48 protein-coding genes, 1 pseudogene and 1 riboswitch (2 of these 50 only partly in view) are annotated in these 57671 nt (G+C 71.1%); of the genes and pseudogenes, 27 read left to right on the top strand and 22 right to left on the bottom strand.

The features are described from left to right. Positions 1 to 107, top strand: partial view of a TIGR03621 family F420-dependent LLM class oxidoreductase gene (locus C2L58_RS08050; protein WP_103336894.1) — the final stretch only. It extends 760 nt beyond the left edge of the window; the window shows 107 of its 867 coding nt (coding positions 761-867); its start codon lies beyond the left edge, outside the window; the stop codon is at positions 105 to 107. On the opposite strand, the gene C2L58_RS08045 is transcribed toward C2L58_RS08050, so the two are convergent. Then, complete coding sequence (locus tag C2L58_RS08045) at positions 101 to 742, bottom strand: NAD(P)-dependent oxidoreductase (protein WP_103336893.1); 642 nt, start codon at positions 740 to 742, stop codon at positions 101 to 103. The two genes, C2L58_RS08050 and C2L58_RS08045, sit on opposite strands and share 7 nt — an antisense overlap. Positions 743 to 841: 99 nt before the next feature. Beyond that, on the bottom strand, positions 842 to 1936 hold the full coding sequence (locus C2L58_RS08040; RefSeq protein ID WP_103336892.1) for a hypothetical protein: 1095 nt from the start codon (positions 1934 to 1936) through the stop codon (positions 842 to 844). Positions 1937 to 2286: 350 nt separating this feature from the next. On the opposite strand from C2L58_RS08040, the gene C2L58_RS08035 reads away from it, so the two are divergent. The 4 genes from C2L58_RS08035 (at position 2287) to C2L58_RS08020 (ending at position 4439) form a co-directional block, all read left to right on the top strand. Continuing rightward, a complete protein-coding gene (locus tag C2L58_RS08035; RefSeq protein WP_103336891.1) occupies positions 2287 to 2889 on the top strand; it encodes a 50S ribosomal protein L25/general stress protein Ctc in 603 nt (200 codons plus the stop codon). A gap of 9 nt (positions 2890 to 2898) precedes the next feature. Further along, complete coding sequence (pth, locus tag C2L58_RS08030; protein WP_103336890.1) at positions 2899 to 3492, top strand: aminoacyl-tRNA hydrolase; 594 nt, start codon at positions 2899 to 2901, stop codon at positions 3490 to 3492. 21 nt (positions 3493 to 3513) lie between these two features. Next, positions 3514 to 3831 (top strand): DivIVA domain-containing protein, encoded by a 318-nt coding sequence (locus tag C2L58_RS51255; protein WP_103336889.1) that lies wholly within the window; start codon positions 3514 to 3516, stop codon positions 3829 to 3831. A gap of 251 nt (positions 3832 to 4082) precedes the next feature. After that, on the top strand, positions 4083 to 4439 hold the full coding sequence (locus C2L58_RS08020) for a DivIVA domain-containing protein (RefSeq protein WP_103336888.1): 357 nt from the start codon (positions 4083 to 4085) through the stop codon (positions 4437 to 4439). A 121-nt stretch (positions 4440 to 4560) separates the two neighbouring features. Here the strand turns inward: C2L58_RS08020 and C2L58_RS08015 are convergent, their stop codons facing one another. The 8 genes from C2L58_RS08015 to metG all read right to left on the bottom strand — a co-directional run bounded on the left by C2L58_RS08015 (position 4561) and on the right by metG (position 15956). Beyond that, entirely contained in the window at positions 4561 to 6249 is a 1689-nt protein-coding gene (locus tag C2L58_RS08015) for a fatty acyl-AMP ligase (RefSeq protein ID WP_103336887.1), read from the bottom strand. Between the two features lie 55 nt (positions 6250 to 6304). Next, positions 6305 to 8071 (bottom strand): ABC-F family ATP-binding cassette domain-containing protein, encoded by a 1767-nt coding sequence (locus C2L58_RS08010; protein WP_103336886.1) that lies wholly within the window; start codon positions 8069 to 8071, stop codon positions 6305 to 6307. Positions 8072 to 8176: 105 nt separating this feature from the next. Further along, on the bottom strand, positions 8177 to 9139 hold the full coding sequence (locus tag C2L58_RS08005) for a 4-(cytidine 5'-diphospho)-2-C-methyl-D-erythritol kinase (protein ID WP_103336885.1): 963 nt from the start codon (positions 9137 to 9139) through the stop codon (positions 8177 to 8179). Positions 9140 to 9209: 70 nt separating this feature from the next. Beyond that, positions 9210 to 10223: a methionine ABC transporter ATP-binding protein gene (locus tag C2L58_RS08000; protein ID WP_103336884.1), complete on the bottom strand. Its 1014-nt coding sequence runs from the start codon at positions 10221 to 10223 to the stop codon at positions 9210 to 9212. A gap of 207 nt (positions 10224 to 10430) precedes the next feature. Next, a riboswitch (SAM riboswitch) is annotated at positions 10431 to 10521 on the bottom strand. 124 nt (positions 10522 to 10645) lie between these two features. After that, positions 10646 to 11482 (bottom strand): 16S rRNA (adenine(1518)-N(6)/adenine(1519)-N(6))-dimethyltransferase RsmA, encoded by an 837-nt coding sequence (rsmA, locus tag C2L58_RS07995; protein WP_103336883.1) that lies wholly within the window; start codon positions 11480 to 11482, stop codon positions 10646 to 10648. A 185-nt stretch (positions 11483 to 11667) separates the two neighbouring features. Next, entirely contained in the window at positions 11668 to 13095 is a 1428-nt protein-coding gene (locus C2L58_RS07990) for a resuscitation-promoting factor (protein WP_103336882.1), read from the bottom strand. Positions 13096 to 13304: 209 nt separating this feature from the next. Then, positions 13305 to 14141, bottom strand: coding sequence for a TatD family hydrolase (locus C2L58_RS07985; protein ID WP_103336881.1), 837 nt, complete (start codon positions 14139 to 14141; stop codon positions 13305 to 13307). A 9-nt stretch (positions 14142 to 14150) separates the two neighbouring features. After that, on the bottom strand, positions 14151 to 15956 hold the full coding sequence (gene metG, locus C2L58_RS07980) for a methionine--tRNA ligase (RefSeq protein ID WP_199191155.1): 1806 nt from the start codon (positions 15954 to 15956) through the stop codon (positions 14151 to 14153). Between the two features lie 52 nt (positions 15957 to 16008). On the opposite strand from metG, the gene C2L58_RS07975 reads away from it, so the two are divergent. The 5 genes from C2L58_RS07975 to C2L58_RS07955 all read left to right on the top strand — a co-directional run bounded on the left by C2L58_RS07975 (position 16009) and on the right by C2L58_RS07955 (position 20425). Beyond that, a complete protein-coding gene (locus C2L58_RS07975; protein WP_103336879.1) occupies positions 16009 to 16608 on the top strand; it encodes a PadR family transcriptional regulator in 600 nt (199 codons plus the stop codon). Between the two features lie 82 nt (positions 16609 to 16690). Next, the gene (locus tag C2L58_RS07970; RefSeq protein WP_103336878.1) at positions 16691 to 17668 is read left to right on the top strand and encodes an ATP-binding cassette domain-containing protein; all 978 of its coding nucleotides are present in this window, start codon (positions 16691 to 16693) and stop codon (positions 17666 to 17668) included. After that, a complete protein-coding gene (locus tag C2L58_RS07965; RefSeq protein WP_103336877.1) occupies positions 17658 to 18422 on the top strand; it encodes an ABC transporter permease in 765 nt (254 codons plus the stop codon). Before C2L58_RS07970 ends, C2L58_RS07965 begins: the two co-directional genes overlap by 11 nt. Before the next feature lie 118 nt (positions 18423 to 18540). Further along, a complete protein-coding gene (locus C2L58_RS07960; protein ID WP_103336876.1) occupies positions 18541 to 19155 on the top strand; it encodes a glycoside hydrolase family 25 protein in 615 nt (204 codons plus the stop codon). Positions 19156 to 19174: 19 nt separating this feature from the next. After that, positions 19175 to 20425 carry an aminodeoxychorismate synthase component I gene (locus C2L58_RS07955; RefSeq protein ID WP_103336875.1) on the top strand — a complete coding sequence of 417 codons (1251 nt, stop codon included), beginning with the start codon at positions 19175 to 19177 and terminating at the stop codon, positions 20423 to 20425. Here the strand turns inward: C2L58_RS07955 and C2L58_RS07950 are convergent. Further along, positions 20402 to 21358: a quinone oxidoreductase family protein gene (locus C2L58_RS07950; RefSeq protein WP_103336874.1), complete on the bottom strand. Its 957-nt coding sequence runs from the start codon at positions 21356 to 21358 to the stop codon at positions 20402 to 20404. The genes C2L58_RS07955 and C2L58_RS07950 overlap by 24 nt on opposite strands. 41 nt (positions 21359 to 21399) lie before the next feature. On the opposite strand from C2L58_RS07950, the gene C2L58_RS07945 reads away from it, so the two are divergent. Then, positions 21400 to 21933: a QsdR family transcriptional regulator gene (locus tag C2L58_RS07945; protein WP_103336873.1), complete on the top strand. Its 534-nt coding sequence runs from the start codon at positions 21400 to 21402 to the stop codon at positions 21931 to 21933. 47 nt (positions 21934 to 21980) lie between these two features. Here C2L58_RS07945 and C2L58_RS07940 read toward each other — a convergent pair whose 3' ends face one another. From C2L58_RS07940 to rsmI, 4 genes are all read right to left on the bottom strand, one after another. After that, positions 21981 to 22421 carry a hypothetical protein gene (locus tag C2L58_RS07940; RefSeq protein ID WP_146073546.1) on the bottom strand — a complete coding sequence of 147 codons (441 nt, stop codon included), beginning with the start codon at positions 22419 to 22421 and terminating at the stop codon, positions 21981 to 21983. Then, complete coding sequence (locus tag C2L58_RS07935) at positions 22421 to 29149, bottom strand: RHS repeat-associated core domain-containing protein (protein WP_146073545.1); 6729 nt, start codon at positions 29147 to 29149, stop codon at positions 22421 to 22423. The genes C2L58_RS07940 and C2L58_RS07935 overlap by 1 nt, the downstream gene beginning before the upstream one ends. Positions 29150 to 29194: 45 nt before the next feature. Beyond that, entirely contained in the window at positions 29195 to 33328 is a 4134-nt protein-coding gene (locus tag C2L58_RS07930) for a LamG domain-containing protein (RefSeq protein ID WP_158264092.1), read from the bottom strand. Positions 33329 to 33565: 237 nt separating this feature from the next. Then, on the bottom strand, positions 33566 to 34405 hold the full coding sequence (gene rsmI / locus C2L58_RS07925) for a 16S rRNA (cytidine(1402)-2'-O)-methyltransferase (RefSeq protein ID WP_103336869.1): 840 nt from the start codon (positions 34403 to 34405) through the stop codon (positions 33566 to 33568). Positions 34406 to 34473: 68 nt separating this feature from the next. Between rsmI and C2L58_RS07920 the strand changes: the two genes are divergently transcribed. Then, on the top strand, positions 34474 to 36042 hold the full coding sequence (locus tag C2L58_RS07920) for a dolichyl-phosphate-mannose--protein mannosyltransferase (RefSeq protein ID WP_103336868.1): 1569 nt from the start codon (positions 34474 to 34476) through the stop codon (positions 36040 to 36042). Here the strand turns inward: C2L58_RS07920 and C2L58_RS07915 are convergent, their stop codons facing one another. Then, positions 36043 to 36756, bottom strand: coding sequence for an AraC family transcriptional regulator (locus C2L58_RS07915; RefSeq protein WP_103336867.1), 714 nt, complete (start codon positions 36754 to 36756; stop codon positions 36043 to 36045). It lies immediately after the preceding gene. 76 nt (positions 36757 to 36832) lie between these two features. Between C2L58_RS07915 and C2L58_RS07910 the strand changes: the two genes are divergently transcribed. Then, on the top strand, positions 36833 to 37147 hold the full coding sequence (locus C2L58_RS07910) for an rRNA adenine N-6-methyltransferase family protein (protein WP_233225612.1): 315 nt from the start codon (positions 36833 to 36835) through the stop codon (positions 37145 to 37147). A 35-nt stretch (positions 37148 to 37182) separates the two neighbouring features. Here the strand turns inward: C2L58_RS07910 and C2L58_RS07905 are convergent, their stop codons facing one another. Then, a complete protein-coding gene (locus C2L58_RS07905) occupies positions 37183 to 38946 on the bottom strand; it encodes a serine/threonine-protein kinase (protein ID WP_103337114.1) in 1764 nt (587 codons plus the stop codon). Positions 38947 to 39131: 185 nt separating this feature from the next. Between C2L58_RS07905 and C2L58_RS07900 the strand changes: the two genes are divergently transcribed. Further along, the gene (locus C2L58_RS07900) at positions 39132 to 41003 is read left to right on the top strand and encodes a propionyl-CoA synthetase (protein ID WP_103337113.1); all 1872 of its coding nucleotides are present in this window, start codon (positions 39132 to 39134) and stop codon (positions 41001 to 41003) included. 69 nt (positions 41004 to 41072) lie between these two features. Further along, positions 41073 to 42638 (top strand): beta-N-acetylhexosaminidase, encoded by a 1566-nt coding sequence (locus C2L58_RS07895; RefSeq protein ID WP_103336866.1) that lies wholly within the window; start codon positions 41073 to 41075, stop codon positions 42636 to 42638. A gap of 29 nt (positions 42639 to 42667) precedes the next feature. On the opposite strand, the gene C2L58_RS07890 is transcribed toward C2L58_RS07895, so the two are convergent. From C2L58_RS07890 to C2L58_RS07880, 3 genes are read right to left on the bottom strand one after another with little or no spacing between them, the layout of a single operon-like run. After that, positions 42668 to 43279: a TetR/AcrR family transcriptional regulator gene (locus C2L58_RS07890; RefSeq protein WP_103336865.1), complete on the bottom strand. Its 612-nt coding sequence runs from the start codon at positions 43277 to 43279 to the stop codon at positions 42668 to 42670. Continuing rightward, positions 43269 to 43952 (bottom strand): MOSC domain-containing protein, encoded by a 684-nt coding sequence (locus tag C2L58_RS07885; RefSeq protein ID WP_103336864.1) that lies wholly within the window; start codon positions 43950 to 43952, stop codon positions 43269 to 43271. Before C2L58_RS07885 ends, C2L58_RS07890 begins: the two co-directional genes overlap by 11 nt. Before the next feature lie 42 nt (positions 43953 to 43994). Further along, positions 43995 to 44972: an NAD(P)H-dependent oxidoreductase gene (locus tag C2L58_RS07880; RefSeq protein WP_103336863.1), complete on the bottom strand. Its 978-nt coding sequence runs from the start codon at positions 44970 to 44972 to the stop codon at positions 43995 to 43997. A 180-nt stretch (positions 44973 to 45152) separates the two neighbouring features. Between C2L58_RS07880 and C2L58_RS07875 the strand changes: the two genes are divergently transcribed. The 8 genes and pseudogenes from C2L58_RS07875 (at position 45153) to C2L58_RS07840 (ending at position 51740) form a co-directional block, all read left to right on the top strand. Next, positions 45153 to 45950 (top strand): SGNH/GDSL hydrolase family protein, encoded by a 798-nt coding sequence (locus C2L58_RS07875; protein ID WP_103336862.1) that lies wholly within the window; start codon positions 45153 to 45155, stop codon positions 45948 to 45950. Continuing rightward, positions 45929 to 46516: a TetR/AcrR family transcriptional regulator gene (locus tag C2L58_RS07870; RefSeq protein ID WP_103336861.1), complete on the top strand. Its 588-nt coding sequence runs from the start codon at positions 45929 to 45931 to the stop codon at positions 46514 to 46516. The genes C2L58_RS07875 and C2L58_RS07870 overlap by 22 nt, the downstream gene beginning before the upstream one ends. A 17-nt stretch (positions 46517 to 46533) precedes the next feature. Further along, a complete protein-coding gene (locus tag C2L58_RS07865; RefSeq protein WP_103336860.1) occupies positions 46534 to 47253 on the top strand; it encodes a DUF2786 domain-containing protein in 720 nt (239 codons plus the stop codon). Between the two features lie 295 nt (positions 47254 to 47548). Next, positions 47549 to 47912: pseudogene (locus C2L58_RS51465) on the top strand (Long-chain-fatty-acid--CoA ligase); the annotation flags it as partial. Between the two features lie 55 nt (positions 47913 to 47967). Further along, positions 47968 to 48309 (top strand): ArsR/SmtB family transcription factor, encoded by a 342-nt coding sequence (locus C2L58_RS07855; RefSeq protein ID WP_103336859.1) that lies wholly within the window; start codon positions 47968 to 47970, stop codon positions 48307 to 48309. Then, positions 48306 to 48554 (top strand): hypothetical protein, encoded by a 249-nt coding sequence (locus C2L58_RS07850; RefSeq protein WP_086861548.1) that lies wholly within the window; start codon positions 48306 to 48308, stop codon positions 48552 to 48554. The genes C2L58_RS07855 and C2L58_RS07850 overlap by 4 nt, the downstream gene beginning before the upstream one ends. Before the next feature lie 117 nt (positions 48555 to 48671). Beyond that, on the top strand, positions 48672 to 50792 hold the full coding sequence (locus tag C2L58_RS07845; protein ID WP_199191154.1) for an MMPL family transporter: 2121 nt from the start codon (positions 48672 to 48674) through the stop codon (positions 50790 to 50792). A 27-nt stretch (positions 50793 to 50819) separates the two neighbouring features. Continuing rightward, positions 50820 to 51740: a DMT family transporter gene (locus C2L58_RS07840; protein WP_103336858.1), complete on the top strand. Its 921-nt coding sequence runs from the start codon at positions 50820 to 50822 to the stop codon at positions 51738 to 51740. Here the strand turns inward: C2L58_RS07840 and C2L58_RS07835 are convergent. Beyond that, complete coding sequence (locus C2L58_RS07835; protein WP_233225610.1) at positions 51683 to 53818, bottom strand: putative bifunctional diguanylate cyclase/phosphodiesterase; 2136 nt, start codon at positions 53816 to 53818, stop codon at positions 51683 to 51685. The two genes, C2L58_RS07840 and C2L58_RS07835, sit on opposite strands and share 58 nt — an antisense overlap. Before the next feature lie 20 nt (positions 53819 to 53838). Next, positions 53839 to 54024, bottom strand: coding sequence for a hypothetical protein (locus C2L58_RS49750; protein ID WP_199191153.1), 186 nt, complete (start codon positions 54022 to 54024; stop codon positions 53839 to 53841). A gap of 180 nt (positions 54025 to 54204) precedes the next feature. On the opposite strand from C2L58_RS49750, the gene C2L58_RS07825 reads away from it, so the two are divergent. The 4 genes from C2L58_RS07825 to C2L58_RS07810 form a co-directional block, all read left to right on the top strand. After that, a complete protein-coding gene (locus C2L58_RS07825) occupies positions 54205 to 55503 on the top strand; it encodes a cytochrome P450 (protein ID WP_103336856.1) in 1299 nt (432 codons plus the stop codon). Positions 55504 to 55626: 123 nt separating this feature from the next. After that, positions 55627 to 56565, top strand: a complete 939-nt coding sequence (locus C2L58_RS07820; protein ID WP_103336855.1) for a ParA family protein — start codon at positions 55627 to 55629, stop codon at positions 56563 to 56565. Further along, a complete protein-coding gene (locus C2L58_RS07815; protein ID WP_103336854.1) occupies positions 56562 to 57125 on the top strand; it encodes an SAP domain-containing protein in 564 nt (187 codons plus the stop codon). The genes C2L58_RS07820 and C2L58_RS07815 overlap by 4 nt, the downstream gene beginning before the upstream one ends. Beyond that, positions 57122 to 57671: the start of a CBS domain-containing protein gene (locus C2L58_RS07810; protein WP_103336853.1), read on the top strand. It continues 803 nt past the right edge of the window; only the first 550 of its 1353 coding nucleotides appear in the window; it begins with the start codon at positions 57122 to 57124; its stop codon lies beyond the right edge, outside the window. Before C2L58_RS07815 ends, C2L58_RS07810 begins: the two co-directional genes overlap by 4 nt.

Genomic DNA, 57671 nt, shown 5'->3' with positions numbered 1-57671 from the left:
TCGCCGGGCAACTGGTGGACCGCCGCGAACGCTACGGCTTCTCGTACATCACGGTCTTCGAACCGGACCTCGAGACCTTCGCGCCCGTACTGAAAGAGCTTCAGTAAGCAACCGTGAAGCGCGCGCGGCGGTGCTTCGGCTGCTCGATCTCGTCGACGTACGCGATCGCGAAGTCGTCCCCGCCGATGTGCGACTTGCCGTTCTCGTCGGTCAGCAGGACGTCGCCGCCGATCCGGAACTCGCCCTTGCGCTCGCCGGGGGTCCAGGCGCCGAACTCGGCGGCCGGGCTGACGTAGAACCAGTCGAGGCGCTCGGGCTGCTCGCGCAGCAGGCCGAGGACCTCGGCGTGGCTGCCGGCCTCGTCCTTGTACTCGGCGGGGAACTCCGGGGTGTCGAACAGCCGCGGGCCGCCCTCGGCCACGTGCAGGCTCGCCGCGCCGCCGACGAACGACAGCCGGACGCCGTTCTCGCCCGCGATCCGGGCCAGGGCCGGGACGGCGTCGATCAGTTTCTTGCCGTCGATCTCGCGGGCCGGGGTGGCCACCACGATGACGTCCGCGTCCTTCGCGACCTGCGCGACGAGCTCCTCGTCGTGCAGCGAGCCCTGCCAGGCGTCGACGCCTTCGGGGACCGCACCCGCGTTGCGCGCGACCCCGACGACCTCGTGTCCGCGGCGCAGCGCCTCGGCGCCGATCTTGCCCCCGGCGTACCCCGTCGCTCCGAAAACCACCAGCTTGGCCATGGGATCTCCTCGTTCGTTGTCGGCCGTTCACGGCCGATGCTAGGAACGGGAGATCACCTACTTCAACGGAAGCAACACACCCGGGGGTAGGTGTCCAGGTCAGCCGCCGAGACCGGCGAACTCCGCGGCCACCCGCTGCTTGACCGCGTCGACGTCCAGGCCCGCGCGCACCTCCGCCGACGCGCTCGGCTTCGACAGCACCTGGTAGCTGGCCGTGCGGTTGGGCAGCTTGAACTTCACCGCGCAGGACAGCTGGATCGTCTTGTACGGCTCCGCGTCCCCGGCCGTCGTGCACGTCTGCGCGCCGAGCGACTCGGCACTGACCTCCACCGAGAGGGTGATGTGGACGACGCTCTTCTCCCCCGACGCCGGCGTGCCGACGACGCTGTTGGAGACGTCGACCGTGGTCGTGCAGGAGCCGACGAAGTCCTTGCAGTCGAGGTGGTCGTCGGTGACGACGGCGCTGGCCTGCACCAGCCCCTCGAACGGCTGCCCCAGCCCGCCGACGGCGGCGTCGAGGTCGGTGTGGAACGCCTTCACCGCGTCCCCGGTGAGCGCGGCGACCTGGAACTCGGCGCCGTACTTCGGGCCGTTCTGCGGGTCGAGCAGCGTCGGGGCGAAGCTGACGAGGCGGTTCGGCTTGGCCGTCGTGACGCGCAGGACGCTGGGCGCGGCGCCGAGCTGGTAGACCTCGGTGCCGTCCGGCAGCTTCGCCTTGACCGGCTCACCCTGCCGGTCAAGCCCGGCCAGTGCCTTGCGCAGCCCCGAGGCGAGCGCCGGCGGGGTGAACCGGGCCGCCGGGTCGAAGGGCAGTTCGGAGCCGAGCGAGCGCACCCAGCTCGTGCCGAACTGCGTGCTCTCGTCGATGGCGTGCGCCTTCCAGTAGTCGGCGTCGGCCTGCAGGTAGAACTGGGCCGCGGCGGCCGTCACCTGGATGAAGCGGCCGTCCAGCGGCAGCCCGCCGACGGCGTAACCGCCGCGGGTGATCCGGAACTGCTGCTCGGCACCCTGCACCGTGGACTTCAGCGCGAGCGCGGGCGCCTGGCCCAGCGCCGTGAGGGCCGCGTCGACGGCGTCGCGCTGCTCGGCGCGCCGATCCGCCGTCGCCTGGTCGGCCGCGGAGACACCGGCGGTGCCGGCGACCGCCACCTGACAGCCCGCCAGCAGCCCACCCAGCAGCAGCACCGCCGCCACCCTGCTCCCTCGAGCCCGCATTTGCCGCCCCCTGCTCTCCCGCTACCGAGCACACCTCGGCCGGCGTCGTCCCGCCACCGGATTTGTGTCGTCACGTACCGGGGTTCCAGGAGGGTTCTAGCCTGGGCCGGGCACCCGCCGCAACCCACCGTGATGAGGTTGGTTTACACTCTTGAGGTTGTCTCGGCGAGGCGGGGCCCTTCTGGGGTGCCCGGCGTGATCGACGCGGCGGCTCGAGTAGCCCCCGTCGTCGTGCACGCCCGGAAACTCGCCGCCGAAACTTCCTTGAACAGAACACATCGGCTTCCCCCGCCGCAGCATGCTGTCTTGATTTGAAGGAGTGCCACACCGTGTCCGAGGTACGTCTGTCCGTCGAGCCGCGCACCGAGTTCGGCAAGGGCGCCGCGCGCCGCACGCGTCGCGCCGGCAAGATCCCCGCCGTCCTCTACGGCCATGGGTCGGACCCGCGGCACTTCGCGCTGCCGGCGATCGAATTCGCCCGCGTCGTCCGCGAGAACGGCTCGAACGCCGTCATCACGCTGGACCTGGAGGGCTCGGTCGAGCTGGCGCTGACCAAGACCATCGTGGTCCACCCGCTGAAGAACTACATCGAGCACGTCGACCTGCTGGTCGTGAAGCGCGGCGAGAAGATCGTCGTCGACGTCCCCGTCGTCGTGACCGGCAACCCCGGCCCGGGCGGCCTGGTCAACCAGGACGTCGACACCCTGCAGGTCGAGGTCGAGGCGCTGCACATCCCGGAGCAGTTCGAGGTCTCGATCGAGGGCCTCGAGATCGGTTCCCAGGTGCTGGCCGGCCAGGTCGAGCTGCCCCAGGGCGCCACCCTGATCACCGACCCGGAATCGCTGGTCGTGGCCGTCAACGAGCCGCAGCGTGAAGAGGGCGGCGACGAGGACGAGGCGGCGGGCGAAGAGTCGGCCGAAGCGGCCGAATAGCATCGCAGCATGACCGAAGACCTGCCTGGGGCCGGCGAGCTGATCCTGCTCGCCGGCCTCGGCAATCCCGGGCCCCAGTACGCCGGAAACCGGCACAACGTCGGGTTCATGGTGCTGGACGAGCTGGCCGCCCGCGTCGGCGGCAAGTTCAAGACCCACAAGACCGGCGGCGAAGTGCTCGAGGGCCGGCTGGCCGGCCGCCGCGTGGTGCTGGTGAAGCCGCGCTCGTACATGAACCTCTCCGGCGGGCCGGTGGCCGGCGCGGCGCGGTTCTACAAGGTCGAGCCGTCCGGCATCGTCGTGGTGCACGACGAGCTCGACGTCGACTTCGGCGCGCTGAAGCTGAAGCTCGGCGGCGGCGACAACGGCCACAACGGACTCCGCTCGATCTCGAAGTCCCTGGGCACCCGCGACTACTACCGGGTGCGGTTCGGCATCGGCCGCCCGCCCGGCCGCCAGGACCCGGCGGACTTCGTGCTGAAGGACTTTTCGACGGTCGAGCGCAAAGAACTCCCGTTGGAGGTGGACCGGTGCGCGGACGCGACCGAAGCGCTGATCGGCACCGGCCTCGCGGCCGCGCAGAACTCCTTCCACGCGGGCTGACATGGGTGGCGAGGTGAAGCCATGACTCCGGACGAAGCCCGGTCGATCGCCTTCGGCAAACCCCGGTTCGGCCGCCGCGGCTACAACGAGGACGAGGTGGACGCCTTCCTCGACCTCATCGCCGAGGCACTGGCCGGGCGGAACATCCTGACGCCGGACGACATCCACTACGTCGAGTTCACGATCATGCCGGTCGGCATGCGCAGCTACGACCAGGCCCAGGTCGACCTGTTCCTCGACGAGGCCGAGGCGGCCCTGGTGGAGCTGCGCAACCCGCGGCCGGCGGAAGTCGAGGAGCAGCAGCGGCCGCAGGGCCCCCGGAAGTGGTTCGGCCGCTGACGCGGTGCTTACTCGGGTTGCGGAGGCCCCGGGTGTCACAGCGGTTCTTCGGGGGTTCCGGGTGGCGGAGCCCCGGATGTCACGGTGTGAACCCGGCCACACAGCGCTGCGTAGCGCCGGCTCACCCGAAGGCGGGCGCGAGGCCGCCCGTCGGGGTGAGGTTGGGGGCAGCCCCTTTCGGGCAGCCTGTTCAGGGGTTAGGACGGTGTACGGGAGTTCGCACCCGCCCAACCCCGGAATCGGAGAGTTCCATGTCGTTCACCGCCGAAGACCTCGCCGAGGTCACCTTCGCCAACGCCCCGATCGGCCGCCGTGGTTACGCGAAGCACGACGTGGACGCGTTCGTCCGGCGGATCGCCAAGACGCTCGCCGACGAGGACGACCTGACCGCCGCCGAAGTGCACCACGTGATGTTCGTGAAGCCGCTGATCGGCAAGCGCGGCTACGACGAGCGCGAGGTCGACGAGTTCCTCGACGCGGTGGAGGACCAGCTCGCCGCCCGCACCGGCCAGGCCCCGGACCTTCCCGGCGCCCGCACGGCGCCGGAAGCCACCACCGAGCGCGCCGCCCCGCCGACCCTGCGGGCGGTGCGCGTCCAGCAACGCTGACCCCACCCGCCCGCGGGGGCGCCCCCCGTTCTCCACGCTACCGGAGGCCACCGACAGTTTCGGCCCTTCCCCAGCGCCCCGATGCGGCCAACGCAACCACGGCCACATCGGGGCGTTCTGGTCAGGCGTCGGCGTTCTTCTTGATCCGGTCCGCGTACTGCTGCGCCGTCGCCGCGCGCTTGACCTTGCCCGACGGGGTCTTCGGGAGGCTGCCCGCCGGGAGCACCACCACCGCGTACGGCCGCATGTCCACCGCGTCACGGACCCGGGCCGACACCTGCTTCATCAGGTCCTTCTCGGCTTCGGCGTCACCCGCCAGCTTCGACTCGACGACCACCGCGAACCGCTCGCGGCGGCTGCCCGCGTCCAGCCGGACGGCCACCGCGTTGCCCGCGCGCACGCCCTCGACCGAGGTCGCCGCGCGCTCGATGTCCGTCGGGTACAGGTTGCGGCCGCCCATGATGATGACGTCCTTGCGGCGGCCGCAGATGACGATCTGGCCGTCCACCAGGTAGCCGAGGTCGCCGGTGTTCAGCCACCCGTCGTCGTCCTGCGTCGCGAGCGGGCCGTCCATGGTCAGGTAGCCGGGTGTCACGGCCTCGCCGCGCAGCCGGATCTCGCCGACCTGACGCTCGCCCAGCCGCGCACCCGCGTCGTCGACGATCTCCGCTTCCAGCCCGTCGAGGGGCCGGCCGAGCAGCGCGAACGACCGGACGCCGTCGGTGCCGCGCCGCGGGTCGCCTTCGGGGACGGGCACCGCGCGGTTGTCCGCCTCCAGCGCGTCGGCCTCGACGACGTCGAGGGTGAGGCCCGTGAACAGCGGCGCGAACGACACGGCGAGCGTCGCTTCGGCCATGCCGTAGGCCGGGAAGACGCACTCCGCCGGCATCTTGAACCGGGCTCCGGCGTCCACGAAGGTCTGCACGGCGGTCTCGTCGATGGGCTCGGCGCCGTTCAGCGCGATGCGCAGCGTCGAGAGGTCGTAGGCGTCGTCCTCGTCGACGCGGGCCATCCGGCGCCCGACGATGGCGTAGGCGAAGTTCGGGGCCGCCGTCGTGGTGCCCTGGTACTTCGTGATGAGCTCCGGCCAGATCAGCGGCCCGGAGAGGAACTCCACCGGCGTGATCTTGACCAGCTCGACGCCGAAGGTCATCGGCACGGTCAGGAAGCCGACCATCCCCATGTCGTGGAACGTCGGCAGCCAGGACACCATCACGTCGACGTCGAAGTCGAACTCCGCGCGCTCGACCATGGCCTTGACGTTCGAGTACAGGTTCCCGTAGGTGATCCGCACGGCCTTCGGGTCGGCGGTCGAGCCGCTGGTGAGCTGCAGCAGCGCGGTGTCGCCCTCGTCGGTGACGACGACGTCCGGCAGCGGCTCGGCGGCGGCCAGCTCGGTGACGAGCTTGAACCCGATGCCCTTCTGCTCCAGGACGGGCGCCAGCTGGTCGAACGGCTCGCCCAGCAGCACGAGGTCGGAGCCGATCATGCCGAGCACCCGCACGGTGTCCTCGGCCCATTCGGCGAGATCGGTGCGCGGGGTCGGCTGGTGCAGCATGGTGACGCTGCCACCGGCCAGCCAGACGGCCTGCACGGTGGGCGCGATCAGCACCGGCGCGGCGGCCAGCACGGCCACCGCACCCCCGCGCTCGAACCCGCCGGCCACGAGGCCACCGGCGATCCGCCGGGCTTCGGCGTGCACCTCGGCCCAGGTCCGCCGGACCGGCTCCTTCGGCTCCCCGGTGACCATGCCGCGCTGCTGCCCCCGCTTCGTCGCGGTGGCGACGAGCGTGTCCACGAACCTGCTCATGGCTGGAACATTACTGTCTCGGAGTCAACGCCCGCCGCGCAAAGCGGAAACCGGGTCACTCCAGCAGCTCGGACGTCTCCAGCCAGCGCGCCTCGACGTCCTCGATCTCGCCCTGGACGCCCTTCAGCGTCGCGTTCAGCTCCATCAGCTTCGCCGGATCCGTCGCCGCCTCCAGCAGTGAGGCGTGGAGCTTCTCCTCCTTGGCGTGCAGCTGGTCGAGCTTGCGCTCCAGCCGGCCGAGTTCCTTCTGGGCCGCGCGCAGGTCCGCCGCCGACTTCTTCGCCTCGGCCTTCGCCGCCGTCGGAGCCGTCGCGGCCGCCGGTTCCTTGGCGAGGGCGCGGCGGTTCAGGTACTCGTCGATGCCGTTCGGGAGGTGGGTGATCCGGCCGTCGCCGAACAACGCGACGATCGTGTCGCACACCCGCTCCACCAGGTAGCGGTCGTGGGAGACCACGACCATCGTGCCCGGCCAGCCGTCGAGGAGGTCCTCCAGCTGCTGCAGCGTGTCGATGTCCAGGTCGTTCGTCGGCTCGTCGAGCAGCAGCACGTTCGGCTCGGCCATCAGCAGCCGGCACAGCTGGAGCCGGCGCCGCTCGCCACCGGAGAGGTCCGCGACCGGGGTCCACTGGCGGGCCGCCGGGAAGCCGAGCTTCTCGCCCAGCTGCGACGCCGTCATCTCCTGCTTGCCGAACACCACGCGCCCGGCCACCTGCTCGATCGCCTGCAGCACGCGCAGGTCGCCGGGCAGGTCGTCGAGCTCCTGGCGCAGGTGCGCGAGCGCGACCGTCTTGCCCTCGACGCGGCGGCCGGTCGAGCCCTCGATGTCGCCGCCGAGCAGCTTGAGCAGCGACGTCTTGCCCGAGCCGTTCACGCCGACCAAGCCGATCCGGTCACCTGGGCCGATCCGCCAGGTGACGTGGTCGAGCAGCGTCCGCTCGCCGACCTGGTACGTCGTGTCTTCCAGCTCCAGCACGGTCTTCCCGAGCCGCCGCTTCGCGAACGCCTGCAGTTCGACGGAGTCACGCGGCGGCGGCACGTCGGCGATCAGCGCTTCGGCCGCCTCGATGCGGTAACGCGGCTTCGACGAGCGGGCCTGCGGGCCGCGGCGCAGCCACGCCAGCTCCTTGCGGGCCAGGTTCTGCCGCTTCTCCTCGGCCGTCGCGGCCAGCCGGGCGCGCTCGGCGCGCGCGAAGATCCAGTCGGCGTAGCCGCCTTCGTACTGCTCGACGCGGCCGTTCGCGACCTCCCACGTCAGGGTGGCGACGGTGTCGAGGAACCACCGGTCGTGGGTGACGACCACGACCGCGATCCGGCGCGTGAGCAAGTGGTCGGCGAGCCACTGGACACCTTCGACGTCCAAGTGGTTGGTCGGTTCGTCGAGCACGACGAGGTTGAGCTCACCGGTCAGCGCGGCCGCCAGCGAAACCCGGCGCCGCTCGCCACCGGAGAGGTTCGCGGTCGGCGTGTCGAGCCCGATCGCGGTGATGCCCAACCCGTCCACAATGGACCGGACGCGCGCGTCGGCCGCCCATTCGTGCTCGGCACCGTAGCGTTCGAGCACGACCTCGCCGACGCTGCTGCCGTCCGGCAGCTCCGTCCGCTGGGTGACGACGGCCATCCGCAGGCCGCCGACATGGCTCACCCGCCCGGAATCGGGCTCGGCGAGTCCGGAAAGGACTTCCAGCAGGGTGGTCTTGCCGCCGCCGTTGAGGCCGACGACGCCGATGCGCTGCCCGGCCGCGACACCGAGGGAGACGCCGTCCAGCAGTGGCTTCACCCCGTAGGACTTGCTCACCGACTCGAGATTGACCAGGTTGGCCATCCGTTCAGCCGATCCTTTCGTTGGGAGGTGCCGGCACGATGACGAACCGGGACTCGGCGACCAGCTTGTCGCGCAGCGGGCCGGGGAACGCGAACTCGGCGTGCTTCACGCGTGCACCCGCGGCGGCGCCGGGCGTGGCGCGTCGTCGCCGCCGACGACGCGGGCGCCGGGGACCGGGCCGTGGGCCACGCGGACCGTCCGGCACACCCCCGCGCCCGACAGCTCGGCCGCGACCTCCACCGCCGACTGCGCGTCTTCGCAGAGGAACGCGCACGTCGGGCCGGAGCCGGACACCGTGCCCGCGAGCGCGCCCGCGTTGACCCCCGCCCGGAGCGTGCGGCGCAGGCCGGGGCGCAGCGAGACCGCCGCCGCCTGGAGGTCGTTGCCCAGTAGCAAGGCCAGCTGGCGCGGGTCGCCGGAGGCCAGCGCCTCGACGACCGGCGTGTGCGAGCCGATCCGGGGCGGGTTGCCCGCCGCGCGCAGGCGGTCCAGCTCGCCGAACACCTTCGGCGTCGACAGCCCTTCGGCGTCGAAGGCCAGCACCCAGTGGAACGTGTGCCGCGACAGCACCGGGACCAGCTGCTCACCGCGCCCGGTGCCCAGCGCGGTGCCGCCGTAGAGCGCGAACGGGACGTCGCTGCCCAGCCCGGCGGCGATTTCGGCCAGCTCGTCGCGGGTGACGTCGAGGTTCCAGAGGCTCGCCAGCCCCACGAGCGTCGCCGCCGCGTCGGCGCTGCCGCCCGCCATCCCGCCGGCCACCGGGATGCCCTTGCGCAGCACCACCCGGATCTTCGGTTCCCCGGGGCGGCCGACGTGCTCGCCCAGCGCTTCGACGGCCCGCCAGGCCAGGTTCTCGGGACCGGTCGGGACCGAGCGCTCCCCCTCGCCGTAGACCTCGATGCCGGGCTCTTCGGTGACCGCGACGGTCACCTCGTCGGTCAGCGACAGCGCCTGGAACACGGTCACCAGCTCGTGGTAACCGTCTTCGCGCAGGTCGTCGACCGACAGGTGCAGGTTCACCTTGGCCGGGACCCGGACGGTGACTGGGGGCGGAACTACGGCGAGCACCCGACCAGCCTACGTGCCCGCGAAAACGCCCCGATGCGACCTGCGCATCGGGGCGTCCGGGGTAGAACGATCAAGCAGCCGCGACACCCTGCGGGCCGCGAGCGGTGTAGGTCACGTGGCCGCCGCGCTCGGCGACCCACGCCAGTGCCGCGTCGGCCCGCTCGCCGCGGACGCCGAGGCGGAAGCGGCCGACCGGGGTGTCGCCGATGCGGGTCAGGCCGCCGCCGATGGTGGCGAACTCGACGCCGAAGCGGCCCGCGGCTTCGGGCAGCAGCGCGCCGACCGAGGCGAACCCGACCAGCACGACGTCGGCCGAGCGGTCGTAGCGGGCCGCCTGCGAGCGGACGGTCTCGATGGCCGGCAGCAGCGCCCGCGCGGTGCGGCTGGCCGGGTCCGAGATCAGGTCGAGGACCGTGCCGCGCTCGACGACCGTGCCGTCTTCCAGCACCGCGACGTCGTCGCAGACCCGGCGGACCACGCCCGCGTCCGGCGTCGTGACGACGACGGTGACGCCCAGCTCGGAGCGCGCCCGGTCGAGGACGGCGAGCACCGCGCCGGCCTCCTCCGGGTCGACGCCGGCGGTCGGGTCGTCGGCGAGCAGCACGGCGGGCGCCGCCGCCAGGGCCTTCGCGACCGCGACGCGGCGGAGCTGACCGGCGGACAGTTCGCCCGGACGCTGCGCGGCGCGCGGGGTCAGGCCGACGAGATCGAGCAGCGAGCCGACCCGGCTGCGGCGCTGCGGGCCGTCGACGCCGAGCTGCTCGAGCGGGGAAGCGATGTTGCCGGCGATGGTGCGCTCGGCGATCAGCTCCGGCTTCGTCGAAACGACCCCGAGCTGGCGGCGGATCTCGCGGAGGCGGCGGCCGTCGAGGGTGCCGGTGTTGAGGCCGTCGAGGCGGACGACGCCGCGGTCGGGGCGCTCCTGAAGCGCGATGCAGCGGGCGAGGACGGACTTGCCGGACCCGGCGGGACCGACCACGCCGAAGAGCGAGCCGGCCTGGACGTCGACGCTCACGTCCCGGAGTGCGACGACGGAGTTTCCGTTGGTGGCAAAGGTTTTGGACAGGTTTTCGACGGTGATCACGAAGGCTCCAGAAAACGGGGTGCACGCATGGCGGCACCCGGCCGCAGGCAAGTTCCGTCCTGTTCGGACGGTGCGTGAAGAAGAGGTGGACCGGCTACGACAAGCTCAGTTGGAGCGTCGACATGCGGTCACGGAGCGGCGGCCTTCGTCGACTACGCGACGCCTGGTCAGGAGCAGGGGGCGAGCTACCCTCTTCATCGAAAACGGCCTCCATCGGTCCTGGCGGTAGCACCTGCCCCGTGGAGGGTGGTTGCTGCGACTTCGGCGAGCCAGGTCTCTCAGTCGCTCGGGATGGACGTACTGAGTAAAACCGATCCCGAGGAGCGAACGCAAGCCTGTTGGCCCAGATCACACGAGTGGCGGTGTCCGAATCGCGGGATCATGGGCGGCGAGGGCGTGTTTCCGCTTCCACTGTGGAGCGGCTAACGCGCGGCGGCGATCCGGGCGAAGTCGTGCACGCCGAGCTGCTCGCCGCGGGTCCGGGGGTCGATCCCGGCGGCCGTCAGCAGCTCGCCGGCGCGTTCGGCCGACCCCGCCCAGCCCGCGAGCGCGGCCCGCAGCGTCTTCCTGCGTTGTGAGAAGGCGGCGTCCACCAGGCCGAAGAGCAGGTCCCGGTCTTCGGACGCCGTCGTGTCGCCGCGTTCGAAGGCGACGAGCGCGGAATCGACGTTCGGCACGGGCCAGAACACCGAGCGCGGCACGGCGGCGACCTTGCGCGCAGTGCCGTACCAGGCGAGCTTGACGCTGGGCACGCCGTAGATCCGGCTGCCGGGGCCGGCGGCCATCCGGTCGGCGACCTCGGTCTGCACCATGACGAGGCCCTTCCGGAGCGAGGGCACCTCGGCCAGCAGGTGCAGCACAACCGGCACGGCGACGTTGTAGGGCAGGTTGGCGACGAGGGCGGTCGGCGCGGGCAGCTGCTCGCGGGTGATGCGCATGGCGTCGGCACCGATGACCGTGAGCCGTCCGGCCGCGTCGGGCCCCCGCTCGGCGACGGTCTTGGGCAGCCGCTGGGCGAGCTTGGGATCGATCTCGACGGCGACGACGTGGGCGCCGGTGGCGAGCAGCCCGAGGGTCAGCGACCCGAGCCCGGGCCCGACCTCGAGGACGACGTCGCCGGGGGCGATGTCCGCCAGCTCGACGATCCGGCGGACGGTGTTGGGATCGTGCACGAAGTTCTGCCCGAGCTTCTTCGTCGGCCGCACGTCGAGTTCGGCCGCCAGCCCGCGGATCTCGGCAGGTCCCAGCAGTTCAACCACCGGACGAGCCTACCCAGAGGGCCGGGGCACGTACCCGGACGGTCGGTTGACGTACCTGGAGGGTCGGCTCGCGTACCCCGAGGGACGACACGCGTGATTGAGGGGACGACACGCGTGATTGGACGGACGACACGCGGAACGGCCCCCGTCCGAGGTGGACGGGGGCCGTTCCGGGAAGTGGCGCGTCAGGCCTTCTTGCCGCAGACCGGCCAGGCGCTGTAGCTGCCGCCGCGGCCGGCCTTGACCTTCTCCGCGACCGCGATCTGCTGCTCACGCGAGGCCTGGTTCGGCAGCGCGGCGTACTCGTCGCCGCCGTAGGCGTCCCACGTGCGCTTGTCGAACTGGAGGCCGCCGTAGTAGCCGTTGCCGGTGTTGATGGCCCAGTTGCCGCCCGACTCGCACTGCGCGATGCGGTCCCACGCGGAACCGTCGCCGATCTCCGGGGCCGGGGCCTGCTTGGTGCCGACGTGGATGATCTTCGGCTTCGGCTGGGTGATGACCTTCTCGGAGATGCTCTCGCGAGAGACCTCTTTGCCGTTCTTCTGCGTGACCTTGTAGGTCACCATCTTCTCGCCCGGCGTGCCGGGGTCCTCGACCGAGGTCTTGCCCTTGGCGAGGTCCGGGTCGTCGACCTTCTGCTCGGGCGGGTCGATGGACTCCTTCTGGGTCACCGTCGAGACGCCGGTGCGGCTGAGGTGGACCTCGGCGCCGTCGGTCAGCTTGACGTCCAGGCCACCCTCGGCCTGGTCCTCCGGGCCCAGGGTGAGCTTGTACTCGCCCAGGAACTCCTTCGTCGTGACCGCGGTCGTCTTCACCTGCTTCGGCGCGTTGGCCCCGTCGAACAGGGTGATGTTCTTCAGCGTCTTGATCTCGACGGTCGCACCCTGCAGGGGCAGCTCGCCGTCCTTCGGCATCGACATCCACGTGCCGGGCTTGTCCATGCCGGCCATGCCGAGCTGGGACAGCGCGTCGCCGAGGTGGGTCGCGCGGACCCAGGAGGTGTGCTCCGCGCCGTCGACGATCATCTTCAGCTGGCGCCCGCGCTCGAGCTTGATGACACCGCCGTCGCCGACCTCCGCCTGCGGGGACGGGGAAAGCGAGTCGTGCGCACCGACGGACAGGCCCGCGTCCTCGAGCACCTCGCCGACGGTGCCGCCGAAGGAGTGGACGGTCTGCTGGTGGCCGTCGACGTCGACGGTGATGCTCTTGTTCATCGCCAGCGCGGCCGCGCCGCCACCGGCGACGCTGATCATCACGCTGAGGACGGCGCCCTTGAGGAACCGGCGCTTCCAGATCTTGGTGGTCTCGCGGAGACCTTCGTCGAGCGCGGCCCGCTTGGCCTGCGGGGACGCGGTCCGGTCCGCCTCGATCTCGTCCGGGATGACGATCGGCGGCAGGTACGTCGTCTCGGCGTTGATGAGCCGGATCAGCTCGTCGACGTCGACGTCGATCTCGGCCATCATCGCGTCGGCATCGGGGCCGAGTGCGGCGAGGATGTCCTGCTGCGTGATGTTCGGGTCGTCGGAGAAGTCGAGCTGGCCGTATGCCGTGTCCTCGAAATGACTGCGTTCGAGGACGGCGGAGCGCGCTCCAGCCTGTCTGCTACCTGTCACCGGGGATCGTTCCCTTTCTCGAGACGACGGTCGGGGGCGCCGTCTCTACGACTGGGCGTGACGATCGGCAACTGCTGAACGCAGGTCCGACCGGCACGATCACGGGACAGTAACGGGTCGCGGCGGGTTCCGCAAACACCCCCCGGAGTGTCGTGATCTGGGTCACTCCATCAAGTGGCCGAAGGAGGAACCCTGTTGTCGCAATGCGTTCAACCCGTTGTGACACTGGGGAGTCGGTAGACGCGCTCGGCAGTGGTCCGGACCGATTCGGCGACTTCGTGGACAGCTTCGCCCCTGAGCGCCGCGAGGTGACGGACGGTGTAGGCGGCGCCGAACGGCTCGTTCGGCCGCCCACGGAACGGGTGGGGGGTCAGAAACGGCGCGTCGGTCTCGACGAGGTACTGCCCCGGCGGGCAGAGCCGGGCCGCCTCGTGGAGGCCTTTGGCGTTCTTGAACGTGACGGTGCCGGCGAAGGAAAGGACATAACCCGCGCCGACGCACTTGCGCGCCATTTCGGCGTCCCCGGAAAAGCAATGGAAAATTACGGCATCCGGCGCACCCTCTTCGGCCAAGATGCGCAGCACGTCGTCGTGGGCCTCGCGGTCGTGGATCATCAGCGGCTTGCCCAGCCGCTTCGCGAGGTCGATGTGCCAGCGGAACGCCTCCTGCTGGGCGTCGTGCGGCGAGTAGTCCCAGTAGTAGTCGAGGCCGGTCTCGCCGACGGCGACCACGCGGTCCCCGGCCGCCAGCCGCTCGACCTCGGCCCGCTCGGCCTCGCCGAACTCCTTGGTCCGGGTCGGGTGGATCGCGACCGCGGCGAAGACGCGCCTGTCCCAGCCCGCCGCCTCGACGGCCCAGCGGGCCGAGGCGAGGTCGTCCGCGACCGTGACGACGCGGGCGACGCCGGCGCGCTCGGCGCGGTCGACCATGGCCGTGACATCGGCCGCGGTGACCGCGCCGCACGCGTCGAGATGGGTGTGCGCGTCCACCACCGACACCGGGAGCCGGTCCGGGACCGGCGGCAGCTCGCGCTTCTCTTCACCCATGCGTACTTCTTACTCCTTGATGATCGGCGCCCACTCCGGACCGGTCTCGCCGAGCGCCGGGTCGAGCTTGGTGAACAGCGGCGACGGCTTCTGCAGGGGCGTGCCGACCTCGATCGGCTTCGACTCCCACTTCGCCTGCTCGCTCGCGTAGTCGCCGGTGAGGATCGGGTTGACCCGGCCGTCGATGTCGAGGTCGTCGACCTCCTTGAGCTCCGGCTGGGCCGCCCAGACGCCGGTGCCGCCGAGGGCCTCGTGCACCTTCTGCGCCGAGTGCGGCAGGAACGGCGTCAGCAGCGTGTTGGCGTCGGAGACGACCTGCAGCGCGGTGTGCAGCACCGTGTCGCGCCGCGTGGGGTCGTCCTTGAGCTTCCACGGCTCCTGGTCGGAGAGGTACTTGTTCGCCGCGGTGACGACCTTCATCGCCTCGGCCGCCGCCAGCTTGAACCGGGACCGGGCCAGGTGCGCGCCCGCGGTGTCGAACGCCTTGCGCGACAACGCCTTCAGCTCTTCGTCAGCCGCCGTCGGGGCCTCCGGGCGCGGGATGGCGCCGACGTTCTTGTGCGCCATCGAGATGGACCGGTTGACCAGGTTGCCCCACTCGTTGGCCAGCTCGAAGTTGGTCCGGCGGACGAACTCGTCCCAGGTGAAGTCGGTGTCCTGGGTCTCCGGGCCGGCGACCGAGATGAAGTACCGCAGCGTGTCCGGGCCGAAGTCGCGCAGGAAGTCCTCGACGTAGATCACGCGCCCGCGCGAGGTCGAGAACTTCGAGCCGCTCATGGTGAGGAACTCACTGGAGACGATCTCGTCCGGCAGGTGCAGCTTCCCGTACTTGCCTACGCCGCCGCCAGGCAAAACACTGTCGCCCTCGCCGTTGTGCCCGAACAGCAGGGCCGGCCAGATCTGGGCGTGGAAGGTGATGTTGTCCTTGCCCATGAAGTAGTACGACCGGGCGTCGGCGTTGTTCCACCACTCCTGCCACGCGTCCGGGTTACCGGAGCGCCGCGCCCACTCGACGCTGGCCGAGAAGTAGCCGATCACCGCGTCGAACCAGACGTAGAACCGCTTCAGCGGCTGGTCGCGCCAGCCGTCGAGGGGGATCTTGACGCCCCAGTCGAGGTCGCGGGTGATCGGCCGGGGCCGCATGTCGTCGATCAGGTTCTTGGTGAAGTTGAGGACGTTCGGGCGCCAGTCGGTCTTGGTGCCCAGCCAGTCGCCGAGGGTCTTGGTGAACGCCGGGAGGTCGAGGAAGTAGTGCTCGGTCTCGACGAACTTCGGCGTCTCGCCGTTGATCCGCGACTTCGGGTTGATCAGCTCGGCGGCGTCGAGCTGGTTGCCGCAGTTGTCGCACTGGTCGCCGCGCGCGCCGTCGTACCCGCAGATCGGGCAGGTGCCCTCGACGTAGCGGTCGGGCAGCGTGCGGCCGGTGGACGGGCTGATCGCCCCGCGCGTGGTCTTCGGCACGACGTAGCCGTTGCGGTGCAGCGCCAGGAAGATCTGCTGCGTCACCTCGGCGTGGTTGCCGGTCGTGGTCCGGGTGAACAGGTCGTAGGAGAGGCCGAGGCCCTGCAGGTCGGTGCCGATCTGGCGGGTGTACTTGTCCGCCGTCAGCTGCGGGGTGGAGTTCTCCTTGTCGGCCTGGACCGTGATCGGGGTGCCGTGTTCGTCGGTGCCGGAGACCATGAGCACCCGGTTGCCGGCCATTCGCTGGTAGCGGGAGAAGACGTCGGACGGGACGCCGAATCCGGACACGTGGCCGATGTGGCGGGGGCCGTTGGCGTAGGGCCAGGCCACCGCGGTCAACACAGGGGTGCTCATACCTTATTAGCCTACGGAGGGCGTCACGCGCATTGTCGAGAGGGAGGCCCGGTTGTCGGCGACACGGTTGCTCGTGCTCGGGGTGGTGCGGATGTACGGCCGCGCGCACGGCTACCAGGTACGGCGTGAGCTGCTGACCTGGTCGGCGGACAAGTGGGCCAACGTCCAGCCCGGGTCGATCTACCACGCGCTGAAGAAGATGACCGCCGAAGACCTGCTGGAGCAGGTCGACGTCGAGCCGGGCGAGGGCGGCCCGGACCGGATCGCCTACCGGGTCACCGAGGAGGGCGACCGGGAGTTCCACCTGCTGCTGGGCACCGCGCTGTCCGATCCCGAGGTCGGGCACCCGGAGCTGTCCGCCGCGATCTCGCTGATGACCGCGCTGCCCCGCAAGCGGGTGATCGGCATGCTCAGCCAGCGGCTCGTCCACCTCGAAGCCGAGGTTCGGCGGGCCGGGCTGCTCATCGACGAGGGCTCCGAGTGGGGGCAGCCCGCGCACATCACCGAGCTGTTCGGGCTGTGGGCGCAGATCTCGGCGGCGAGCCTGGACTGGCTCCGGACCCTGATCGCCCGGCTCGAAGCCGGTGAATACGTGATGGCCGACGATCCCGGCCGCGCCTTCGGCCAGCCGCCGGCCGACGTCACCGAGTAATCAAGTTTGACTAGAGCTTCTCCGTGGGGCACAGTGTGCGCCTCAGCTAGTCAAGTTTGACTACTTTGCGAGAGGGGTTCTCATGATCACCGCACGCGGTCTCGAGCGGCGGTTCCGCCGCAAGGGCCGCACCGGGGGCGAAGTCCACGCGGTCAAGGGCGTCGACCTCGACGTCGAAGCGGGTGAGCTGGTCGGCTTCCTCGGGCCGAACGGCGCCGGGAAGACGACCACGCTGCGCATGCTGACCACGCTGCTCGAGCCGACCGCGGGCACCGCGACCGTCGGCGGCCGCGACCTGCTGTCCGACCCGCTGGGCGTGCGCAAGCGCATCGGGTACGTCGCCCAGGGCGGCGGCAGCGCGCCGGAGAGCAAGGTTGCCGACGAGCTGGAGCTGCAGGGCCGGCTCTACCGGATGAGCAAGGCCGACGCGATCGCGCGCGGCGCCGCCCTCGCCGAGCAACTCGACCTGACCGGGCTGGAGCAGCGGCCGACCAGGACGCTGTCGGGCGGGCAGCGGCGGCGGCTCGACATCGCGCTCGGGCTGATCCACTCGCCGGGCCTGGTGTTCCTCGACGAGCCGTCGACCGGCCTCGACCCGCAGAGCCGCGCCAACCTGTGGGAGCACATCCGCCGGCTGCGCGCCGACCAGGGCGTCACCGTCTTCCTCACCACCCACTACCTCGACGAGGCGGACGCGCTGTCGGACCGGCTGATCGTGATCGACGACGGCCGGATCGTCGCCGAGGGGACGCCGGACGCGCTGAAGGCGCGGGTCAACGGCGACCGCGTCGAGGTGGGCGTCGACCCCGGGCGGGCCACGGATGCCGCGGAGATCGCGGGACGGCTCACCGGCGCGCAGGAGCTGTCCGTCGACGGCGGGCAGGTCCGGTTCCGGGTGCCGCGCGGCGACGTCGCGCTGCCGGAGCTGCTGCGCGCCCTGGACGCCAAGGGCCTCGCGATGCTGTCGGTCCAGGTCCACCGGCCGACGCTCGACGACGTTTTCCTGAACCTGACCGGGCGTTCGCTGCGAGAAGCGGAGGAGGCCGGCCGTGCTGCGTGACACCTGGCTGATCTTCCGCCGCGAAATGACGGCGGCGCTGCGCAACCCGACCTGGGTGCTGATCGGGATCATGCAGCCGCTGCTCTACCTGTTCCTGTTCGGGCCGCTGATGGTCCGGGCCGTGCAGGCCCAGGGCCTGTCCGAAGTGGACGGCTGGATGCTGCTGACCCCGGCGCTGATCGCCCAGCTGGCACTGTTCGGCAGCTCGTTCGTCGGCTTCGGGCTGCTGGCCGAATACCGCGCCGGCGTCGTCGAGCGGTTCCGTGTGACGCCGGTCAGCCGGGTCGCGCTGCTGCTGGGCAAGGTGCTGGCCGGCGCGCTGCAGGCGGTGGTCCAGGCCGTGCTGATCATCGTGCTGGCCGCGCTGGTGTTCCCGCTCGACGCCCCCGTCGGGGGTGTCCTGCTGAGCCTGGTGATCGTGTTCCTGCTGGCGGTGTCGCTGGCGTCGTGCTCCTACGTGCTGGCCTTGACGCTGAAGAGCGAGGAGACGTTCCCGGCCCTGCTCAACGCCGTCCTCATCCCGCTGCTGCTGCTCTCCGGGATCCTGCTGCCGATCACCGCCGGGCAGGCACCGGACTGGCTCTACACGGTTTCGCGGGCCAACCCGTTCCGGCACGTCGTCGACGTCGAGCGGCACAGCTTCGCCGGCGACTTCTCGATGGACGCCCTGTTCACCGGCAGTGTCGTGGTGCTGGTGATGGCGGGGTTGTCCCTGTGGTGGGGGACGCGGACCTTCCAGCGCGACAATGCCTGATCAACGGGCCTGATCACCGGGCCTGATCAAAAGGCCTGATCAACCGTGGGGTGTTCACTGCGGGTCCGCCTCCGGCGACGTATGGTGTGCTCTCCACCGACGTGCCGGGGGCGGAACCGTGACAGAGCCCGAGAGTGAACTCGGCATTTCGCTGTCGCACCGCGAGCAGGTGGCCGACTGGCAGGCCGTGCGCGCCGCGCAGACCCGGTTCGTGTCGGTGACGATCAGCGAGAACGTCAACTGGAGCAACCCGGCCGCGGAGCGCAACCTGGCCGGCGCCCAGGAGGCCGGGCTGCACGCGGGCGGGCGGCACTACGCCCGGCCCGGCGCGGTCCACGACCAGGCGGACTTCTTCGTGCGGACGGCGAGCCGGCTCGGCGCGTTCGCCCCGGGCTCGCTCGCGCCGGCGCTGGAGGTGGCGGCCCCGAGCGTCGACGACCGGTTCGTCAAGGCGTGGATCAAGCACGTCCGGCACGCGGCGCGCATCGAGCGGGTGCTCGTCTACGCCGACTTCGACTGCTGGCAGCACCGGCTGCACCCGGACCGCTGGGCCGACAGCGAGGTCGTGCTGTGGCTGGTCCGGCACAACGGCATCCCGGGGCGGGCGGGCTGGTTCCACTCGCGGCTCGGCGTGCACCAGCACGCGTACGCCCCGGACGTGCCCGGCATCGCCGCGCCGGTGGAGCAGAACGCCGTCGTGTACCCGTTCACATTGGGCGACTTGCTGCTCTGACGTGTGGTGGTATGTCGCCATGCGCGTGACGAGCAGGCCGCTCCGGACGAACCTGACGCCGTCGCGCGCTTTCTCGGTGCTCGCCCACCACGCCGCTTCCCGGGGGTTGCCGCCACCCGCGATGCTGTCCGGGGACTGGTTTTCTTCCCGGGCCGTGATCGCGCCGTCGCTTTCGGTCTCCCCCGCCGCGCTGCCGCCCTTCGCACCGGAGGTCGACGCCCCACCGGGCGTGCTCGGCGGCGGGTGGTTCGGGTACCTGGCCTACGACCTGGCGGATCCCTCGGGCCGCACCGGCGCGCTGCCGGCGTCGGCCTGGGGCTGGGCGGACCACGTGCTGCGCTGGTCCGCCTCGGGCACCTGCTACCTGGAATCCCTGGACGGCGGCGGTCCCTCGGTGTCCACAATGGAGTCACTGCTGGCCGCCGACGTCCCCGCGCTGTCCTGGACGGCGGAGCCGCTGCGGCGGCCGCTGCCGTCGGAGCACCGGGACGCCGTGAAGGCGTGCGTGCACGCGATCGAGGCCGGCGAGCTGTTCCAGGCCAACATCTGCGCGCGGTTCACGGGCCGGTTCTCGGGGTCTTCCGCGGCGTTGTTCGCCGCCGGGGTGCGTTCCCTGGCACCCCGCCGCGCGGCCTACTTGTCGGGGCCGTGGGGATCGGTGGTTTCGTTCTCGCCGGAGCTGTTCCTCGAGCGCCACGGGCGCGCGGTGCGCTCGACGCCGATCAAGGGCACGCTCCCCCGGCGCGGACCGGAGGACGACGGGAACGCCGTCCTGCTGCGACAGTCCGCCAAGGACGTCGCGGAGAACGTGATGATCACCGACCTGGTGCGCAACGACCTCGGCCGGGTGTGCGAGGTGGGGTCGGTGACGGTGCCGTCGCTGCTGCAGGTCCGCCCGGCACCGGGGGTCTGGCACCTGGACTCGACGGTGACCGGGGTGCTGCGGCCGTCGGTGCCGGATTCGGCGCTGCTTTCAGCGACGTTCCCACCCGGCTCGGTGACGGGCGCGCCGAAGATCCGCGCGCTGGACCTGATCGCCTCGCTGGAGCCGTGCGGACGCGGGGTCTACACGGGAGCGATCGGGCTGGTGTCCCCGGTGGCCGGGCTGGAGCTGAACGTCGCGATCCGGACGTTCGAGATCGCTGCGGGCACCATTTCGCTGGGGGTCGGCGGCGGGATCACGGCGGATTCGGACCCGGAGGCGGAATGGCAGGAGTGCCTCCACAAGGCGGCACCCCTGGAACGCCTACTTGCCGGGGTCGAGCAGTAGCTTGCCGACGGTCTGGCGGGAGCGCAGGGCCTCGTGCGCGCCCCGGGCGTCCGAGAGGGCGTACTCGCCGCCCGGGATCGCCTTGAGCTTGCCTTCCCGGACGAGCCCGAACAGGTCGGTCAAGGCGGTCCCGAAGACGTTGCCGGGCAGCCGGAAGACGTGCGGCAGCCACATGCCGCTGATCGTGGTGCTGTGGCCGAGGACGTTGCGCAGTTCGACCGGCTTCGGGTTCTCGCGCCCGGCCATGCCGTAGAAGGCGAGCCGCCCGAACGGCGCGAGCGCGGCGATGCTCTGATCGGTGGTCGTCCCGCCGACCATGTCGAGCACGATGTCGACGCGCCGGCCGTCGTTCGCCTCGATGAGCGCGGCGGTCATGTCCTCGGCACGGGAGTCGATGGCGACGTCTGCGCCGAGTTCGAGGGCGAGCGCGCGCTTCTCGTCGCTGCTGGCGGTGGCGATGACCCGCCCGGCACCCCAGGCCTTGGCGAGCTGCACGGCAACGGTCCCGACACCGCCGGCCGCGGCGTGCACGACGACCGATTCGCCCGGTTCGAGGTGGGAGTTCTTGCGGAGCAGGATCCAGGCGGTGGTGCCCTGGACCAGCATGGACAGCGCGGTGAGGTCATCGATGCCGTCGGGGACGGGGATGGTCGTGGCCTGGGGCGCCACGGCCTTCTCGGCGTACCCGCCACCGCCGTTGAGCAGGGCGACGACCCGCTTGCCGTCGCTCGTTCCGACAACCTCGCCCCCCGGCACGAGCGGCAGCTGGGACGGCGCGAGGTAGGAGTTCTCGGCCTGGTGAGTATCAGCGTAATTAACGCCGATACGCTCGACGTCGATGAGCACCTCGCCGGGGCCGGCCACCGGGTCGGGCAGCTCGACGGGGGTGAGCACCTCGGGCCCGCCGAACTCGGTCACCTGCACTGCGCGCATGTCGCTGTCCCTCTCCGTCTTGGTATGAGACATTCTGGCATATGTCTCAGGAGTTCGAACTGGCACGCGACTGGTTCCTGGCCGGCCGGCGGGTCGACATGGGCGAGCTGGCGGAGGCGCTGTCGATCAGCCGGGCGACGCTGCACCGGCGGGTGGGGTCCCGCGACCTGCTGCTCGGGGAGATCCTGTGGTCGCTGTCCGCCGCCTCCATCGCCCGGCTGTTGCCGTCTTGCGCGGGGCGTGGAGCCGCTGGGGTTGCGGACTTCGTGAGCGGGTATGTCCGGTTCGCGAACGACTCACCGCCGTTCCGGGACTTCCTGCGTCGCGAGCCGGAGCGGGCCTTGCGGTTGTTGACGACCCGGGCGAGCGTGTGCCAGCGGCGGACGACTGCCGAGGTGGAGTCGCTGCTGTCATCCGAGGTCGCCGCGGGACGGTTGGTGCCGCCGTTGCCGGTGCCGGACCTGGCTTACCTGCTGGTGCGGATCGGGGAGTCCTTTGTGTACACGGACGTGATCACCGGGGATGCGCCCGATGCGGAGAAGGCGCATGCCGCGGTGACCGCGTTGCTGACCTGATCTCAAGTCGGCGGGTAACCCCACTCATCGAAGTCTGTGACGACGCTTCACGAACGATCGGCTCGGTCGCCTTCGGCGACCAAACCGCGGAAGAGGTCGGCGTACTCCGAATCCTCCTGCACTCCGATCTCCCACTGGCTGTTGTCGAATCCGCGCAGATAGAAGAGCGCACCGAGACCGCTGTCGAACTCGTCGGCGATCTGCTCCAGTTTGGCCGACGAGTCGGTCGCCACGAGGAAGCAACTGTGAACCTGTTGGACATCCTCAGCGAACTGGAGCAGCTCAGGCCACGTGAGCACGTATCCGACACGCTCCTGCCGCGCCATCGCCTCGAACTCCGGAATGGTCAGTCCGTGTGGCGCAGTCCCCACGCCGTCGAACTCCAGGAAACTCCAAACCAGGTCGTTGTCGGCTATCAACGCCAGAATGTGCTTCAACTCCTCCCATGATCCATCGGGCCTGCGCATGGGCATCACGGATTCACGCATCACGGGTATTCCAGGGGCTCGGCATCGCCCCGGCTCCGGGTCCCGCCGGATGGCGGGTCCGTGTACCGGTGCTGGTGCGGATCGGGATGGTTTGCCGGCCGCCTGTGGTCAGTGAAGTCGATGTCGCGAACCGGTTTGCCTTCGGCGTCGAACTCGCGGGCTTGGGCGTAGTTGTCCCGTCGTCCGGTACGTCGGCCCAGCTGAGTGTGCGGGTAGCCGGCCGCCTTCGGATCCGCCTCCGGTTCCCCGTGTTTCTGCTTGGGCAGTTCCCGATCCGGAAAGGCGTCGCCGGGCTTGCAGTTGTGGACCAGGACCGACGCTGCACCGGCGCCCACGTAGTAGTCGTGGACGTCGTCCACCGTGAGGTCGTAGACCGGCGCCACCTGCTCGAAGTGGCGAACCGCCTTGACCTCGACCGACCGACCATCCGCCGAGTGTAGGTGCTGCCCCACCTCGAGCGACCCGATCGCAACCCAGTCACCGGCCTCTTCCACCCAGACGGGGTGCCAGTCCGTCGCCACCAGGGACCCACCGGAGTCCAGCGTGACCTCGGTGCGCTGCTCCTCGTCACTGTGGACGAGCGTTCCCACCACCTTGTGCTGCTCGACCGCGCCCGTCGACGGATCCGTCGTCTCGACCACGTCGCCGTTCGCGACCTGCTCGATCGGCTTCGTCGAACCATCCGCCAGGAGAACCCGGGTCCCGGCCACGAAACTGTGCAACGCGCACGAAGCGCCGCTCTCGGCGCCCTTCGCCTCCTCGGCGCCGTGGGCCACCTTCGAAACCGCCTGCTCGGCGTCCTTCGCCGCATTGGCCGCGCGATCCGCGTCGACCAGGACCTTCTCCGTGTCGACGATGACCTTCTCGGCCTTCTCCACCTCCTTGCCGAACGTGATTAGGGCTTTGGCGCCCTTCCAGAAGTCCGCGATGATCTCGCCGGCCTTGAGGATCTTGCCCCAGGGGATGAAGTTGATGACCGTCCGGACGCACGCACCGAATGCGCCCTGCGTCACGCAGTCCTTGATGTCGTCCCAGCCGATCAAGCCCTTGATCAGCTCGCCCGCCGCTTCGACGAACACGTCCCACTTGGACTTCTTCGCCACCGCCTGTGCGTCGCGGTAGGCCGCCGTGTTGACGTTGTGGGCGGCCAGGTACTGGTCGCGGGCGGTCTTTCCGCTGCGCTTGTCGATCTCCTGCTGCGTGTGGTGGCCCACCACGTTGCAGCTCGGGTTCCACGAACACCCCTCGGCCTGCGGGGTGCCCGGGTTGCAGAGCAGCCCGTCCGAACCCATGCTGTGGCACGCCGACAGCCCCGACGGGTCCGACTCCGTCGCCGGCGAGTTGTTCGCGTACGCGTACGCGTTCAACGTCTGCGGCAGGTCCGGCGTCAGCACCGGGTCCGTCTTCGTGAACCGGCCCGTCACCGGGTCGTACTCACGCGCACCCAGGTGCGTCAGGCCCGTCGTGTCCTGGTAGCCGCCCACGAAACCGTGCTTGTCCGGCCACGTCGACGTCTGCGCGCGCACGTTGCCGAACGGGTCCGTGTAGCGCTGGTTCGGCTGCAGCGTCCCCTGCGTGATCGACAGGCCGTTCGTGCCGTGGAGATCGCCCAGCATCCACCGCAGCCCCGACGTCCCCACCCGCTCGGCCACCTGCGTGCCGCCGTGCGCGTAGAAGCGGATCGCCGTCGCCGCGTGCGTGCCCGCCGTCTGGAAGACCTCCAGGTCGCCGATCGACAGGGTCGCGCCCGTCGGGTCGTGGGCGATCAGGCGGTTGCCGTCCGCGTCGTAGACGTACGAGCTCTGGCCGCCCTTGTCCGCCTCCGTCGCCGTGCGGCCTTCGGCGTCGTAGGTGAACGTCTGCGTGTCGCCGCCGACGTTGCGCGTCTCCACCGAGCCGGCCTTGTCGTAGGTGTACCCCGCCGTGGCCGTGCCGTTCGGGCCCGCCGTGTCCGTCTTCTGCAACGCGTGCGGCCGGACGGCCGAGGCGCCCGAAGCCGGGTACGTGTACGTCGTCGTCACATCGCCGGCCGTCTTGTGCTCGACCTGGGTCTTGCGGTTGCCGGTCTTGTCGAAGGTGTAGGTGTTCCAGTACGGCGCCGCCCCACCCAGCGCGGACGCCGACTTCGCCGTCGCGCAGTCGCCCGACGACGGGGTCCACGCGTCCGACATCCGCTGCAGGTAGTCGTAGTCGAAGCACTGGACGTCGGCCGTCGAGCCGGCCGGGGTGTCGGCGATCTTCCGGACGTTGCCCGCCGGGTCGTAGGTGTAGGTCCGCTTGGACAGCTCGGGACCGACCTGCGTCTCCCGGGTGACCGTCGTGGTCTGCGGACGCCGGGTGACCTGGTCGTAGGTCTGGGTGACGCCGACGTTCGCCACCGACGTCAGGCCGTCCAGCTGCAGCGTCGACATCTCGTTGAGGGTCGTGTACCCGGTCGACGAGACCAGGTCCGTGCGCGCCCCGGTCGACGAGTCGAGCGCGTACGTCGTCGCCGGCAGGCCCAGGTCGGTGTACTCGTGGATGATGTTTTCCTGGTGCAGGTTCCCCGCCGCCGGGCTCACGGTCTTCGCGATGGCGCCCGTCGCCGTATATGCCGTCGAGAACTCGTAAGTGCCCTTGAGCGCGTCCTCCTTCGTGGGGATGTCGACGGCCGTCTTGGTCGGCCTGCCGAACCCGTCGTAGGCGACGACGCGGTTCGTGTAGCCGTCGGAGCCGTCCCAGCGGGTCGACGAAGCCGGCAGGCCGAGCCCGTGCAGCACCGTGTCGTAGGTCCAGGTCGCCAGCTGGGGACCGGTGTCGGAATCCTTGTTCTCGCGGACCTTCCGGCCGAGCGTGTCGTAGGTGTAGACCAGCGTCTGGTTCCGGGCGTCCGTGCTCGTCTTGAGCTGCCCGGCCTGGTCGTAGGTGAACGTCGAGCGCCCGGCGTCCGGGTCGTTCTGCTCGACCTTGCGGCCGCGCAGGTCGTACTTCGTCGTCCAGACGTTGCCCGACGAGTCCTGGAGCGACGTCATCGCGCCGGCGGCGTTGTAGGCGTACGTCGTGACGTCGGCCGGGTTCGCCCCGCCCGCGGTGTAGCCGTTGGTGTACTGCAGCCGCTGGACGGTCTGCCCCTGCACGTCGGTGACCACTGTGGACGGTGAGCCGCCCGCGGGCGGGATCGTCGTGGTCCGCTCACCCTCGTACCGGGTGGAGGTGCGCCACTGCTCGACGGCCTTGGACATCAGGATCGACGCGGTCGGCCGCGCCCGGCGGTCGTACTCGGTGACCGTCTGCGCCATCACCACGTCGTCGGCGGCACCGACGAGGGTCTCGTTCGGCCCCGAAGCGTCGTTGTAGAACGGGGCGTTCGTTTTGAACTGCAGGCCGCGGGAGTCGTACAGGGTGTCGGCGATGATCCGGCCGCCGCCCTGCGCCGGCACCTGCGTCTGCCGGATCCGGCCGAGCTTGTCGTAGATCGTGTACGAATCGGTGTAGGAGTTCGTGTCCTGCAACGTCTTCGTGCGCACGAAGATCGGGCCGGTCTGGCTCAGCCCGTACTCGAACGTCGCGCTCGCCGTCTGGCTGCCCTTCGTCCGGCCCGGGTTCCAGACCGCCGTCTTCCGGCCGAGCGCGTCGTAGTCGACGTCCGTCCGGACGCTGTTGACGTCGGCCGACGTCGTCGGGTTGCCGCGCGCGGGTTCCAGGGTGGTCGTCGACGTCCAGCCGAGCGGGTTGGTCGTCTTGATCTGGGTGACCGGGCTGCCGGTGAACTCGGTCTTGGTCAGGTTGCCGAAGACGTCCCGCGCCTCGGTTTCGCGGCCCAGGTCGTCGTAGCCGTTCTGCGCGGTGGCGACGTAGTGCTTGCCGGCGGCGTCCCAGGTGTCGAGGGTGTCCTGCTCGGTGATGTCACCCTGGGTCGGCGGCTTCCCGATGGCCTGGTGGTCGTAGGCCACCTTGACGTCGGTGATGCTGTTCGCCGCCGTCTGGGTTCCGGCGCAGGTGCCGCCGAACATCACGACCTCGCTCGACCGGTCGAACATCCCGGTGTCGTTGGCCAGGTAGGTCGTGTTGGTGCAGGTGTCGTCCTCGGGCACCGAGGTGTCGCCGAGATCCTCGACCTGGGTGGTCATCCCGTTGTCGTTGAACGCCTTCTTCACCTGCGTGCGCCGGTAGGTCCTGCCGTCCGAGAGCAGCGTGCGGCCGCGCACCGAAGCGGTGTCGATCATGTACGCCTTCAGGCGCCCGTCGGAGCTGGTCGCCGTCGGGCCGCGCAGCCAGGGGTCGTTGACCGAAGCCGAGTCGACGGTCCGGCCGTCGTCCAGCTTCGTCCGCGACTCGCGCAGGAAGCCCTGCAGCGGGTCCTGGTCGGTGATCGTGCCGCCGTCGGAGTCCGTGACCACCTCGCCGTCCATGCCCCGCAGGTAGAGGGACTCGGTCACGGTCTGCGTCGCGCCCGGGGCGCCGATGGACGTGGTCACCACGTTGTAGCCGCGCCACTGGTTCCAGGTGCGGCGGTCGTCCGGGGTGAACTGGCTGTCGTCGTAGTGCCAGGCCGCGCTGTCCGCCGGGTAGCTGTAGTGGGTCTCGACCGGGATCGCGTCCCCGGGCCCGTCGTCCTCGGTGACGTCGGTGACGACGTACTTGTGGAACCAGTCCAGCACCGGGTCCTTCGCCTCGGGCGGGCTCCAGTAGGAGGCGTAGCACCGGTACTTGTCCGTCTGCGGCGACGCCGGCATCTTCGTGCCCGGGACGCAGTCCTGCGCCGAGTAGTTCACGGTGATCCGGCTGCCGGTCTCGGTGCGGATCTCCTTGAGCCGGCTGCGGGTGATCGCCGCGTACTTGTCGCCGAGCGTGTCGACGCGGTTGGGGAAGATGTAGCGGTCGAACTGGGTCGGTGGCAGGGTGATCGGCGTGGCCCCCGCCTTGCCGGTGTGGGTGACCGAGTTCAGCCACGGCGCGGGCGGGGCGTTGTCCCCCGACCCGGGGTAGGACTGGACGAGGTCCCACTGGTCGATGTCGTGCGGGGTGGTGCCGGTGAAGTACTGGGTGCGAACCGCCGTCAGGCGCTTGCGGGTGAAGAAGGCCGGCGCGCCGTAATCACAGGTCGCGCCGTCGGCGCAGATCTGGTCGAACGGGACGTCGGGCCAGTGGGACGCGTTCGCGGCGGTCAGCTTCGCCGGGGCGCAGTCGAAGGAGGCGTCCGGGATGCACCGCTCGGCCGTGTCGAAGAGGACCTGGTTCGTCGGGCCGCTGCCGTAGACGCTGCCGTTCACCAGCCGCAGGCCGTACTCGACGCGCAGCGGGTAGCCGCCCGCCACGTACGGCGTGCCGGCCGAGGTGACGTTGAGGTTCAGCCCGTAGGAGTTCTTCTCCGGCTGGTAGTAGAAGGTGCTGACGTTGCCGTGCGGGTCGACGGAGTAGTCGAGGTTCCAGCGCCACGCCTGCTGGCACCACGAGTGCGCGAAGTCGTTCGGCTTGTAGCAGTCTTCGCCGTCGTTGTTGCCGAACACCGGGACCGTCCACGCGGACTGCGTCTCCGGCTTGCCGCTCGCCCAGCCGGGCAGGTGGTTGAGGCCGAAGTAGTACTGGGTGCCGTCACCGGTGGTGACGCGCCAGTGCTGACCGCGGGAGACGCCGTTCGCCGCGCCGGTCAGGAGCTCGACCTTCGACCCGTCGTCGCTCTTGGGCCGCCACAGCGTGTCGTTGATCTTGATCAGCTGCGTCGACCGGCCACCGAGCACGAGCGACGCGTTGTCGGGGCCCCAGCACTGGTCGCCGGTCTTCGTCTGGCCGTTGTTGCCGCCCAGGTCCTCGCTGCAGCCCTTGTAGTGGCGCTCGATGAAGCCGCCCGGCGTGAAGTCCCACCCGTCGCCGATCCAGGAAGCCTGGTTGTTCGTCGCCGAGGTCAGGCCGTCGATGCTGCCCGAGGAGTAGCTCAGCGCGAGGTTGGGCGCGGCGCCGTTCGGGGCCTTGGGCGCGGTGAACGGGTAGCTGTAGGAGAAGTCGCCACCCGATCCGCCGCCGGACCAGTCACCGGCCGCCGAGAGCGGCATCGCCGTCGTCGAGCCGGCCGAACCGGCCGCGGCGGCCGTGGCCGCGAGCACCTGCGTCCGCCCGCTCGGCGCGACCTCGGCGCTCACCTGCTTCGCCTTGGCGTCGTTGGCCGAACCGGCGATGGGCGTGCGCGTGCGGCACTCCGGCTTGTCCGGTGTGGACAGTGCGCACCCCGGCAGCGCGAACAGCCGGAGCCGGTCGCTCCAGCCACCGCCGAAAGCGCCGGCGAACCCGCTGTAGTCCAGCCCGACCCGGACGGGGCCGTCGGTGGCGCCGGTGACCGACAGGACGACGCCCTCGAGCCCGAGCGCCTCGGCGGCCTGGTGGTCGGCGACCTTGACGTGCGCCTTGCCGGGCTTGGCGGCCGCTGCGGCCCGGCCGAGCCGCAGCGGGGAGTCCGCGACGCGCTGCGGCTGCGCGGCCGGCGCCAGGTCGACGTCGAACTCCCCGGCGGCCGGCCAGACGGGCGCCGCGACCGGCGCCGTGCCGACCTTGAGCTCGGGCAGCTTCCCCGTGACGACCGGGTGCACCGGGATGCTCTTCTCCTTCGGCGCCGGCGGGACCGACCAGCCGCCGGGCGGTCCCACCGGCGCGGCGACGGCCGTGCCGCCGGAGCCGAGCATGACGGCGGCGAGCACCACCGCGGTGACCCGGGAGAAGCGGACCCGCCGGGCCCGACTGGCACTTCTGCGCATGACAAACCTGCCCAATTCTGCGAACGCGGGGAGAAGCCGGCGGGATTACGGGTGGTCGAGCACGGTGTCCGCGTTGATGTGCTGCTCGTCGAGCACACCGCTGTAGACCCGGATGCCGCGGAGGTCGCCGTACCAGTAGTCGGTGTCCATGCCCTCGAAGCGGCCACGGCCGAGGAACAGGTCCTCGACGTCGCTCGCGCCGTTCCAGCCCACGACGTTGCCGACGCACTTCGTCGTGTACCGGTAGGCGTCCGTGGTCGCGTACAGGCAAGCCCGGTGGAGCACCGCGTCGTACGTCCCGGCCAGGTGCGTCCAGACGTTCGGCTGGGCGTCCCCGTCCGGCGTCACCAGCACGGACACCGGCGTCGACGGGGTGGACTCCTTCATCCACATCGCCCAGCTCCAGCGCGGGTGCCAGGCGCCGCTCGTGTCCTGGACGCCGCGGTGGCCCAGGAGGTAGGGCGAGTAGTAGGCGCCGTTCGCCCCGAGCGCGGTGCGGCCGGGCTTGTCGACGCCGGCGGGATCGGACGGATCCCGCTGCTTCTCCTTCGCCGCGTCCGCGTCCGTCCAGGTCTTCTTGACCCACGCCTCGACGGTGAAGCTGCGGTCACTGCGGAAGTTCTGCGGCCGCGGCCCTTCGATCTGCGAGCCCCACGCGAAGGGGAAGCGGGCGACGTTCGCGCCGTTCTCGTCGGTGGTCAGCTGGACGTTGCCCGACGGCGTGCCCGTCACGCCGCTCACGGTGTCGGTCGTCGTGCCGTCGAGCTGGTAGTTCGCCCGCAGCACCGCCGTGTTGGCGAGCCCGGCGATCTCGGCGGCGGGCAGCGCCCGGTCCCAGACCTGGACCTGGTCGATCGAGCCGTTGAAGACCCCCAGGTCCTGGTCAGCCACCTTGCCCACGGTGAACGGCCCGGTGCCCCGCCACACGGTGCCGGCGGGAATCGCCACCTCGGTGGCCAGCACGCCGTTGAGGTAGAGCCGTTCCTTCGCGGCCACCGAGTCGTAGACCCCGGTCACGTGGGTCCACAGTCCCACGTGAGGCGTGATCGGCACCGCGGCCCAGCGCCACCCGGCCGCGTTCGGATCGCCGCTGTCGGTGGTGCTCATGCCGATCCCGATGTTGTCGGGCGAGCTGCTCATCTGGACGGCGTTGCCGTGGACGCCCTGCTGGGCGAGGATCGTGTAGTGGTTGGCGTCCTTCAGCTTCACCCAGGCCGAGACCGAGAAGCTCTGCGAGCTGTCGACGGCCGGCGCTGACGTCGCGGCGTAACCGGGGCCCTGGTCGGCCAGCGCCTGGCCGCTCCCGTGGCCGATGCCGTCCTCGGTCGCCGACTGGCCCGCGGAGTCCGAATACCCCGGGCCGTACGCCAGGTTGTGCAGCACGAGGGTGTTCTCGGTGCCGGTGGCGTCCTTCGTGTCACCGTCCAATGTGTACTCCCGCGCGGCGTTCAGGCCCGCGGGGACGCCGTTGGCGCCGTACAGGGTGCTGACCTCGCTCGCGGAGAGGGCCCGGCCGACCACGACCGCTTCGTCGATCGATCCCTTGGCCAGGTAGGCGCGGGCACCGCCCGACTTCGCGCCGCCCAGCACGAGCGGGCCGGTCACGTTCGCCGCCGTCGCGGACACGGTCTGCTGGAGGGCACCGCCGACGTAGAGCGCGGCGGTGTGTGCGGTGGCGTCGTAGACACCGGTCAGGTGGGTCCACGTCCCGGCTGCCGGTGCGGTCGTCGAAACCGCCGAGGTGACCGCCGGGCTCGCCACGTCCGCGCCGCTCAGGCTGAACGCCCACTTGCCGGTTTCCAGGTACTGCAGGGCGAACCCGCTGGTCTGGTCGCCGTCCTGGGAAAGGAACGCACGCCGGCTGCTCAGGTCGGCCGCGTTCACCCACGCCGACACCGAGAAGGACTTCGCGGTGTCGACGATCCGGGCCGGTGTCTCGAAGTAGTCACCGGACTGGCCGCTGAGCACCGCGGCCTGGCCGAGCTTGCCCGCCGCGAAGTTGCCGGTGCCCGCACCCGCGTACCGCAGGCCGGTGACCTGCGAACGGCCGTCGCCCTCGAACTGCCAGGACGCGACCGGCGCCGCCGCGTCCTTCACCGTGAACGCGTAGTCGACCCGGTTCGACGGGGTCTTCGCCCGGTTGCACGACCACGCGCTGAGCACGTGCGGTCCCGAGCTGCCCGGGGCGATCGCCGTCGTACCGGGCCCGTTGAGGGCCTTCGGCGTCACCGTGCCGGCTTCGGTGCCGTTGCAGCTCGGCGAGGCCGTGTTGTCCAGCCGCCAGACGTAGTGGTCGACCGGGGCCGCGGTGCCGGCCGGGGTGAAGGTGAAGTCACCGGCGCGGCCGGGGCCGCCGCCGTAGGCGCCCGACGGGTAGGTCTGCGACGCCACCCCGGGGACCGCGGGCGGGGTCAGCTCGACCTCGGCCTCGCACGGCACGGCCCACGACGTGTCCTTGCCGTCGAACGCGTGGACGTCCCACGAGTAGAACCCGTCGGCGTTCATCTCGTCCTTGGGCAGGGTCGTGACCGCGTTCCGGTTCGCCTGGTTGCCGTCGCTCAGGATGTTGTCCGAGCCGAACTCCCGGCCGTCCCAGGTGTAGTTGCCGGACCCCCTGCTGACGAGTCCCTTGTAGATGCGGAACCGGGCGTCGAGCGCGTTGCCGTCGGGGTCGGAGACGTTGGCCCGGGTCACGTAGCCGGTGCTGGTCGGGCCGAGCACCGGGCGTGAGGCGCCCTGGACGCAGGGGTAGGGCTGGGTGCCGTTGAAGACGGCGAGGTTGGCCGGCTGGTTCGGCGGGGAGTTGTAGATGACCGAGAACCCGACCTGCGTCGAATAGCGCTTCCAGGTCCAATCGTCGCCCTCGTTCCGCGAGACGAGGCCGAAGGTCCAGGTCGGCGAGTTGCTGCCGACCGCGTTCGCGATGACGTCGGTGATGTCGAAGCCGGCGTTCGCCGGACAGCCCGCGACGGTCCTGATGGGGCTCCACCACGACGGCCCGCTGTTGAACGCCATCCCCGCGGAGATGCCACCGGACCAGACGACGTCGTTGTCCCGCTCGCACCTGCCCGGGTTGGTGAGGGCGAGGTTCAGCTGGGCACCGTAGATCTTCTTCCCGGCGAGCCCGCCCAGGTTCATCTCGACGAACGAGCGGGCGGTGATGAGGTGCGACCCGTTGCAGGTCGACTTCGGGTCGTTCACGTACCCGGCGCGAAGGTTGTCGTCGCTGTCCCAGACCGCGTCGCCGGGCGACTTGTTCGAACCGCAGGCGTATTGGACGAGGTAGTGGTTGCGGCCGCAGTTCTGGCAGTAGATGTCGTGCCAGGTCGGGTCGACGTAGACCGGGTAGACGGTGTCGGGCGCGGCCAGCAGCTTCTGGTCCGGGGTGAGGGTGAGCTTCGTCCCGGCGAGGTCCACGCCGACCGCGGCCCGGTGGCCGCCGGGCGCCGGCCCGCGGGTGAAGTCGCGGCCGTCCGGGTCGATGCCGGACGAGTCCCACATGGTCGCGGGCGGGGCGCTGAACTTCTCGTCGCCCTTCGCGTCCCGTACGTGGAGGCTGCCGTCGGCGTCCTTGACCACGGTGCCGTTCTGCACCGGCAGCCCGAAGCCGAGGGTCTCCACCTTCGCGGCGGCCTCGGGGGTTTTGACCACGACGACCTCGTGCACGGTGTCGACGTCGACCTCGACCCGCAGGTCGACGCCGGGCAAGACCTCGGAGTAGGTGGCGGTGGCGCCGGTGACGACCGGCTCGGGCAGGGCGCCGGCCCAGTCGAACCCGGCCGTCGTGCCGTCGCGCGTCAGCCGCAGCAGGGGCTGCGCGCCGGCGGACTTCACCGCGCGGGGCTTGCCCGCCGACAGGGTGATCCCGGTGGTCGCGGCCTTCGGGGCGAGCACGCCGTCCTTCGCCGCGAGCGTCGAGTCGGGCGCCGCCCAGCCGCCGCCCTGCTTGACGCGCACGGGCCGCAGGTGGCGGGTGGCGGTGAAGGTGCCGTCGGGGTTGGCGAAGGTTTCGGCGGCCTCGGTGGTCTGGTCCATCGCCTGGACGCGCTTGTGCGCCAGTCCGGCGTAGCGGCCGGCGGTCGCCTCGTCCGGCGCGGTGTCGGGCACCTGCGCGACGGTGCCGGCCGCGGCGGGCGCGGGACGCGAAAAGGCCGTGGCCGGGAGAATCCCGAAAGCCACGGCCAGCACGAGCAGAACGGCGCCGGATCTGGATCTCGGGCAGGACGAAGACACGCGAAGAACCCCCTCGTTGTGCGGCCGGACCACCCCCGGACCGCGCTTCGAAACGATCTCCGATGAACGCCTCGCGCGCCAGCGGCCAGAAGGCTTAATCCACGCGGAGCCGCCCATCCCCACAAAAAGGACATACTTCCCGGACAGTGCGACGCAGAGTAGAACGGCGTTCTCCAGGCGAAGTCATTGCGACTTCCGGGCCGCCAGCACCGCGTCGTAAAGCTCCTTTTTGGACACCCCGGTCGCTTCGGCGACCTCCGCCGCCGCGGACTTCAGGCGCTCGCCGGAGGCCACCCGCGCCGCGACTTCGTCCACCAGGTCCGCCACCGACACCGCCCGCGGCTCGGCCCCCGAGAGCACCACCGTGATCTCGCCGCGCACCCCGTCCGCAGCCCACGAAGCCAGCTCCGCGAGCGTGCCCCGCTTCACCTCTTCGTACGTCTTCGTCAGCTCCCGGCACACCGCGGCGGGGCGGTCCGGGCCCAGCACCGCGGCCGCGTCGGACAAGAGGGAGGCCAGCCGGTGCGGGGACTCGAAGAACACCGCCGTCCGGGGCTCGGCGCGCAACGACGTCAGCCACTTGGCCCGCTCGCCCGGCTTGCGCGGCGCGAACCCCTCGAAGCAGAACCGGTCACAGGGCAAACCGGACAACGCGAGCGCCGTCGTCACCGCGGACGGGCCCGGCAGGCACGTCACCGGCAGGTCTTCCGCCACGCACGCGGCCACCAGCCGGAAGCCCGGATCGGACACGCTGGGCATGCCCGCGTCCGTCACCAGGACCACCGTCTCGCCCGCGTGCAGCGCTTCGAGCAGCTTGGGCAGGCGCGCGGTCTCCACGTCCTCGTAGAAGCTCACCACCCGGCCGCGCGGGGTCACCTCCAGCGCCGACGCCAGCGATCGCAGCCGCCGGGTGTCCTCGGCCGCGATCACGTCGGCTTCCGCCAGGGCCGAAACCAGGCGCTGGGAAGCGTCGCGGACGTCGCCGAGCGGGGTGGCGGCGAGGATGAGGCGGCCCGAAGTCACCCGGCCAGCCTAGGCTGATCAGCGGATCCGGACGACGGACGCCCCGCCCCGCCCGTAGGATCGCCCCCGTGACCGCCGTGCTGACCCGTCCCGACGACGAAAGCGTCCGGCCGGACCCGGTCGAGGCGCTCCGGCCGCCCACCGACCGCGAGCTGACCCTGCTCGGCCGAGGCATGCCCACGGACCGGTTGCGCGGCTGGGTCGTCACCCTCGTGCTGACCGTGATCGGCGGCATCGTCCGGCTGCAGAACCTCGGCGTGCCGACCGACAAGGGCAGCCCCGTCTTCGACGAGAAGCACTACGTGCCGCAGGCGTGGCAGGTGCTGCGCAACGGCGGCTACGAGGACAACTACGGCTACGAACTGGTCGTCCACCCGCCGCTGGCGAAGCAGCTGATCGCCATCGGCGAATGGCTGTTCGGCTACAACGGCTGGGGCTGGCGCATCATGCCCGCACTGGCCGGCACGCTGCTGGTGCTGCTGGTCATCCGCGTCGCCCGCCGCCTGACCCGCTCGACGCTGCTCGGCGGCATCGCCGGCATCCTGGTGATCAGCGACGGCGTCCTGCACCTGCAGTCGCGGATGGGCATGCTCGACATCTTCATCGCGCTGTTCGTGTTCGCGGCGTTCGCCTGTGTGCTCGTCGACCGCGACCAGGTGCGCGAGCGGCTGGCGACGGCGGTCCGCGAGGGCTGGGTGAACGAGTCCGTCTGGGGACCCAAGCTGGGCTTCCGCTGGTGGCGGTTCGCGGCCGGGCTGATGATCGGGCTGACCTTCGGCGTCAAGTGGTCGGCGCTGTACTACATCGTCGCGTTCGGGCTGCTCACCGTGTTCTTCGACGTCGCCGCCCGCCGCGCCGCCGGCGTCGAACGGCCTTGGCTGGGCACGATCCGCCGGGACGTGCTGCCCGCGCTGTGGGCGATCCTGGTCATCCCGTTCCTGATGTACTTCGCCGCGTACTGGGCCTGGTTCGCCAGCGAGACCGCCACCGACCGGCACTACACCGAGATCAAGGACATCGCGCCGGGCTTCTGGTCGTGGATGCCGCCGGCGCTGCGCTCGCTCGGCGACTACACGGCGAACGTCCTGCACTTCCACGAAACGCTGGTCACGCCCAAGGACAACCCGCACCCGTGGGAGTCGAAGCCGTGGACGTGGCCGATGGGCCTGCGCCCGATGCTCTACAGCTACAACGGCGAGGTCACCGGCTGCGGCGAGGCCCGCTGCATCAGCGCGACGATGCTGATCGGCACGCCGGCGATGTGGTGGCTGGCGATCCCGATGCTCGGCTGGGCGGCGTGGCGCTCGATCTTCCGCGCGGACTGGCGCTACGCGGCCGTGCTGGTCGGCTACCTCGGCGGGTACGTCTTCTGGTTCACCAACATCGACCGCCAGATGTACTTCTTCTACGCGACGCCGCTGGCGGCGTTCCTGGTGCTGGGGCTGACGTTGTGCCTGGGCCAGATCCTCGGCAGCGCCCGGCGCGGCTTCGAGAGACGCGGCACGGGCCTGCTGGTGGTGTCGCTGTACGTCGGGCTGGTGGTGGCGAACTTCGCCTGGCTGTGGCCGATCCTGAACGGCATCGCGATCACGAACGGCCAGTGGGAGGCCGAGCGCTGGCTGCCGTCCTGGCGGTAGTCAGCCGGCGAAGTACGCCCCGGGCGTGACGCCGACGGCCCGCCGGAACGCCGCGACGAACGCGCTCGCCGAGCTGTACCCGACGCGGTGGGCCACCGTCTCCAGCGGGACGGCCTGGGCCAGCAGCGGCAGGGCCGCCCGCAGCCGCGCCTGGGTGCGCCAGGTCCCGAACGGCATCCGGCACTCGCGGACGAAGATCCGCGCCAGCGTCCGTTCCGCGGCCCCGACGTCGCGGCCGAACTCGGCGAGGGTCCGCGGGTCGGCCGGGTTCGCAAGCACGGCCGCCGCCACGTCGAGCGCGCGCGGGTCCGCCGGCGACGGCACCACGATCGGCACCACGTCCAGGGGCTCCAGCAGGTCGAAGGCCACGGCTTCGGCCCGCAGCCGGGCCGCGGGCGCGACGCCGTCGCCGGTCAGGTACTCCAGCAGCTCCCGCAGCAGCGGCCGGACGACGACCACCCGCGGCTGCGGCCACGACACCGGCGACCGCGCCGGGTCGGCGTAGATGCCGCGCAGCGCCGCCCGCCCGAGCGCGCCGGTGCGGTGCCGGACGCCGGCGGGCATCCAGAGGGCCCGCGTCGGCGGCAGCACCCAGCCGGCGTCGCCCGCCTTGACCGCGACGACCCCGCGGGCCGACCAGACCAGCTGGTGCGCCGGGTGCGCGTGCCACGGGAACCAGGTGCGGGCGGGCAGGTCGACCTCGCCGAGCAGCATGGCTTGACCGGTTCGCGACATCGGTTGGCAGCGTATCGGCTACCGGTCACCCGCGCGCCGAAATAGCGTCGGACGCATGCCGATGAACCTGATCCACCGCAAGATCTGCAGCTCGGAGAAGTGGGCCGCGACGGTCGAGGAGCGGCTGACACCCTGGCTGGCCCGCCACGACCTCGGCGACGACGTCCTCGAGATCGGCCCCGGCTTCGGCGCCACCACGACCGTGCTGCTCAAGGCGGTCCCGAAGCTGATCGTCCTGGAGATCGACCCCGCGTCGAGTGAGCTGCTGCGGGCGAAGTACGGCGACCGCGCGGAGGTCGTCGAGGGCAGCGGCGCGCAGATGCCGTTCGAGGCGAACCGGTTCTCGGCCGTCAAGCCTCGTGAGTGGTAAGGCGGGTTCTAACCCGCCTTACCACTCACGAGAGGTCAGCGGCGCGGGAGCTGGCTCCCCGGCTGGCGCGGCACGACCCGCGTCACCGGGCCGTCCGCGGACTTGCCCGCTCGCGACAGCCAGCCTTCGACCTCGCGGCGCACCGCGTTCAGCGTCGGACGCCGCCGCGGCTCCGGGTCCAGTGAGGCCGCCAGCAACCGGGCGTGCGCGCTGCGCTGCGGCAACCGCGACACCGGCTCGGCCCGGGCCGCCGCCATCAGCGCCGCCATCGGCGTCTCCCGTGTTCCGCGCGGTGGCTGGCCGGACAGCGCGTAGCTGATCGTCGCCGCCAGCTGCCACGCGTCGGACGCCGGGGACGCCGTCGCCCCCATGGCCTGCTCCGGGGCGACGAAGTCGGGCGTGCCGATCATCATCCCGGTGGCCGTCATCTTCGAATCGCCCTGGCTGCGGGCGATGCCGAAGTCGATCAGGTGGGCCAGGCCGCTGCGGTCGAGGACGATGTTCGACGGCTTGATGTCGCGGTGCAGGACGCCCTTCTCGTGTGCCGCCGCCAAGGCACCCGCCATCGTCGCCCACAGGCGGCCCGCGGCGACGTCGTCGAGCGGGCCCTGGCCGTCGACCAGCTCGGCCAGCGGACGGCCTTCGAGGTACTCCATCACCAGCGCGAGGCCGTCCGGCTCCTCGGCCAGGTCGTACACCTTGACGCAGTTCGGGTGGCTGACCACGGCCAGCGCGCGGGCCTCGCGCTGCATGCGCTCGGCCGTGTCGCGGTCCGGCGCGTGCGCGATCTTCAGCGCGACCGTGCGGTTCAGCTGGGTGTCGACGGCCTGCCAGACCGTGCCGAAGCCACCCGCGCCGAGCTGCTTGACGCGGCGGTAGCGGCTGCCACCGGCGTTGCGGGAGCCGGGCGGCGGCGGGATCGGGCCCGGCGCCGCGGCCAGCGCGCCGAGCGGCGGGGACGGCGGCTCGGGCGCGGAGGCCAGTGCCGTCTTCGGGTACGGCCGGTTGGCCGGGGGCGGTGGTGGTGGCGGCGGGGTCGGGCGCGGCTGGACCTGCGACGGCGGCGGCTCCTGCTGGCGGCGCGGCGGCGGCTCGTCCGACCGGTCCGACCGGTTGATCACCGACCACGGCGGCGGGCCGACCATCGCGACCGGGATCAGGCCCAGCACGCTGAACGGCAGGAAGCCCAGCAAGAAGTGCAGCGCGGTGTTCGCCTCCATGCCGACGCTGAACACCAGCATCGCGGCGAACGGGATCCAGAAGAACCGCGACGGCCACTTCGGGCCGCGGCGGAAGGCTGTGCGGCCCTGCAGCATGACGAAGAACAGCGAGCCGCCGCCCAGCACGGCGAAGGCCAGCAGGTACACGAAGAACGGGAGGTCACTGCCGGTCTTCGAGAACAGCACGTCGTAGACGCTCTGGCCGCCGCCCAGGTACTTCACCTGGCTGCCCACCCAGCAGCCGCCGTCGCCGCCGAGCGTGCCCAGTTCCGTCCGGCTCAGGCCGGTCTTGTCGCCGCCGAACGCCGCCCGGTAGACCCCCGACACGCCGTTCGACAGCAGCCACGGCAGCACCAGCGCGCTGACCAGGCCGATCCCCCCGAAGACGCCCAGCGTCGTCGCGTCGTAGCGGTTGCCGGTGCCCTTCCGGATGATCGACACGGCGACCGCGCCGATCGGCGGAAGCAGCGCGACGAGCGCGCCGGCCGCACTCGTGGCCCAGACCCATTCGCCGGGGCAGAAGCCCGGGCCGAACAAGGAATGGGCTAGCGAGAGCAACGCGCTCGCGAGTCCGTTCACCGCCGGGCTCCCCTCACTGTCCGTGTTCACTTCGTGGCCGTCACGCGGCGTTTCCCCGCGGTCCAGCTTAGGACGCTCCCGGGCTCCCTGAGGTTGCCGGGTCTTTCCGCGGCCGAATCCGGCGCGGCCACCGCTCCCGCGCCATGATGGGGATCGGCGGAACCGCCGACCCGAAGGAGCGGAGCATGGGCGCGTACTCCGAAGCCTACCGGCGCAGCCTGGCCGAGCCGGACGCGTTCTGGCTGGCCGCGGCGGAGTCGATCAGCTGGACCAGGCCACCGCGACGGGCGCTGGACGACACGAACCCGCCCTTCCACCGGTGGTTCCCGGACGCCGAGCTGAACACCTCCTACAACGCGCTGGACCGGCACGTCGAAGCCGGCCGCGGCGGCCAGGCCGCACTGATCTGGGACTCTCCCGTGACCGGACGGCAACGCACCTACACCTACGAGGAGCTGCGGGACACCGTCGCGCGCTTCGCCGGCGCGCTCAGCTCGCTCGGAGTCACGAAGGGTGACCGGGTGATCGTCTACCTGCCGATGGTGCCGGAGGCCGCGATCGCGATGCTGGCCTGCGCGCGGATCGGCGCCGTGCACTCGGTGGTCTTCGGCGGGTTCGCGCCGAAGGAGCTGGCCGCGCGGATCGAGGACGCGAAGCCGAAGGTCATCCTGGCGGCGTCCTGCGGCATCGAGCCGACGCGGGTGGTCGAGTACCAGCCGATCATCGAAGCCGCGCTGGGGATGACCGAGCACCAGCCCGACCACGTCGTCGTGCTGCAGCGCGAGCAGGCGCCGGCCGTGCTGACCGGGCGCGACCTCGACTGGCGGGAGCTGGCGGCCGGCGCCGGCCCGGCCGGCCCGGTGCCGGTGGCGGCGACCGATCCGCTGTACATCCTCTACACGTCCGGGACCACCGGGAAGCCGAAGGGCGTCGTGCGCGACACCGGCGGCCACGCCGTCGCGCTCGCCTACTCGATGGAAGCGGTCTACGACGCCCACGCCGGTGACGTCTGGTGGACGGCGTCCGACGTCGGCTGGGTCGTCGGGCACTCCTACATCGTGTACGCGCCGCTTCTCGTCGGAGCGACGACGGTCATGTACGAAGGCAAGCCCGTCGGCACGCCCGACGCGGGCGCGTTCTGGCGGGTCATCGCCGAGCACGGCGTCCAGGCGCTGTTCACCGCGCCGACCGCGTTGCGGGCCGTCAAGAAGGTCGACCCGGACGCCCGTGAGCTGGAGAAGTACGAGCTGAAGCAGTTCCGGACGCTGTTCATGGCCGGCGAGCGGCTCGACCCGGAGACCTACCACTGGGCGCACGAGAAGCTCGGCGTGCCGGTCGTCGACCACTGGTGGCAGACCGAGACCGGCTGGCCGATCGCCGCCAACCCGCGCGGCCTGGAGCCGATGGACGTCAAGGCGGGGTCCGCGACCAAGCCCGTCCCCGGCTGGGACGTCCGGATCCTCGACCAGGCGGGCGAGGAGCTGCCGGCCGGGCGCGAAGGCGCCATCACCGTGAAGCTGCCGCTGCCGCCGGGATCGCTGCCGACGCTGTGGGGCGACGACGAGCGGTACCGCGAGGCCTACCTCTCGCGTTACGAAGGCCATTACCTGACCGGCGACTCCGGCTACTTCGACGAAGACGGCTACCTGTTCGTCATGGGCCGGACCGACGACGTCATCAACGTCGCCGGGCACCGGCTGTCCACCGGGTCGATGGAGGCCGTGCTGGCTTCGCACCCGGCGGTCGCCGAGTGCGCCGTGATCGGCGTGGCCGACCAGCTCAAGGGCCAGCTGCCGCGGGGGTTCGTGGTGCTCAAGGCGGGCGCGGACGTTCCGGCGGACCGGCTGCGGGACGAACTCGTGGCGCTGGTCCGGCGGGACATCGGCCCGGTCGCCGCGTTCCGTGACGTGTCCATTGTGGACGCGCTGCCGAAGACGCGGTCGGGGAAGATCCTGCGCAAGACGATGCGCGCGATCGCCGACGGCCGCGACGAGGCGGTGCCTTCGACGATCGAGGACCCGAGCGTCCTGGAAGCGATCCGGGAAGCCCTTCGTTAAGAACTGTTCCAAATGCTCCGGCTGGTCTGTACCTTTGCGGGGAGGGAGTCCCCGACCGGAGGTGCTTCGATGCGCTTGTCCAGAGCCGTCCTGACCGCGGCCGTCGTGAGCCTCACGGCCGCCGGCCTGCCCGCTTCCGCGGCAGCCGCCGCGGCCGCTCCCGAACGGAGCGTGACCGACGTCGTCCCGGCGCCCGTCTCCGCGAAGGCCGATCCTCACGGTGAATTCCGGCTCACGCCGTCGACCGTGATCGCCGCCGACCGCGGCGCCGGCCAGGTCGCGGACTACCTGCGCGGCCTGCTGCGCCCGGCCACCGGCTTCCCGCTGCCGGTCGTGCCGCACGCCGCCGGCCTGCCCGCGCTCTCGCTGAAGCTGGGCCACGACCCGCGGATCGGCACCGAGGGTTACGAGCTGAAGGTCGCGCGCGACGGCGTCACGGTGAAGGCCAACACCGCGGACGGGCTCTTCGAAGGCGTGCAGTCGCTGCGGCAGCTGCTGCCGTCGGCGATCGACGCCCAGCGCGTGCAGCACCGGACGTGGACCGTCGCCGGCGGCACGATCCTCGACTACCCGCGCTTCGGCGAGCGCGGCGCGATGCTCGACGTCGCCCGGCACTTCTTCCGGCCCGACCAGGTGAAGCTGTACGTCGACCAGATCGCCCAGTACAAGGTCAACACGCTGCACCTGCACCTGGCCGACGACCAGGGCTGGCGGATCGAGATCAAGAGCTGGCCGAAGCTGGCGACGGTCGGCGGCAGGACCGCGGTCGACGGCGACCCGGGCGGCTACTACACGCAGGCGCAGTACCGGGACATCGTCGCGTACGCGGCTTCGCGGCACATCACGGTGATCCCGGAGATCGACATGCCGGGCCACACGAACGCGGCGCAGTCGACGTACGCCGAGCTGAACTGCGACGGGAAGGCCGTGCCGGTGCGCACGGACACCGAGGTCGGCTACAGCTCGCTGTGCATCTCCTCGCCGATCACGTACAAGTTCGTCGAGGACGTCGTGCGCGAGCTGGCGGCCCTCACGCCCGGCCCGTACCTGCACATCGGCGGCGACGAGGCGCACTCGACGCCGCCCGCCGACTACCTGACCTTCGAGCGGAAGGTGCAGCCGATCGTCGCCAAGTACGGCAAGAAGGTCACCGGCTGGCACGAGATCGCCAAGTCGGTCCCGCCGGTTTCGGCGGTCCCGCAGTACTGGGACTTCGGCGGCGACAACCCGGACGTCGCGGCGGCCGCGGCGCGCGGCAACAAGATCCTGATGTCGCCGGCGAACTACGCGTACCTCGACATGAAGTACAACGCGCAGACACCGCTCGGCCAGGACTGGGCCGCGCTGGTCGAGGTTCGCGACGGCTACAACTGGGATCCGGCGACGCTGGTCAACGGCGTGGGCGAGAGCCAGGTCGCGGGCGTCGAAGCGCCGCTGTGGACCGAGACGATCCGGACCAGCAACGACATCGAGTACATGGCGTTCCCGCGGCTGCCGGGGATCGCGGAGATCGGCTGGTCCCCGAAGTCGACCCACAACTGGAGCGCCTACCGCGCGCGGCTGGCGAAGCAGGCCCCGCGCTGGGTGGCGCAGGGCATCGACTTCTACCGCTCCCCGCAGGTCGACTGGAAGTGACCGCCAGGTCGTGAGTGGTAAGGAGGGTTCTAACCCGCCTTACCACTCACGACCCCCAGGCGGGCGCGAATGGCCCGCCTGGCCAGTTCGTAGGGCCGGGTTCCCCCGTTCAGGACGGCGTCGGCGTTGGCCGCGCGGCCCAGCGCGTGGAGTTCGAACGCCAGGACCTCGGCATCCGCGTCGACGTGGCCGAGCGCGACCGCTTCCGCCGCGATTTCCCGGAGGAAGGCGGCGAACGAGCCGTTCGCCGCCGCCACCGCGTCGTGCACCCGGCCCGGGCGCGCGTCGAACTCCGCGCCGACGTTGAAGAAGAAGCACCCGCCCGGGAAGACCCGGGTTTCCGAGTAGTCCAGCCACTTTTCGCACACCGCGCGCAGCCGGGGCAGGCCGGGCGCCACCGCCCGCGCCGGTGTCACGACGTGCGAGCGGAAGATGTCCAGCGCGGCTTCGATCGTCGCGAGCTGCAGCTCCTCCTTCGAGCCGAACAGCGCGAACACCCCGCTCTTGCTCAGCTCCAGCTCGATGGCCAGCCGGCCGAGGGACAGCCCCGCCAGGCCGTCGACCGAAGCGACGTCCACGGCCCGGCGCAGCACCACGCGCCGGGTCGCGTCGCCGCGCGCGATGCGGCCGTCACCCGGCACGCCGCGCCCGCCAGCGGTCCACAGTGGACTGGACGCCGTCGCGGTAGGCGGCCGAAAGCGCGGGCGTGGCCAGCACCCGGTCGGCGAGGTCCAGCGCCGCCTCGACCTTGTCCTCCGGCAGCTGCCCGTAGTTGGCGAAGGAGACCAGGTACACCTCGGTGATCGTCGGCCCGTCCGCGCGTTCGACCGGCTCGATCGCGCCGGACGTCGGCACCGTGCCGGGCCGCAGCACGCGCAGGTACCAGCCGCAGCGCCCGCTGTCGATCATCAGCGGGGTGACGTCCTTGCGGCCGGTCTTCATGGCCAGCTTGAAGCACGGCTGCCGCGGCTGCGAGACCTGGACCAGCGCGTCACCCCAGGCCCAGACGTCCCCGATCCGGACGTCGTCCTCGGTGACGCCGCTCAGCGAGACGTTCTCGCCGAAGCCACCCGGCTCGGCCTCGAAGCCCTCGGCCGCCCAGGCCGGGTAGTGCTCGGCGGGGTAGACGTAAACCGCTTTGTCGACCCCGCCGTGCACGGTGAGGTCGGCCTGCCGGTCACCGTCGAGGTTCAGCTCGGTCAGCGTCAGCTCCGGCGCCGCGACCCGCGCCTTCGTGATCGCGCTCAGCACCGGCCGGTCCCGCCGGTGGCCCAGGACGCTCGGTTCCCCCACAAACACGCCTTCGACGTTCATGGGCCCGAAGGTAGCACGATCGTTCGTACAGTTCCGCGCCTTTTACGGTTCGAGGTCCGCCACCCCTCGGCCACTCGCCATGTCGAACGGCACGGACGCCTGGTCGTGGACGATCACCCAGCCGTCGCCGCGGTGGCGGAAGACGAAGGTGGCCCGGACCCACATGCCGGCCACGGCTTCCCTGGTCGGCAGCGTGCCGCTGACCCGGCCGAAGCCGTGGCCGACGGCCAAGCCGGCGCTCACGGTGATCGTCAGGTCGCGCAGCTCGTAGTCCACCTTCTCGAAGATCGTGAACACCTTCGCCCAGTTCTTCAGCTTCGCTTCGACCCCGGCGTGCTGCAGCGGCGGTTCGACGTCGAAGGACACGACGTCCGGCGCGTAGATCCCGCGCAGCGCCTCGAGATCCTTGGCCCGCAGCGCTTCGACGACCTCGTCGAGCCGGCGCCTGATCGCGGCCTCCGCCTCCCCGCCCCGCAGCGGCGCCAGGGCGGTGCTCCAGGCGACGACGTGGTCGAGCAGGGTTTCCAGCGCGGCGAGCTGGTGATCGCCCGGCGCGAACACGGTGTGGTTCTCGAACTCCGTCGCCAACGGCAGCGTCACCTGCGGCGCCACGTCGGCCAGCTGCAGTGCCCCGCAGACCAGCCGCAACTGCTCGACCGAACGCGCGCCGCCGACGCCGCCGTACGAGACGAACCCGGCGGCCTTGCTGTTCCATTCGATGTGGATGTGGTCCATGGCGTTCTTGAGCACCCCGGGCAGGGAGTGGTTGTACTCCGGCGTGACGAAGACGAACCCGTCGCACGCCGCGACGACGGCCGCGAAGGCCCGGGTGCGCTCGTCCTGGTACCGCCCCGAGAAGCCCGGCGGCTCCTCGAGGTGGGGCAGCGGGTGATCACGCAGGTCGATCACGGCGAACTCCGCGTCACCCCGGCTCGCGGCCCGCTCGCGGACCCAGCGGGCGACCTGGTCCCCCTTGCGGCCCGGGCGGGTGCTGGCCAGCACGATCCCGATCTTGAGCATCGTTGTCCCCTGTTCGGTCGATGGTTGCCACCGGTACGACGAAACAGCCCACGGGAATGTCAGGCTCGTCACCGCGGCGCAGGACCAGGCCCCTGGCTCGGGTGAACTCGAAGTAGACACCGTCTACAGAAGTTTGATAGACAGTGTCTACAAGGTGAACCACGGGTTACGGAGATCGAGATGAGTTACCACCGATTCGTCGTCGTCGGCGACAGCTGCGCCGAAGGCCTCGACGACCCGTACCCGGACCAGCGCCACTACCGCGGCTGGGCCGACTTCGTCGCCGCCCGCCTGGCCGAGGACGAGCCCGGCTTCCGCTACGCCAACCTCGCCGTCCGCGGACGCCGGCTCGACCAGATCGTGCCCGAGCAGCTCCCGGCGGCCACCCGGCTGGCACCCGACCTGATCGCCCTCTTCGGCGGCGGCAACGACGTCATGAGCCGCGGCTGGGACGCCCGGACCGTCGCCCGCCGGGTCGACGCCGCCATCCGCGCCTGCACCGAGATCTCGCCCGTGGTCGTGACGTTCACGCTCAGCGACGTCTCCCGGCGGATGCCGCTGGGCGGCCGGATGCGGCCGCGGATCGTCGCGCTCAACGAGGCCATCCGCGAAGCGGCCGTCAGCTACGGCGCCCAGCTCATCGACCTGTGGCCCGACCAGGCCGTCACCGATTCGCGCTACTTCGGCGCCGACCGGCTGCACCTGTCCGCCCACGGCCACCGCCGGCTCGCCGCCTACGTCCTCGCCCGGCTCGGCCTCGACCACGACCCCGCGTGGCTCGCCCCGCTGCCCGGCACCGCGGCGACCGGCAGCCGGCGCGCCGACCTGCACTGGCTGCTCCGGGAAGTCCTGCCGGTCGCGGTGACGCGCACGCGCAACCGGCTGATCGGCCGCCAGCCCGGCGACGGCTTCTTCCCGAAGCGCCCGGACCTGCTCCCGATGACCTTGGACGAGGCGTGGGCACCCGGCAACGCCTGATCACGACGGCGTCGGAGCTGCTGGCCGAAGAAGGCGTCGGCGCGGTCACGCTGCGCGGGATCGCCAAGGCCGCCGGGGTTTCGCACGGCGCGCCGCTGCGGCACTTCTCGGGCCGCGCGGAGCTGCTGTCCGCCGTCGCGACCCGCGGGTACGCCGACCTGCTCGCCCGCCGGGAGACGCTGCCGGAAACGTCCCCGCGGGAGCGGCTCACCGCGGCCTGCCACAGCTACCTCGACTTCGCGCTCACCAACCCGGCGATGTTCGAGCTGATGTTCCGCCGCGACCTGGTCGACCCGGACGACCCGGCGCTCTCGGCGGCGGCGAGCGCGGTGTTCGACACCTTCGCCGTGCTGGTGGCGGCGGTGCCGACACCGGTCGCGCGGTCCGGTGCCGACCTGCGGCTGGTCGCCGCGTCGCTGTGGGCGGCGCTGCACGGCCTCGCCCAGCTGTGGCTGTGGGGCGGTCTCGCGGACGCGAGCTTCGCGCCGTCACCCGAAGCGGCGCTGGCCGTCACGCTCGACGCGTACCTCGACACGCCGACCCGGTCCACCCGCCCGAACACCTGATCGAATACCCTCTCGCCATGACCGAGTCAGACCCGCAGCTCGAGCGCATCCGCAAGCTGCTGGCGAAGGCCGAAGACCCGGCGGTCACCGAGGCGGAAGCCGAGGCGTACAACCAGAAGGCCGCCGAACTCGTCGCGCGGTACGGCATCGACCAGGCGATGCTCGCCGCGGCCGGGGCCGGCACCGACGAGATCGGCACGCTGAAGATCCCGATCGCGGACCCGTACAGCCGCGAGAAGGCGAGCCTGCTCACCTCGGTCGCGTACCCGCTGCGCTGCCGGACGCTGCTGCACCGCCTCGGCCAGAAGGTCGAGAGCGTCACGGTGTTCGGGTTCCGCTCCGACCTCGGCCGGGTGGAGCTGCTGTTCACCAGCCTCCTGCTGCAGGCGAGCACGCAGCTGACCCGAGTCCGGCCGGGCGGGTTCTTCCCCGGCGAATCCCTGGCCGCGTACCGGCGCACGTGGCTGCACGGCTTCGCCCGCGCGGTCCACGAACGGCTTTCCCAGGCCGAGCAGGAAGCCGTCCGCACAGCGGTGCCCGGCGAGCGGTCGGCGGAGCTGGTGGTCCGCGATCGCGCGCAGATGGTGCAGCACGCGTTCGACTCCGAGTACGGCGACCTGCGCGCCGCGTCGCCCAGAAGACTCAGCGGCAGCGGCTACCTCGACGGCCACGACGCCGGTACCCGGGCGAACCTCGACCCGGCCGCGCTGACCCGCCGCCGGAAAGCCCTGCGCTGAGCGTCGCCCGGTTGCCGCACGACGAAAGCCTGGTCTGACTCGGACGGCTGTGGACAAGTTCGGCTGTGCGCGCCGGGCCGCGCCGAAACTGTCGGTGCGCGCCGGTAGCGTGGAAGACGGGGGGCGCCCCCGAGCCGCCCGGAGCCGGACCGGCCCGGTCTAGCGCCGGAGGGTCGTGGACAACTTCGGACCGCGCGTGCCGGCCGCGCCGAAACTGTCGGTGCGTGCCGGTAGCGTGGAAGACGGGGGGCGCCCCCGAGCCGCCCAGCCCGCCGACTCGCGGCCGCCGCATGGGGCCCTGAACGCGCGGGCGGCGGAAACGGGGCTGCGCAAGCTGATCGTCTCGGTCCGCCCGATCGGCCAGGAGGCCGAGCCGGCGGTCCCGATGCCGGAGTACGCGGCCCGCCGCCGTCCCGACGGCCTCCTGGCCGACCGCTGGCTGCGCACCCACGAGCGGCTGGGGGGCGCGCGTGGTGAAGGTGTGCCCGTTCGCGGTGACGCTGGCGGCCTCCCTGGCGGACTGGCACGACTGGACGGGCGTGAAGCTCCAGGACGGCGAGAACTTCATCCCGGGCGGCATCGCGCCGGTGTACGCGTCGACCGCGTACGACACCGCGACCTACGTCGAGCCGAACGTCTGGCTCGAACACCCGATGTGATCTCCGGGATCACCCCGATGGCGCCGCCGGCGGCCACCTGCTAACTTTTGTTTGCATGTGGACGACCGGCGACGAGCTCCTGCGGCAGCTGGGCGCCCTCGGCAACCCGCACCGGCTGCGGATCATCGCGGCCCTGTCCGCCGAACGCACCTACGTCAGCAAGCTGGCCCGCGAGCTGCGGATCAGCCGCGCGCTGCTGCAGGTCCACCTGCGCAAGCTGGAAGCCGCGGGCCTGGTCTCCGCCAGCTCCGAAGTCGGCGAGGACGGCAAGACACTGCGGTTCTACGAGGTCACGCCGTTCTCCGCCGTCCTGACGCCACAAGCGATCGCGGCCGCCGTGCCGACGCTCACCACACCGGAATCCGTCCAGGGGGACGGCGAGGAGGGACGGACATGAACTGGCACCAGTGGCAGGAGATCATCGGCGTGACCGGGGTCTTCGTCCTGATCACGGTCGTGCTCTCGATCGCGATCGTGCAGCTGGCCTCGACCTGGCGCGCCAAGGCGAAGCTGGCGCGGGAGCACGAATACCGGTCGCTGGCCGAGAAAGCCGTCCGGACGCAGGAAGAAACCGAACGGCAGCTGCGGGACGTCCAGGACCGCTTGCGGTCCATCGAACACGTGCTCAAGGAGGTCGACTGACCGGATGAAGGCCCTGAACCGCCGAGCGGCAACTCGGCGGCCCAGGAGGAAGAAGCAACCACCTCGCCCGAGGGCGAGCTCTCATCGGATCACTCCTTCACGAGAGGACCTTAGTTCATGCTGCCTGCAGGCACCCCGGCTCACCGGCGGGGGCCGGTGGTCGAAGCCGTCACGAACTGGTCGCTGCGGCACCGCGCCGCCGCGATCCTCGGCTGGCTGGCGCTCGTCGCGCTGGCCTGGGCCGCCGGCACGTTCGCCCCCGGCACCGACGCGCGATCCAGCCCCGCCGGCGACGCCGGAACCGGCCAAGCCGTCCTCGACCGCCAGCACACCCGCGAACCCTTCTGGGAGAACGTCCTCGTCCAGCCCCTGTCCCGAGCGGCCACGGCCGACCTCGTGACCACGTTGGCCACGTCCGGCGCGGCCGCGGACATCCGCTCCCAGGTCTCCGCCGACAGCCGGTCGGAACTGGTCACTTTCCGGATCACCGGCACCGGAGCGGAAATCCGCACGCGCCTGGCAACAGCGACCGCGGCCGTCGACACGGTCGCCGCCCGGCACGCGGGCGTCCGGCTGGCCCAGGCCGGCGACCTCACCGTGTCCGGCGCGGTCGACCAGAGCATCAAGGAGGACATCGGGCGGTCCGAAGCCCGCTCGCTCCCGATCACCGTGCTGATCCTGCTGGTCGTGTTCGGCTCGCTGGTCGCGGCCGCGATCCCGGTCCTGCTGGCGGGTACCGCGGTGTTCGCCACCTTCGGCTTCCTGTCCGTTGTGGACAACTGGATCCCGGTCAACAGCGCGACTTCCGCGATCACGCTGCTGATCGGCATGGCGGTCGGCGTCGACTACTCGCTGTTCTTCCTGCGCCGGGTCCGCGAGGAATGCGAACACGGCGTCGACGAGTCGATCCGGATCGCGGCGCGGACGTCGGGGCACGTGATCGTCGTGTCGGGACTGACCGTCGTGCTGTGCGTGACCGGCCTGCTGTTCACCGGGCTCGACAACCTCCGGGGCCTGACCGCGGGCACGATCCTCGTCGTCGGCCTGGCCGTGCTGGCGGCGGTGACCGTGCTGCCCGCGACGCTTTCCCTGCTCGGCTCCCGCCTCGACCGCGGCCGGATCCCGTGGCTGGGGCGACGAAAGACGCGCTCCCGGTTCTGGGCGGCCGTGGCGACCGTCGTCACCCGGCGACCCGCGGTGTGGAGCGGCCTCGCGACCGCCTTGCTCGTGCTGCTCACCTTGCCCGCGCTGGGGATGCGGCTGCAGGACCCGGCCCCGACCGAGAGCCTGCCACGCAGCATCCCGGTGATCGACGCGGCCGTCCGCGTCCAGGAAGCGTTTCCCGGCCTCACCATGCCCGCGCACGTCGTCCTCTGGAACACCCGCGGCGGCCCGGTCGACACGCCTGCCCTGCGCCGGGCGATCGGCGAGCTCACCGCGGCGGTACCGCAACCGGCTGTCGTCGTCCCGGTGGACCAGGCGCTCGTCGTCCGGATCCCGCTCGGCGGCACCGGCAACGACGAAGCGGCGAGCCGCACGCTCACAGCGTTGCGCGAAACCCTGCTGCCGCAAACGGTCGGGCGGATCGGCGGCGTCGGGTACGCGGTGGCCGGCCGGACCGCCGAAGCCCACGACTTCACCACGCAGGTGCTCGCCCGGGCGCCGTACACCTTCGGGTTCATCCTGCTGCTCGCGTTCGTGCTGCTGCTCGTGGTGTTCCGGTCGGTCGCGGTGCCGGTGGTGTCGATCCTGCTCAACCTGCTTTCGGTCGGCGCCGCCTACGGCGTGCTCACCCTGGTGTTCCAGGGCGGCTTTCTGGCGCCCCTACTGGGTTTCACGCCCTACGGCGGGGTGCTCGGCTGGCTGCCGATGTTCCTCTTCGTGCTGCTGTTCGGCCTGAGCACCGACTACCACGTGTTCATCCTCAGCCGGATCCGCGAACGGCGGCGGCCGGGGGTGCCGGCCCGGCAGGCGATCGTCGAAGGCACCGCGAGCAGTTCCGGCGTGGTGACGAGCGCCGCGCTGATCATGACCGGGGTGTTCAGCGTCTTCCTCAGCCTCGCCGCGATCGAGTACAAGATGCTCGGTCTCGGCATGGCGTTCGCGATCCTGCTCGACGCGACGATCGTCCGCGGTGTCCTGCTGCCCGCCGCGCTGGCGTTGTTCGGCGACCGGCTCTGGCGCCAAGACACTGTAGAAAGCCTTAACGATCCCTCCAGAACTCTTCGCTTGTCCTGATAGATCTTTTTCGGCACCGTTGCTCTCATGAACGGTGGACGGGGCGCCTCGGCGCGCATAGTGGTGCTGGCCCTGCTGTGGGGCTCGGGTTTCCTCTGGATCAAGCTGGCCCTGACCGGCCTGAGCCCCGTCCACCTCACCCTCGTCCGGTGCGCCCTCGGCGCGCTGACGCTCTTGGTCATGGCCTTCGCGGCCCGGCAGCGGCTGCCCCGGGATCGCGGGACGTGGACCCGGCTGATCGTCGCGGCGTTCTTCTGCAACGCCCTGCCGTTCGCGCTGTTCGGCATCGGGGAACGCACCGTCGACTCCGGGATCGCCGGCGTCATGAACGCCACCACCCCGCTGTGGTCGCTGCTGATCGGCGTCGCGCTCGGCACCGAACGGCGGCTCAACCCCGCGCGGCTGCTCGGGCTGGCCCTCGGCTTCGCCGGCATCGTGGTGATCTTCGCGCCGTGGCAGCAGTCGGGGCTGCTGAGCACGGGTGCGCTCGCCCTGCTCGGCGCCGGCCTCAGCTACGCGATCGCGTTCGCTTACATGGCCAGGAAACTGCCGCCGGACGGCGCTCCGCTCGCGCTGTCGGCCGCGCAGCTGATGACCGCCACCGCGCTGACCGCCCTCGCGCTGCCGGTCGCGGGCACGGCACCGCACCTCACGCTCACCGCCGTCGTCGCCGTGACGATCCTCGGCGTCTTCGGGACCGGGATCACCTTCTACCTGAACTACCGGATCCTCTCCGACGAAGGCCCGACCGCCGCGGCGACGGTCGGCTACCTGCTGCCCGTCGTGTCGGTCGCGCTCGGCGCGCTCTTCCTCGGCGAGCCGCTGTCGCTCCGGGTGATCGGTGGCATGGCGGTCGTGCTCGTCGCCGTCGGCCTGACCCGGTGGCAGCCTCAGGTGCCGGCGAACTGCCCGGCGAGCTCGGCCGGCGGCCTGGCCACCCCGAAGTAGTCGCCGGTCGCCAGCTCCGCGCCGGCCGTGCGCCACCAGTTCGCCTGGTCTTCGGTGTGGATCCCGTCGACGACGAGCGTCGCGCCGACCTGCCGGACCAGCGGCACGAGGGCGCCGAGGAACGTCGAGTCCGACCACGCCTGCCACTCCGCAAGCCGCCGGTCGACGCGCACGATGTCCACCGGCAGGTCCTCGATCGCCCGCAGGTCGTCGGGCCCCAGCCCGAACTCGTCGAGCATGACGTGCACGCCGAGGTCGGTCAGTGCGACGACGTTCTCCATGACGCCGGACACCGGGAGCGCCCCGGCCGGGACCCCGAGCAGCAGTTGCTCGGGCGGCAGGCCGGTGTCCGCCAGCAACCGCGTCACGCGCGTGCCGAGCGCGTCGTCCGACACCTGGTGCCCGGTCAGGCCGACGACCATGGAGCGGCCGAAGCCCGCGCGCTGCCGCCACCACTCGCCCTGACGGGCCGTGGCGCGCAGCAGCCAGTCGCCGAGCGGCAGCATGAGCCCGGTCGACTCGGCGAGTTCCACGCAGCATTCGTGCGAAAGCGCCGTGTCGTCCGGCCGGTTCCAGTGCAGGCGGGCTTCGACACCGGCGGCTCCGCCGTCCGCCAGCCGCGCCATCGGCCGGTACCGCACGCCGATCTCGCCGTGTTCCCAGGCGCCGGCCATGCCGACGGCCCGCGCCTGCGTCCGCCGGTCGTGGGCGTCGGCCTCCCGGTCGAACATCCGCCACTGGCCGCGGCGCCGGTCCTTGGCGCGCCGCAGCGTCTGGTCCGCCTGGCGCAGCAGTTCCACCGGGTCGATGCCCTTCGCCGGCCGGTGCACCACCCCGGCGCTGGCCGACAGCGCGAGCCCGTGCCCGTCGACGAAGAACGGCTCGGCGAGCTCGTCGTTGATCGCGCGCACGATGGTGTCGATGTCCGGCGTCGACTCGGTGTTCTCGACCAGGATGCCGAACTCGTCGCTGTGGAACCGCGCGATCATGGCGTTTTCGCGGGCCATCACCGCCTTGAGCCGCTGCGCGAAGTGCACCAGCAGCTGCTCGCCGACGCGGCGGCCGAGGCTGTTGCAGACCATGCCGAACGCGTCGAGGTCGACGTGGAACAGCGTGACACCGTACGCCGGGTCGGCGCGCCGCAGCGCCGTTTCCAGGTGAGTGCCGAAGTACTGGCGGTTCGGCAGCCCGGTGAGGACGTCGTGCAGCGCCTGGCGGCTCAGCTCGCCCTGCAGCAGCATCAGCTCGGTGCCGTCCTCGATCACGACGACGAAGTGGGACGGCCGGTCATCGGCGTCGCGCAGCAGCGAGGCGGTGAGCGAGATGCGGACGACGTCGCCGTCCCGGCGCAGCAACCGCTCCGACTGCCGGATCCGCTCCTTGCCGCCGTCCAGGAGCGCCATCATCGCGTCGCGGAGGACCTCGACGGATTCGGGGTGGACGACGTCGTAGAGCACCGAGCCGGCCAGCTCGCCGACCGGGTGCCCGAGCATCTCGGCCAGCGCCGCGTTGGCCCGCACGATCCGGCCGTCGAGGGCGACGACGGCGATCCCGCTCGCCGACGACGTCACGACTTCGTCGAAACGCGCTTCGCTCTGCTTCAGGTTCCACTGGGCGTCCCGCACCGCTTTGAGCAGCGACAGGTGCATGATCTCCTGCTGGTCGAGGACGCTGCGCTCGTGCGCGAGCAGGAAGCCGCAGGACAGCGCGCCCAGCGCCGCGACGACCCGGTCGGCGGCGCCCTCCACCGCCTGGAATTCGGGCAGCGCGGGCAGGCCCTTCCCGAGGACCTCGAGCGTGCACCGCAGCCCGGGCTCGCCGACGTAGCCGAGGGCGACCAGCCGCGCGCCGATCCGCTCGGCCGGGCTCAGGTCCGGGGGCGTTCGGTGCGCGGAATCGCCGCGGTGCAGCGCATCGCAGAGCAGGCCGAGGAGGCCGCCGAGCTCCACGTCGAGCTCCTCCCGGCTCAGCGAGACGACTGTCACGCCGCTGAGCAGGTACGCCCATTTCCGGGCGAGCCGGGTCCGCCCGCGGTCCGCATCGGGTGCGGCGGGCTGGTCCGGCTGGGGTTCGATCATCGGCATGGGAGAGGCCCGCATCAGATCTTGCGGCCGATTCCGGCGTTCGTCGCGGATCGGCCGGCCGATCCGGCTTCGACGATATCGAATCCGGCGGAAAGCGCGAAAACCCCGGCGCGCGTTCGCGAGATCCCCTGAGCAGCGCAAGCGCGGACCGGCCCGGGGATTTCGATACCCGGTGGGGTCCATTCCGGTGATCGTGTCACGAACAACACCTTCTCAGTTCAGTCGGACCGGAAAGAGCTTAGCGATTCCCCGCGGTCCGGCTACTGGGCCATCCGCGTGAGCCCACACCACCCGATCGGGCACTGTCCGGTTCGCCCGGGCGCGCCTACCGTAAGCCGTCTCCTGGGGAAATCCGCACAATGGCGCAACGGGGAGTACGCATGGGCGTCCCGGTCGCACCGGGCCGGTGGCCTTTTCTCGGGCACACTCCGGCACTCCTCCGGCAACGCTTCGCATTCACCGACGCATTGCCCGCGCACGGCGAGATCGTGAAGCTCTATCTCGGTCCGGCGCCCGTCTACTTCGTCGCGAGCCCGCGATTGGCCCACGAAGTGCTGGTCAACGAGGGGCCGAAGTTTCGCAAGGGCGCCATGTTCGACAAGTTCCGGCCGTTCGTCGGAAATGGCTTGGTGCTTTCGAACGGCGACTTCCATCTGCGGCAGCGCCGGCTGATGCAACCGGCGTTCCACCGCGACCGCCTGACCGCGTACGCGGAGATCATGCGGCGCGCGGCGGCGGAGATGAGCGGCTCGTGGCGAGCCGGCGAAGTGCGGGAGATCGACGACGACCTGCAGAGCCTCGCGGTGACGATCGTCGGTGAAGCACTGTTTTCCACCGAACTGGGAAAAGCCGCGATCGCCGAAGCCCGCCGTTCGATTTACGTGATCATCCAGCAGGGAATGATTCGCGCGTTGTCGCCCAAGTTCGTCGAAAAGCTCCCGGTGCCCGGCAACCGCCGGTTCGACGAGGCGATCGCCCGGATGCAGGGGATCGTCATCGAGGTGATCCGCGACTGGCGGCGCGAAGGCACCGACCGCGGCGACCTGCTGTCGACGTTGCTGCTGGCCGGCATGACCGACGAGCAGGCGCGGGACGAGGTGCTCACCCTGCTCACCGCCGGCATCGAGACGACGGCGCTGGCGCTGGCCTGGACGTTCCACGAGCTCGGCCGGCGCCCGGACATCGAGGCGCGGGTGCACACCGAGCTCGACGAGGTGCTGGGCGGCCGCCCGGTCACCATCGACGACCTCCCCCGGCTGACCTACGTCCGGCAGGTGGTCGACGAAGTGCTGCGGCAGTACCCGCTCTGGATGCTGATGCGCCGCACCCTCACCGAAGTCGACCTCGGCGGCACCCGCCTGCCGGAGGGCGCCGAAGTGATCGTCAGCCCGCACGCGCTCCACCACGACCCCACGTCGTTCACCGACCCGGACCGGTTCGACCCGGACCGCTGGGAACCGGCCCGGGCGGCGACGATCCCGAAGGGCGCGTTCGTGCCGTTCGGGGCGGGGACCCGGCAGTGCATCGGAAACCGCTTCGCCCAGAACGAAATCGTCATCACGGTCGCCACGGTGGCCGCGCGCTGGCGGCTGGTACCGGTGGCGGGCAAGCCGGTCCGGGTGAAGTTCACCTCCGCCGCCTATCCCGACAGTCTCCCGATGACGGCGGTTCCCCGCTAGCCCCAGCCCCGGGACAGTGGGCAGATCGTGGACAGTTCCCGGACAGTTGCCGGTGATTCGCGCCGGTCCGGCCGCGCGCGTAATACAAACGGGCCCCAGGCACGAAAGCACCGGGGAGGGCGCATGCGGGTCGTGGCGGTCATGAACTACAAGGGCGGCGTGGGCAAGACGACGCTGACCGCCAACCTCGGGGCGGTGGCGGCGAGCCGCGGCCTGCGCGTTCTCCTGCTCGACCTCGATCCGCAGACCAACCTCACCTTCTCGTTCTTCTCGATCGACGACTGGCACGAGCGCCTCGCGGACCAGCGCACGATCAAGCAGTGGTACGGGGCCGAAATGCCCGGCCGGGACATCCCGCTGCCCCAGCTCGTCGTGTCGCCGGACCGGGTGAACGCCGTCCTCGACGGCACCGGCGGCCGGCTCGACCTGATCTCCTCCCACCTCGGCCTGATCGACATCGACCTCGAACTCGCCGCGCTGCTCGGCGGGACGACCACCCTCGACGGATCGAAGCGGCGGTTCCTGGACCTGCACGGCTGCCTGCGCCAGGCACTGGCCGACAGCTTCTTCGCCGAGTACGACCTGGTCCTCATCGACTGCGCCCCGAACTTCGGCCTCGTCACCAAGACGGCGATCGTCGCGAGCGAGCACATCCTCGTCCCGGCCAAGGCGGACTACCTGTCCACGTTGGGGCTGGACTACCTGGTGGGCAACTGCACCGGCCTGACGCAGCAGTTCAACGACTTCGTCCACCACAAGGGCGGCGACCGGGACCACGAGCCGATCGAGCCGGAATTCCTCGGCGTGGTGTTCACCATGGTGCAGATCTACGCCCAGCAGGTGACGGCCGCCCAGCACCGCTACTTCGAGGAAGTGCAGGCGAACTCCCAGGTTCCGGTGCTGAAGAGCTACGTCCGCAACAGCTCCCACTTCGGGGACGCGGGCGAAAACGGCGTGCCGGCCATGCTGCGCGCCGCCGGCCGGGACAACGTCGTGCGGGAATTCGACGAGCTCGTCGACGAGGTCCTCGGCGCGCTTTCGCTGTCCGGTGACCGCCGGTGAGCGAACTGAAGAAGCTGGCGGCGTTGCAGGCCCGCGTGTACGAATTTCTGGCCCAGCAGGACGAGGCCACGCTGGAAGCCATCCTCGGCGGGACGGCCCGGCTCGCGGTGGCCGGGCTGCCCCGGGATCTGTCGAAACTGACTGTTCCCGAGCTGAAGGCGCTGGCCAAGGAGCGCGGCTTGGGCCCGTTCGGCAAGCTCAGAAAGGCCGAGTTGATCGAGCTGCTCACCAACCCCGGCTCCGGCGCACCCCCGGCCGAACCGCCGCCGCCACCCGCCCCCGCTGCGCCGCGGCCGGTCGCCAGTCCGCCGCCGCCGGTCATCGCGAGATCGGACGTCGACGCGGCCGCCATCGCCTCGCGCCTGCGGGAAACCGAAACCGAAGACGAAGGCGCGTCCTACCTGGACGCGCAGCACCTCGATCGGGAGAGCCTGCTCGCCGTCGCCGCCGAGCTGCAGCTCACCCGGGTGGACCGCTTGAGCCAGAAGGAACTGACGAAGCGGGTGCTCAAGCAGGCCATCGGGGCCCGGCGCAAGTTCGCCGGGCTGCGGAAGTGGTGACCGCCGAGGGCCGTTCGATGTACCTGATCGGCGGCCGCCGCGTCACGGTGCCGGACCTGCTGGAAGCCGGGCTGCTCAAGGCGGGGGCGAAACTCAGGTTCAAGCGCAAGCGCATCGGTGCGACCTTCGACGCGACCGTCACCGGCACCGGCCGGATCCGGCTCGAACCCGACGGTGAGGAGTTCCGGTCGCCCTCCCGCGCGGCGATGGTGGCCGCCGGGATGCGCGCGGTGGACGGCTGGCGGGCCTGGGTGGTGGTGGACGAGAAGCGCCTGCTGGATTCGGTGCGCCAGGAGTTCCTCGACCAGGCGATCTCGGCCGCGAACCCGCAGACCGAAGACCGAGCGCCGCAGCGCGTCCACGAGCGCTTGCGGCAGGCCCGCACCCGCGCCGACCAGGGTGACCCCGAGCGCATCACCGTCCGCGAGCTGCTGAAGCTGTGGGGCGTGGCCGATCGCGGCGACCAGATCAGCCAGATCGAAGCGGACCTGGCCAACCACGGGCTGGTGACGTCCCCCGGCTTCCGCGCGGTCACGCTCGACACCG

Origin of the sequence: Amycolatopsis sp. CA-126428 (assembly GCF_002904335.1) — a bacterium.
Lineage (GTDB): Bacteria > Actinomycetota > Actinomycetes > Mycobacteriales > Pseudonocardiaceae > Amycolatopsis.
This window is presented reverse-complemented; position numbering and strand designations above follow the sequence as displayed.

What these genes read in the sequence shown, in the direction of transcription:
- C2L58_RS08045 (WP_103336893.1), bottom strand. Translation starts at nt 742, where the DNA reads ATGGCCAAGCTGGTGGTTTTCGGAGCGACGGGGTACGCCGGGGGCAAG.
- pth (WP_103336890.1), top strand. Translation starts at nt 2,899, where the DNA reads ATGACCGAAGACCTGCCTGGGGCCGGCGAGCTGATCCTGCTCGCCGGC.
- C2L58_RS51255 (WP_103336889.1), top strand. Translation starts at nt 3,514, where the DNA reads ATGACTCCGGACGAAGCCCGGTCGATCGCCTTCGGCAAACCCCGGTTC.
- C2L58_RS08020 (WP_103336888.1), top strand. Translation starts at nt 4,083, where the DNA reads ATGTCGTTCACCGCCGAAGACCTCGCCGAGGTCACCTTCGCCAACGCC.
- C2L58_RS08015 (WP_103336887.1), bottom strand. Translation starts at nt 6,249, where the DNA reads ATGAGCAGGTTCGTGGACACGCTCGTCGCCACCGCGACGAAGCGGGGG.
- C2L58_RS08010 (WP_103336886.1), bottom strand. Translation starts at nt 8,071, where the DNA reads ATGGCCAACCTGGTCAATCTCGAGTCGGTGAGCAAGTCCTACGGGGTG.
- C2L58_RS07985 (WP_103336881.1), bottom strand. Translation starts at nt 14,141, where the DNA reads ATGGGTGAAGAGAAGCGCGAGCTGCCGCCGGTCCCGGACCGGCTCCCG.
- metG (WP_199191155.1), bottom strand. Translation starts at nt 15,956, where the DNA reads ATGAGCACCCCTGTGTTGACCGCGGTGGCCTGGCCCTACGCCAACGGC.
- C2L58_RS07970 (WP_103336878.1), top strand. Translation starts at nt 16,691, where the DNA reads ATGATCACCGCACGCGGTCTCGAGCGGCGGTTCCGCCGCAAGGGCCGC.
- C2L58_RS07955 (WP_103336875.1), top strand. Translation starts at nt 19,175, where the DNA reads ATGCGCGTGACGAGCAGGCCGCTCCGGACGAACCTGACGCCGTCGCGC.
- C2L58_RS07950 (WP_103336874.1), bottom strand. Translation starts at nt 21,358, where the DNA reads ATGCGCGCAGTGCAGGTGACCGAGTTCGGCGGGCCCGAGGTGCTCACC.
- C2L58_RS07945 (WP_103336873.1), top strand. Translation starts at nt 21,400, where the DNA reads ATGTCTCAGGAGTTCGAACTGGCACGCGACTGGTTCCTGGCCGGCCGG.
- C2L58_RS07940 (WP_146073546.1), bottom strand. Translation starts at nt 22,421, where the DNA reads ATGCGTGAATCCGTGATGCCCATGCGCAGGCCCGATGGATCATGGGAG.
- C2L58_RS07935 (WP_146073545.1), bottom strand. Translation starts at nt 29,149, where the DNA reads ATGCGCAGAAGTGCCAGTCGGGCCCGGCGGGTCCGCTTCTCCCGGGTC.
- C2L58_RS07915 (WP_103336867.1), bottom strand. Translation starts at nt 36,756, where the DNA reads ATGCTGCTCGGCGAGGTCGACCTGCCCGCCCGCACCTGGTTCCCGTGG.
- C2L58_RS07910 (WP_233225612.1), top strand. Translation starts at nt 36,833, where the DNA reads ATGCCGATGAACCTGATCCACCGCAAGATCTGCAGCTCGGAGAAGTGG.
- C2L58_RS07900 (WP_103337113.1), top strand. Translation starts at nt 39,132, where the DNA reads ATGGGCGCGTACTCCGAAGCCTACCGGCGCAGCCTGGCCGAGCCGGAC.
- C2L58_RS07895 (WP_103336866.1), top strand. Translation starts at nt 41,073, where the DNA reads ATGCGCTTGTCCAGAGCCGTCCTGACCGCGGCCGTCGTGAGCCTCACG.
- C2L58_RS07885 (WP_103336864.1), bottom strand. Translation starts at nt 43,952, where the DNA reads ATGAACGTCGAAGGCGTGTTTGTGGGGGAACCGAGCGTCCTGGGCCAC.
- C2L58_RS07880 (WP_103336863.1), bottom strand. Translation starts at nt 44,972, where the DNA reads ATGCTCAAGATCGGGATCGTGCTGGCCAGCACCCGCCCGGGCCGCAAG.
- C2L58_RS07875 (WP_103336862.1), top strand. Translation starts at nt 45,153, where the DNA reads ATGAGTTACCACCGATTCGTCGTCGTCGGCGACAGCTGCGCCGAAGGC.
- C2L58_RS07865 (WP_103336860.1), top strand. Translation starts at nt 46,534, where the DNA reads ATGACCGAGTCAGACCCGCAGCTCGAGCGCATCCGCAAGCTGCTGGCG.
- C2L58_RS07855 (WP_103336859.1), top strand. Translation starts at nt 47,968, where the DNA reads ATGTGGACGACCGGCGACGAGCTCCTGCGGCAGCTGGGCGCCCTCGGC.
- C2L58_RS07850 (WP_086861548.1), top strand. Translation starts at nt 48,306, where the DNA reads ATGAACTGGCACCAGTGGCAGGAGATCATCGGCGTGACCGGGGTCTTC.
- C2L58_RS07845 (WP_199191154.1), top strand. Translation starts at nt 48,672, where the DNA reads ATGCTGCCTGCAGGCACCCCGGCTCACCGGCGGGGGCCGGTGGTCGAA.
- C2L58_RS07840 (WP_103336858.1), top strand. Translation starts at nt 50,820, where the DNA reads ATGAACGGTGGACGGGGCGCCTCGGCGCGCATAGTGGTGCTGGCCCTG.
- C2L58_RS07835 (WP_233225610.1), bottom strand. Translation starts at nt 53,818, where the DNA reads ATGATCGAACCCCAGCCGGACCAGCCCGCCGCACCCGATGCGGACCGC.
- C2L58_RS07825 (WP_103336856.1), top strand. Translation starts at nt 54,205, where the DNA reads ATGGGCGTCCCGGTCGCACCGGGCCGGTGGCCTTTTCTCGGGCACACT.
- C2L58_RS07820 (WP_103336855.1), top strand. Translation starts at nt 55,627, where the DNA reads ATGCGGGTCGTGGCGGTCATGAACTACAAGGGCGGCGTGGGCAAGACG.